The following is a 44,501-nucleotide window of genomic DNA, read 5'->3' on the forward strand; positions in this document are numbered from 1 at the left end:
TTATCACCTTTACCACGAGCTTATCAATGGGCCGATGGCAGTGCTTATGTCAATCACGTTGAATTGGTCCGCAAAGCGCGTGGCGCTGAAATGCCGGCATCTTTTTGGACCGACCCTCTGGTGTATCAAGGTGGCTCAGACAGTTTTATTGCGCCTAAAGCCGATATCGAAATGGCCAGTGAAGAATTTGGTATTGATTTTGAATCTGAAATTGCCATTATCACTGATGATGTCGCCATGGGTGTTAGCAGCGAAGATGCCGCTAAGCACATCAAATTATTGATGTTGGTTAACGATGTCTCACTGCGTAATTTAATCCCTGGCGAGTTAGGTAAAGGCTTTGGCTTTTTCCAATCTAAACCATCAAGTGCGTTTTCACCTATTGCGATTACCCCTGATGAATTAGGTGATAAGTGGCAAGACAGCAAGGTGCATTTACCCCTAGTAACACATTTAAATGGTGAGTTATTTGGGCGTCCTAATGCGGGCGTGGACATGACTTTTAACTTTAGTCAGTTAGTATCACATGTGGCTAAAACTCGCCCATTGGGCAGCGGTGCGATTATTGGTTCTGGCACTATTTCAAACTATGACCGCAGTGCTGGCTCAAGCTGTTTGGCTGAAAAGCGCATGCTTGAAATTATTGCCGACGGTAAAGCATCAACACCTTTTATGCACTTTGGCGATACGGTACGTATCGAAATGTTTGATGAAAACGGTGTGAGTATTTTTGGTTCTATCGATCAAAAAGTGGTTGAGTACAAAGCCTAAGATTATTAGGGTAATGTAAACTGACATAATTAAGGCAATAGCGTTCAGTCGTTATTGCCTTTTTGTTAGGCAAAATAAAATAAAAATAAGGAAATTGACATGAAGCTCTATGGTTATTGGCGCTCAAGTGCGGCTTATCGGGTTCGTATAGCATTAAACTTAAAGCAGTTATCCGCAGAACATATTTCGGTGCATTTAGTTAATAATGGCGGTGAGCAACACAGTGCCAGTTTTCATCAATTAAATCCACAGCATTTAGTGCCAGCCTTTGTTGATAGCGGCGAGCAGGGTGAGCTGACATTGTCGCAATCACTGGCCATTATTGAGTATCTTGAAGATAAGTATCCAGATCATCATCTACTGCCAAGCAATATTGAAGATCGTGCCATTGTACGTAGTATGGCTCAGGCCATTGCGTGTGAAATTCACCCTTTAGACAATTTGCGAGTATTACAATATTTAGTCAACGAAATGGGCGTGTCTGAAGCCGATAAAATGCGTTGGTATCATCATTGGATCCATGTTGGTTTTACTGCACTGGAAGTGCAACTAGGCCAATATTCTGGACGCTTCTGTTTTGGGGATACGCCTTCGCTGGCTGATATTTGCTTGATCCCCCAAGTGTATAATGCCAAACGCTTTAACTTAGAGCTGGCCGCATACCCCAATATTGTCAGGATTTGGCATGAGTGCCAGCAATTAAGTGCATTTGCTGACGCTGCACCAGAGCAGCAGCATGACGCCAGCTAATGAAACCTGTGTGAGTAATGAGTTGCAACGACTAGGGGCTGATGCGTTACAGGCGCAGTTATCGACATGGTTGCAACAAGATGCTCAGCGTCTAAATGCCTTGCAAGTATGCTGTGAAGTGTTAAATCATTTCAATATTGGTGATTGGTACATTGCTGCCGGCTTTGTACGTAATTTGGTATGGGATAAATTACATCATATTAGGTCACAAGCATTAAATGATATCGACGTGATTTACTGGTGTGATAGTGATGTATCTGTAGAGCGTGATCGCGAGATTGAAGCCAAACTAAGGCAGCAAGCCGATTTGCCATGGTCAGTGAAAAATCAAGCCAGAATGCATCTCAGAAATAACGATCCTGCTTATTTATCATGTCTTGACGCCATGTCTTATTGGCCTGAAAAACAAACGGCAGTCGGGGTTAAGTTAGTCAATCCCAGTCCTGCTGTCGCAGTTAATATTAATCAAAAAGTGCCTTTTACAGGCCCTAATTCTGCAACAACAGTATTGGCCCATGACTATGAGATTAAGGTGGACGCTGTTTTTGGATTAGCCTGTCTTTTTTCTCTGAGTTTACATGCTAATCCTAAACGCGACATCAGTGTGTTTAAATCTAGAGTCATTCAAAAGAAATGGCTACTCCAGTATCCTAAATTAATCATGATTACTGAGCCATTTCTAAGCTCTAAATAATGCTCTTTGTGACCTCTCATATTTTCTCAATATGCGCTTAACAGTCTGATTTACTCAGTTTGATATGTGATCTAAATCAAGCTAACTCAATTAAGTTGTTATCTCTAAAGGGGTATTATGCTTTTGTTGATCTATGTCAATGTTACTCATAGATTACTTATGTAGGTTGTTGGCAAATGTTGAGGATGCACTCAACTGCATCTAGTTGTCATTGCCAAGGAGTGTTAAAAATGAATAAGAAAATTACCCTAAGTTTAGTTGCCGTGTCTTTATTATCTGCCGGCCTGTCATTTAGTGCTGCGGCCCATCAAGCTGGAGATATTATTGTCCGTGCCGGTGTGGCGATGGTTGCTCCAAATGAGTCAAGCCCAGTAGTGGCAAATGTTGCTGAATTTAGTGTCGATAATGATGTTCAGCTAGGGCTAAACTTTGGTTATATGTTAACTGATAATGTCGGTATTGAATTACTTGCGGCATCGCCTTTTAGCCACGATGTTTCACTGGGCGCATTAGGTAAAATTGCAGACTCAAAGCAGTTACCGCCAACACTAGTAGCACAATACTACTTTGGTGATTCACAGTCAGCTTTACGTCCATATGTGGGTTTAGGCGTTAACTTTACTAATTTCTATGACAATGAATTTACTCAAGATGCGAAAGATCTTGGCTTAGAAAATTTAAGCTTATCGAATTCTTGGGGACTTGCGGCTCAAGTTGGTCTTGATTATCAAATTGACAAAAAATGGTTAGTTAACGCGTCAGTTTGGTATGCACAAATTTCTACTGATGTGAGCTTTGACATGGGTGCCGATCATGTTGTGGTTGATACCGATATTGACCCTTGGGTTTACATGGTTAGCGTGGGTTATACGTTTTAAGTCGTTCACGTTACTTAGAATACCTCTGCGATAATGGCAGTGATAACGAAACAGGAACCTAAGGGTTCCTGTTTTTGTTGGTGTTGTTTATTAAGATTTTTTACGCGGTTTCCAATGGCGGGTGTTGTAAATATATTCAGGTAATAAGCGATTAATCCACGCCACAACACGCCAGCGTTTAGTGACATACACTCGGCGTTTACCTTTTTTAAGGGCGGTTAATATTTGTTTGGCGACCTTGTCTATCGGCGACAATAAAAAGCGCGTATTGAGAAACATCGCTTTATCATATAAGCCAAGCTGGATATCACTAATCGTAATAGGTAATTTTAATCGTTGTGCATGCATGCACAAACCTTGCAGATAATTAGCGGCAAACGCTTTAGAGGCATGATAAGCCACATTTGGACCACCACGTTGGCCCGCTATTGAGTTAATCGCCGCCAGTTGTCCATAACCTTGTTGACACATCAACTTAAACACACAGTTACTGATGGCGGCAAATCCTCTGACATTGATATCAACAATATCTTGTTCAATCGGCCAAGGAAGTGCCGCGTCATAATGATTCACACCCGTATTGACGATCACTAGATGAGCACCATTGTGCTGCTCCCATGCAGAAGTGAGTTGCTTAATTAAGGTTTCAGGCTCAAAAATACTTAACGGGTAAACGCTCACTTCTCCTGGTAAGGTTCGACAAAAATCGGTTAATACATCAGGATCTGGCACAAAAAGCACTAGGGATACATTTTGTTCCGATAACTGTCGTGCAAGCGCTTGGCTTAATTGCGAAGTCGCCCCAATAATCATTGCCGTTGCGGTAGGCGTGGTTGTTAACATAGTCAGCATCATCGTAATGTGGTGTCTTATAATAGGAATATCGGCTATTGATAACAAGCGAGAAAATATTTCAACTAAAGACGTGTAGACTTCTAGACATCCTTGTGTATGATGAAAGCGACTAACAATGAGTGGTCAGTTAGATGACAATAATGGGCTGTCAAAGCCTATTCATCGCCTTAGCGCTAAGTAAGACATTATTTTCAATGGTAATGTGCTGACAGTCCTGAGAATATCTAGGCGTTATTTTAGGCGAATATTTATGGTGATTTTGTGATCTTAAGCGGTGACTCACCTAAGGCTAAATACGCTTATCACCTCGGCATGCTCTATCTGTGGCAGTGATAGTGCGATATGGTCGATATGACAAATTCATCATTATGGCTAAATACACAAGATAATTTATTTTATTCACACAAAAGGTAATCAGTATGCCGGTTAGAATTCCAGATAACCTGCCAGCAGCAGGTATTTTAGAGTCAGAAAATATCTTTGTGATGTCTGAAACCCGTGCTGCTAATCAGGACATTCGTCCAATGCGGGTATTAATCTTGAATTTAATGCCCAATAAAATTGAAACTGAAACCCAGCTATTGCGCTTATTGGGTAATACGCCATTGCAAGTCGGGGTTGATTTATTACGCATCCATGATAAAGAGTCAAAGCACACGTCTGTGGATCACATGAATACTTTTTATCGTGATTTTGAAGAGATCAAGCACAACAATTACGATGGCTTGATTATTACTGGCGCGCCTTTAGGCCAAATTGACTTTAAAGATGTGGTCTATTGGGACCATATTCGCGAGATCATTGATTGGTCTCAGCAACATGTGACATCAGTATTATTTCTGTGCTGGGCTGCTCATGCGGGTTTCTATCATCTTTACAATTTAGAACGTAAGTTATTGGCCACTAAACGTTCGGGGGTGTTTAATCATCGTCGCACCAGCGATCCACATCCATTATTGCGAGGTTTTGATGATGAATTTTTTGCGCCACATTCTCGCTTCGCCGAAATGGATATTGAACAAGTTCGCCAACATCCTGATTTAGACGTGTTGGCAGAGTCTGATGACGCTGGAGCCTATATTGTTCTTAGTCGCGATAATCGTAATGTGTTTGTTATGGGTCATCCTGAGTATCAAAAAGATACCTTGAATGACGAGTATGTGCGCGATAAAGGCCTAGATCTTAATCCTGATATTCCACAAAATTATTATCGTCAAGACGATCCAAACCAAGATCCTATCGTGCGTTGGCATAGTCACGGCAGTTTATTGATCAGCAATTGGCTTAATTATTATGTCTATCAGTTAACGCCTTATGATCTGTCCGACATGAACGCCAAAACGCCATGGGAAAGTAAAAAATAATCACTTATTATTCAATTTTATAGGCGTTTATTTTGTTGCGTTGAGGTGACTTTTATTAAGGCTATTACGCGATAACGTGAAATAACCTTTTTTGTTTATCTGCTCTCCAGAATGTCACCATTCTGATGTATTGCTATCAGCCGCTAAAACGCGATTAATCATTAAAATTTGCCGTCAATTATCAGCATTCATAGCACAATTGTTCATGCTGGGGCCACTTCATAGACTAAAGTGTAATCCAATTTTTCACAGTAAGACCTCCTGATAATTACTAATTTATAAACAGTTAGTTAGCTACCATTTTTAGTGTTTTTTTATCCAGTGTAAATCTTCGATGACAACCCTATGAGATTAACATCACCCTTTAGACCATTTTTTACTTGCTTTACGTTAGCGTCAACGTCAAAGTGGTGTGATATTATTTTCAATAATTTTTAAAGCGCAGTGAATTGGAGTGGTTATGAGTACAGAGCAAACAGGTCAAGATATCGTTATTGTTGCCGCGAAGCGTACACCAATGGGTGGGTTTCAAGGTGCATTGTCTGAGGTCGCGTCGCCAGTGTTAGCGGCCACGGCGATTAAAGGCCTTTTAGCCCAAACGGGGATCAGTGCCGATAGCGTAGATGAAGTGCTAATGGGCTGTGTGTTGCCTGCTGGACTTGGCCAAGCACCAGCTCGTCAAGCCACATTAGGTGCCGGTTTACCTCTAAGTGTTGGTGCCACAACAGTGAATAAAGTCTGTGGTTCAGGTATGAAAACCGTCATGTTAGCTCACGACTTAATTAAAGCCGGCAGCAGCCAAGTGGTTGTGGCTGGCGGCATGGAAAACATGAGCAGAGCGCCATATTTACTCGACAAAGCTCGAAGCGGAATGCGTATGGGGCACGGTAAAGTAATGGACCATATGTTTTTAGATGGCCTTGAAGATGCCTATACTGGCGGCGCTATGGGCACGTTTGCACAAAAAACGGCCGATGATTTTGGCTTAACCCGTGAACAAATGGATGCTTTCGCATTGTCATCACTGGAAAAAGCCAATGCAGCGATTCAGTCGGGAGCGTTTAAAGATGAAGTGGTATCTGTCACTGTAAGTGCTCGCGGTGGTGATATCAGTGTTGATATCGATGAACAGCCTGGAAACGCTCGTCCTGAAAAAATCCCCAGCTTACGTCCTGCTTTTACTAAAGACGGCACCATTACTGCGGCTAACTCAAGTTCAATATCAGATGGCGCTGCGGCACTGATGCTAATGACCCGTGAGAAAGCCACTCAGTTAGGTCTAACCGTTATGGCGACCATTAAAGGCCATACGACTCACTCGCAAGAACCATCAATGTTTACTACAGCTCCCGTTGGCGCGATGCAAAAACTGTTCGAAAAAGTGCAGTGGAGTAAAGATGACGTTGATTTATATGAAATTAACGAAGCATTTGCCATGGTAACCATGCTTGCCGTGTCTGAACTTGGTTTAGATAACAGCAAAGTCAATGTTAACGGCGGTGCTTGTGCATTAGGTCATCCAATTGGTTGTTCTGGCGCACGTTTATTAGTGACATTGATTTATGCCTTAAAAGCCCGTGGTCTTAAGCGCGGCGTGGCATCACTATGTATTGGTGGTGGTGAAGCCACCGCGATGGCGATAGAAGTGGAATAAAGCCACACTCGCTAAGTTCAATAAGACCACTGCGCAGGTATATGTACATCCAGCCACTCAATGAGTGAGACTGACAAACATAATAAACGGCATTACCTGTGCAATAACTCAATACGAGTGATGTTACTCACTCATAGATGTTCAAGGATCGAGGAAAACCACATGACTACACAAGTTAAGCATTATATTGATGGCGAATTCACCTTTGGTAGCGGCGATCGCAATATTGATGTGACTAACCCTGCTAACAACAGCGTTATCGCAAAAATAAACTGCGCGACTACCGCCGAAGTCGAGCTGGCTATTCACAGTGCTAAGGAAGCGTTTAAAACCTGGAAAGAAGTTCCCGTGTCTGAACGTGCTCGGGTTATGTTGCGTTACCAACATTTGCTCAAAGAACATCACGACGAATTAGCGACAATTTTAGCGCAAGAAACCGGTAAAACCTTTGAAGATGCTAAAGGTGATGTATGGCGCGGGATTGAAGTTGCTGAACATGCTTGTGGTGTTGCGTCGTTAATGATGGGTGAAACGGTAGAAAACGTTGCTCGTAATATCGATACGTATAGCTACACGCAACCATTAGGTGTGTGTGCCGGTATTACTCCGTTTAACTTCCCAGCAATGATCCCGTTATGGATGTTCCCATTATCAATTGCTTGCGGTAATACCTTTATTTTAAAACCGTCTGAACAAGATCCCATGACGCCACAACGTTTAGTGGAGTTATTTGTTGAAGCGGGCGCACCAAAAGGCGTGTTACAACTTATCCATGGTGACAAAATCGCGGTTGATATTTTACTACGAGACCCAGCAATTAAAGCGATTTCGTTTGTGGGGTCTGTGGGTGTGGGCCAATACATTTATAAAACCGGCACTGATAACCTCAAACGGGTACAAGCGTTTGCAGGGGCAAAAAACCATTGTGTGATCATGCCTGATGCGAACAAGCAACAAGTGATCAATAACATGGTCGGTGCCTCGGTTGGCGCTGCAGGTCAGCGTTGTATGGCCATTTCAGTCGCCATTTTTGTCGGTAAAGCCAAAGAGTGGATCCCTGAATTAAAAGAAGCGTTAGCTAAGGTTCGTCCTGGTTTATGGGATGATAAAGATGCTGCTTACGGCCCTGTTATCAGCCCTGCGGCAAAAGAGCGTGTCCTAAAACTGATTGCTCAAGGCAAAGCAGAAGGTGCTGATTGCTTACTCGATGGAACCGATTTCACTGTTGCCGGTTATGAGTCTGGTAACTGGGTTGGCCCAACCATGTTCACCAATGTCACCACCGACATGAGCATTTACAAAGAAGAGATTTTTGGTCCAGTACTGTGTTGTATGGAAGCGGATAACTTAGACGATGCTATCGAACTGGTTAACAACAGCCCTTATGGTAACGGTACCTCAATCTTTACCGCATCAGGCGGCGCAGCGCGTAAATATCAACATGAAATTGAAGTAGGCCAAGTGGGGATTAACGTTCCTATTCCTGTGCCACTACCTTTCTTCTCGTTTACAGGTTGGAAAGGCAGTTTCTATGGCGATCAACACGCATATGGTAAGCAAGCTGTACGTTTTTGTACTGAAACCAAAACCATTACCACACGCTGGTTTGATGCAGAAGCGGTTAGCGGTCCTAACATGAGTATTGACCTCAAATAAGCTCATTGGCCGCGTTATGATAAAACCTATCGCGGTTATTTTTATCTGCTAATACAACAAGACCATTTTGACTCGCACCATCGGATGGTGATGTCGTAAGCCCAAACATCACCATTTAATGACTAAGTAGCTCAAGCTGCAGGTGGGCAAAATATCAAATGACCCGAGAGTCATCCAAGATAATATAAGGACTCCAGTATGGATTTTAATTTAAATGAAGATCAGCGTCAGTTTGCTGATTTAGCCCGTCAATTCGCAGCAGAAGAGCTGGCGCCATTTGCCGCCAAATGGGACGAAGAACATCATTTTCCTAAAGACGTGATTCAAAAAGCCGGTGAGCTGGGTTTTTGTTCACTTTACTCGCCAGAATCAGAAGGAGGTATGGGCCTGTCTCGGTTAGATTCTTCAATTATTTTTGAAGAATTAGCCCATGGCTGTACAACAACCACAGCAATGCTAACCATCCATAATATGGCCACTTGGATGGTCACTACCTGGGGCACTGAAACCTTACGCCAACAGTGGTCAGAAGGCTTAACCACAGGGCAGTTATTGGCGTCATATTGCTTAACTGAGCCAGGAGCTGGCAGCGACGCTGCTTCATTGCAAACTAAAGCCGTGCGTGATGGTGACGATTACGTGATCACAGGTTCGAAAGTCTTTATTTCTGGAGCGGGTGAAACTGAGCTTTTAGTGGTGATGTGCCGTACCGGTGAAGCTGGCCCTAAAGGGGTTTCTGCCATTGCAGTACCAGCCGATGCTGCTGGCGTTACTTACGGAAAAGCGGAAGATAAAATGGGCTGGAACGCCCAACCGACGAGAATGATCAGCTTCGAAAATGTGCGCGTTCCAGCGGTTAACTTACTTGGCGAAGAAGGCCAAGGTTTTACCTTTGCCATGAAAGGTTTAGATGGCGGACGAATTAATATCGCCACCTGTTCAATTGGCACTGCACAAGCGGCCTTAACGCGCGCGACCGAATATATGAATGAGCGTAAACAGTTTGGTAAGCCATTAGCGGCTTTTCAAGCACTACAATTCAAACTAGCGGATATGGCAACAGAGTTAGTTGCTGCACGTCAAATGGTGCGTTTAGCGGCATTTAAACTCGACACTCAAGACCCTGAGGCCAGCGCATATTGTGCCATGGCAAAACGCTTTGCCACCGATGTGGGCTTTCAAGTGTGCGACAGTGCGCTGCAAATTCATGGTGGTTACGGATACATTCGTGAATATCCATTAGAGCGTCATTTCCGCGATGTACGTGTGCACCAAATTTTAGAGGGCACTAACGAGATCATGCGGTTAATTATTGCTCGTCGTTTGTTAGCCAGCGATGCACATCCTATCCTGTAACGGGTGGCTCACTGCTGACTGATCCACAACTGAATGATCCATAAATGATTACTAACATAAGGACATAAGGTTATGACTGCTCAAACCAATATACTGGAACACATAATTGGTCACACGGCTATTTTGACGTTGAACAACCCGCCAGCCAATACCTGGACAGCTGACAGTTTACAAACGTTGAAACAGATCGTGCTTTCATTAAATCAACGCAAGGATGTTTACGCGCTTGTTATCACTGGCCAAGGTGATAGGTTTTTTTCTGCCGGTGCCGATTTAAATTTATTTGCCGACGGTGATAAAGAAAATGCCGCTAACATGGCCAAACACTTTGGCGAAGCCTTTGAAACTCTAAGTGCGTTTCGCGGTGTATCAATCGCGGCCATTAATGGCTATGCCATGGGTGGCGGCTTAGAAGTCGCATTAGCGTGTGACTTACGTATTGCTGAAACCCAAGTGAAAATGGCGCTACCAGAAGCCACTGTGGGTTTATTACCTTGTGCCGGTGGCACCCAAAACTTAACCGCACTAGTGGGCGAGGGCTGGGCTAAACGGATGATTTTATGCGGTGAACGGATTGATGCAGCCACAGCTGAAAAAATTGGTTTGATTGAAGAAGTGGTTGAACAAGGCCAAGCCCTCGACGCTGCAGTCGCATTAGCCGCTAAAGTGGCTAAACAGTCTCCTGGCAGTGTCAGTGCATGTAAAACGCTGATAAATGCTGGGCGTACAATGCCAAGAGTTGAGGCATTACCGCTTGAACGTGAATTGTTTGTTGACCTGTTTGGCAGTGAAGATCAAGCTGAAGGTGTGAACGCCTTTTTACAAAAACGCGCCGCAAATTGGAAGAACAGCTAATGACTCAAGAGGTAATATTTCAAACGTTAGGCACACTATCAGGCCAATCTATTGGCGTTGTGACCCTGAATATCGAAAAAGCGCTTAATGCATTAACGCTCAACATGGTTGCAGCGATGCAAAACCAGCTTACGCGCTGGAAAAACGATGACAGTATTGCTTGCGTGGTTATCAAAGGCGCTGGCGACAAGGCTTTTTGCGCTGGCGGTGATGTTCGTGCGATTTACCATGCATCCATCGCTAATCCCAATAACATCACCGATGAAGCCTGTGAATTTTTTACCCAAGAATACCAATTGGATTACTTACTGCATCAATTTGGTAAGCCTGTACTAGTATGGGGCGACGGCATTGTCATGGGCGGCGGATTAGGACTCATGGCTGGTGGTAGTCATCGCATTGTGACTGAGCGCAGTCGTATTGCGATGCCAGAAGTCACCATTGGTTTATATCCCGATGTCGGTGGCAGTTACTTTTTAAATCGTATGCCAGGAAAAACAGGCTTATTTCTAGGCTTAACGGCTTACAACATGAACGCCTCAGACGCCTTGTACGTTAACTTGGGTAACTATTACTTAACCAGCGATGAAAAACAGCCGCTGTTTGATGCTATGGCCGAAGTAATGTGGAGCCAAGATAACGATACAAATCATCAGCTATTGAGCAACTTGCTTTCTGGTATGACACAGCCGCATCTAGCGTCGCTTACAACCAGTCATTTACAACAATTTCAAAGTCAAATCGATTTACTAATGGCAGGTGACATTCTGGATGTTCATCACCAATTATCGACGCTAAATACTGAGCTTGATTGGCTTAAACGCGCGCAGAAAACAGCATTAGCGGGGAGTCCGATCAGCTGGCATCTGATCTTTTCTCAAGCGGCATTAGGTTCAGCGCTGAGCTTAGCCGAATGCTTCAAGTGGGAACTGGGTGTTAGCGTTAATTGTTGCTCTATGGGGGATTTTTGTGAAGGTGTAAGGGCATTACTGATTGATAAGGATCGCAACCCTCAATGGCTGTTTACCGATGTTGAAGCGGTTGAACCGAGTAAAATAGCCCAACTTGTCACATCTCCTTGGGCCGCAGATAAGCACCCATTAGCAGACTTTTTATAAAAGGATAATCAACATGGCAACAGTAGCATTTATTGGTTTAGGCAATATGGGTGGCCCAATGGCGGCCAACTTAGTTAAGGCGGGTATGACAGTCACAGTGTTTGACTTAAACCCGGCCGCAGTCACAGCGTTAACTGATCAAGGTGCATTAAGCGCTAAAACTGCCTGTGGCGCAGCAGCCGCTGCCGATTTTGTGATAACCATGCTTCCCGCTGGCAAACATGTACGCAGCTTATATTTAGGTGACGATGACAATAAAGGCCTGCTTGATGTTGTGTCAAAGCATGCACTATTAATTGATTGTTCTACCATAGATGCAGATAGTGCCCGTCTAGTGGGAGCTAAAGCTTGCGAAAAAGGCATAGAGTTTATGGATGCACCCGTTTCTGGCGGCACAGCAGGCGCAGCCGCCGGCAGCTTAACCTTTATTTGTGGTGGTAGTGACTCAGCTTATCAACAAGCGCAAACCGTACTGACTGTTATGGGCGGCAATATTTTTCATGCTGGCGCTGTGGGTGCTGGGCAAATTGCCAAGATATGTAACAACATGCTGTTATCTGTGTTGATGGTCGGTACTAGCGAGTCATTGCAATTAGGTTTGGATAATGGTTTAGATCCTAAAGTGCTATCTGATATCATGAAAGTCAGCAGTGGCGGTAACTGGACTCTCGAAAAGTATAATCCATGCCCAGATGTGATGGAAAATGTACCGTCGTCGAAAGATTATCAAGGCGGCTTTATGGTCGATTTGATGGTAAAAGATTTAGGCTTGTCGCAAGAAGCGGCCGTCGCGTCTAACTCAAGCACACCGATGGGATCTTTGGCTCGCAGTTTATATGTTAATCATGCTCGTCAAGGCAATGGCCGTCGCGATTTTTCAAGTATTTTTGAACAGTTTTCAAAGAAAAAATAAAGGATTCAGTTGATGGAATTAAAAGATAAGGTTGTCGTCATTACTGGCGGAGCAGGTGGATTAGGTCTGGCAATGGCGCAAAATTTGGCTGCACAAGGGGCTAAATTGGCACTTATCGATGTCGACCAAAGCAAACTTGAACAGGCTTGTGCTGATTTAGGTTCAATCACTGAAGTGCAAGGTTACGCCTTAGACATTACTGATGAAGAAGACGTCGTTTCTGGTTTTAAATTTATTGTTGAAGATTTTGGCCAAGTGAATGTGTTAATCAACAATGCAGGTATTTTACGTGACGGCTTAATGGTTAAAGCGAAAGACGGCAAAGTCGTTGATCGCATGTCATATCAACAATTTCAGTCCGTCATTAACGTCAATTTAACCGGTACTTTTTTGTGTGGTCGTGAAGCCGCTGCAGCCATGATTGAGACTGGCCAAGCTGGGGTTATCATTAATATTTCTAGCTTAGCTAAATCCGGTAACATGGGGCAGTCTAATTACTCAGCCTCTAAAGCTGGCGTTGCAGCTATGTCTGTTGGCTGGGCCAAAGAGTTAGCGCGCTACAATATTCGCAGCGCCGCGGTAGCCCCTGGTGTTATCGCCACTGAAATGACTGCAGCAATGAAGCCTGAAGCATTAGAACGCCTTGAGCAAATGGTACCCGTCGGTCGTTTAGGCCAACCGGAAGAAATTGCTTCTACAGTGCGTTTTATCATTGAAAATGATTACGTCAACGGCCGAGTATTTGAAATTGATGGCGGTATTCGTTTATAAGCCGGTAGTATTTCGCTTAATCAGTTTGTTATGATGCCGTCACGCCGAGTGAATACCATGTGTATTATCTCGGCGTGACTTTTTTACTTTTTAAGGATTAATTACGTGGCCAAATTAGAATACCTGCTTAAAAAAATCATGTTAATAGTGGGGATCTTCGGCGTCATTATTATTTACGGCGGTTTTTTATATTTACAATTCTCAGGTCGCTCGACAGCTGCGTTACCTTGGTTTTTACTTATTTCTCCGTGGATCTGTGTTTATTTTGGCTTAACTCACGTTCAACAAGTCGGGGTAATACAGTGGTTTGTGCAAAAGTTTACCTTTAAGAAAAAAGCATAGTCGCCTGTCTATGTCTGTTCTATTAGCATATTTATCGACGCTTTCTGTGGCCTTGTATACCCTAGTGGCTCTGGTCGCATTTGCGGCTAATTCGGTATTGTGCCGCATGGCATTATCAGTTCAGCAAACCACACCATTAATTGATCCAAGCAGTTTTACCGCTATTCGTTTAACTGCAGGGGCGTTGGTGTTGTGGCTATTAATGTTATTGCGAACTCGTCGCCTCCACACCAATACAAGTGACGTTAATACAAGTGACGTTAATAAAAGTGCTGCCAATAAAACCAAGGCAGCAATATCAGCGAGTCACGGCAGCTTTCTCGCTGCGGGATTACTGTTCATTTATGCGGTCACATTTTCATACGCTTACGTGCTTCTTGATACCGCAACTGGCGCATTAATTTTATTTGCTGCAGTACAAATGAGTATGATGCTGATGAGTTATATTCAAGGCCAACGGTTAACCTTACTCGAGGTTATTGGTGCCTCATTGGCATTTGCAGGTTTTGGATATTTAGTTTTACCGGGCGTCAGCGCTCCTTCAATCATAGGCCTAATATTAATGGCCCTCAGTGGCTGTGCTTGGGGTGGCTACACGTTATTGGGTAAACAGTCGCGCAAACCACTGTTTGATACCGGATATAATTTTATTCGCACCTTGCCGTTAGTTGCGGCAATGATAGGTGTAGTCTGGTTACTGCCATTGTTTAGCGTTGTTGAACCCATTAATCACCTTATCTTGTCGCCCGCAGGCATTTTATTGGCCGTATTGTCAGGTGGGCTGGCATCTGGCGTCGGTTACGCATTATGGTATCAAGCTTTACGTGGGTTAACAGCAACACATGCGGCAGTATTACAACTGACCGTTCCTGTCATCGCCGCCTTTGGCGGGGTACTATTTTTAGATGAAGTGATCAGTATTCATCTTAGTATTTCGGCCAGTATCATTTTTTTAGGCATAGGCTTAGTTATTTTAGTTAAACCTAAATCCGTCACAATAAATAAACTAACGTAATAGATTAACTCAATAAAACAAACGATTAACGAGGTTATATGAGCAATTCAACAGCGTATCCAATTGGCATTCCTGGACAAAAATGGACCGATGATCACAAAGCCCAATGGTTAGCACAAGTGACTATCAAGCGGTCATATCAAGATGAAGTGGTCAGTAAGTTAACCCCGCTTGCGGCTCAATTTGAGCAAATACAGTATGGCGCGTTATCTTATGACGTCGACAAGTATCCTTTATTTGGTTTTAAGCCACTCAAGTGGGACAGTACTAAAAAAACCATTTTGATCACCGGCGGCGTACATGGATATGAAACCAGTGGTGTACAAGGTGCCATTCAATTTTTAGCCACTAAAGCGCAAGATTACGCTCAGTATTTTAATGTGGTGGTTGCGCCATGTATCAGCCCGTGGGGTTATGAAACCATTAATCGTTGGAACCCAAAAGCCATCGATCCTAATCGCTCTTTTTACCCTAACAGTCCTGCGGAAGAATCAGCGGCATTAATGGCATTTGTGGCCACACTGGGTGAGGTTTATGCACATATTGATTTACATGAAACGACCGACACTGACGAGATAGAGTTTAGACCAGTATTGTCTGCTCGCGATGGCGTTGATTATGCTAAAGGCATTATTCCTGACGGTTTTTATTTGGTGGGTGACAGTGATAATCCAACTCCCGCATTTCAAAAAGCGATAATTGATTCCGTTGCCAAAGTGACCCATATTGCACCAGACGATAATGGGCAACTAATTGAAGTGCCGATTGAGCAATTTGGGGTGATTAACTATCCGGTAAAAAAACTCAGTTTATGCGCCGGTATCACTGACAATCACTTTAACACTACGACTGAAGTTTATCCTGATAGCCCTCTGGTCACAGCGCAAGAATGTAACGATGCCCAAGTCGCCGCTATCACTGGTGGATTAGACTACATTATTGAGTATTTAAAACGATAAAAATGCTCCTAGGCTAGTCGCGCGATTATAAGCGCTATGGCGTTGTTGTCTGAGCATTTTTTAGTATAATAGCGATGAGTCCTTGTATGAAGGGAATCTAAAAGACTCATTGCGATTATAATTTGTGGTTCCGCTATTCACTGCTTAGTCTGATCACTAATCAGCTATTTTTTATTCATAAAGGATTAAAATGAAAAATATTTTCTTACTATTGCTATTCTGCTTGCTTATAACCGCTAATATTTCGCATGCCAAAGCAGGATTAATTTCTTTTGGTGGGGAAAACATTATTACCCTAGTGGAACTTCCCGATGACGAACGATTTCAAACACCAGAGGGCGATAACGTCGATATTGGCTATATCTATAAATCGGTTGAAGTATTATTTATTCCACTGTGGAATTACGATGGCCGTTTTGCTGGCATGCTGCCAGAAGATGATTTATACATTGATCTGATGCCGCTAGAGGTTGAAGCGCTAACCTTGGAAGCCGGGGTTACTTTACCGGATGCGCCATACCTAGATTTTTGGCATCGTATTGGTGGCAAAATCGTCTTTTTAGTGCTTTGTGGTGCCCTAGCGGGTTACATGAGACACAATATTCGCAAGAAAGAGGCGTATTTTAGTACATTGCCCACAGCCCGTGAGCGTTTAAAAGACATTTTAATCAATAGCAACGGCTTTGTAGAGTTAGCGCCATCAATACTCGAGACAGACGGTTCAGCTAAGGTTGAAGGGCTTGAGTTTATTGCGGCGCAAAAGTATATCAATAGTGTTATTTCAATATCCGTATTTGATATGAGTAAAGTCTCAATTGCGCAGGTTCAAGCACAGAATGAGCAATTAGTGACTCGCTTAGTAGAGTTAAAGAAAGTGCTCGGAATGAAGTCTCAAAATACGATTCATTATTTGTATTTTACTTTTGACCATTCGCCTTCGAATGCTGATATCAGCGCATTGAAAAAATTAAGACAGCGTAAAATCACCAAAGCGAGCCATTTTATTCCTATTGTTGTCGATTTTGATGCGCAAATAATTGATAGCACAGCAAGTATGTACCCATCGAAAAAAGTGCTACAAAACTGCTTTATCCAAGCAGAAATTCATCCAGACCATGTAACAGATCCAGCAAGCGCCTAAGCTGAGGCAATATTTTTACTAAATACTTCACACGGTTATCATTGATGCCGAAAACATATTGATGTTTTCGGTGTTAAGCCACCTTGGTGTATTTATCGTCCCTGATATATTCATAATGGTTGGTATATACTTGCTTGTATCTCAAAAGTGGCCAGTATTTGTCTGCGCTATTGTTGATTGCTAGGTTGATAAATAGGCCAAAAATCCTTACACTATCGCGCTTCGTATTTACCTCGGCTTTGCCGTATTCTAGTTTCAATATCATTTTTGCTTGCTTGAGTCATATAGATGTCAACTTGAGCGAATACACTATAATTTGATATCGGCTTCAACACACAACACGATTTGGAATTTCATTTTGATTACAACAGCTAACATCACAATGCAGTTTGGCGCTAAGCCACTGTTTGAAAACCTCTCAGTCAAATTTGGTGGCGGAAATCGCTACGGTTTAATTGGCGCGAATGGTTGTGGTAAATCCACCTTTATGAAAATCCTTGCCGGTGATTTAGAACCATCAAGTGGTAACGTCTCAATAGATGTTAACGAACGTATGGGTAAATTAAACCAAGACCAGTTTGCATACGAAGCCTTTTCTGTCGTAGACACTGTGATCATGGGCCACCGTGAGTTGTGGAAAGTAAAGCAAGAGCGCGACCGTATTTATTCTTTACCTGAAATGAGCGAAGAAGACGGTATTAAAGTATCTGAACTTGAGATGGAATTTGCCGAGATGGATGGTTATACCTCTGAATCTCGTGCCGGTGACTTACTTTTAGGTGTCGGTATTGGTACCGAACAACACTTTGGCTTAATGAGCGAAATCGCTCCAGGTTTTAAATTGCGTGTGCTTTTGGCGCAAGCATTATTCTCCGACCCAGATTTACTGTTACTTGACGAACCAACCAACAACTTGGACATCGATACTATTCGCTGGTTACAAGATATGTTGAACCAACGTAACAGCACCATGATCATTATTTCGCATGACCGTTATTTCTTAAACTCAGTCTGTACTCATATGGCTGACTTAGATTACGGCGAATTACGCGTGTTCCCAGGTAACTACGACGAATACATGATGGCTGCACAGCAATCTCGTGAACGTTTAATGAGTGACAACGCGAAGAAGAAAGCACAAATTGCAGAGTTACAAACCTTCGTTGCGCGTTTCTCGGCTAACGCATCTAAAGCTAAGCAAGCGACATCACGCGCCAAGCAAATTGATAAAATTAAGCTAGATGATATTAAAGCATCAAGCCGTGTGAACCCGTTTATTCGTTTTGAACAAGAAAAGAAATTGTTCCGTAATGCCTTGGTTGTTGAAAACTTAGCTAAAGGTTACGATACCCCGTTATTTAGTAAATTCGACCTTATGGTTGAAGTGGGCGAGCGGATTGCTATTTTGGGCCAAAACGGTGTCGGTAAAACGACTTTGTTGCGTACTTTAGTACACGACATCCCACAAGATGAAGGCACCATTAATTGGTCTGAAAATGCCAATATTGGTTACTACGCCCAGGATCATGAAGCTGATTTTTCCAATGACATGACCTTGTTCGAATGGATGAGTCAATGGCGCAAAGAAAATGACGATGACCAATCGGTACGCGGTATTCTAGGCCGTATGTTGTTTGGTGCCGATGACATTAAAAAGTCAGTCAAAGTGCTATCTGGTGGTGAGAAAGGCCGTATGTATTTCGGTAAACTTATCATGCAAAAGCCGAACATCTTATTACTCGATGAGCCAACCAACCACATGGATATGGAATCGATTGAGTCATTAAACAACGCGCTTGAAAAGTACGAAGGTACATTAATGTTCGTATCTCATGACCGTGCATTCGTATCATCGTTAGCCACTCGTATTCTTGAAGTGACTCCGACAGGGATTAACGATTTCAAAGGCACATACGACGAGTTTTTGGCGAGTAAAGGTATTGACGCATAATTCTACTTTATCGTTACTAATATCGCACTAACACCATTAGCCCTGAACATTTGTTCGGGGCTTTTTGTTTTTATTTATTCAGCTAAGCCATATACTCTAGTGATATAAATCAATGACATTACCCAGCACAGGCATCCACTTTATGAGCATCACCCTTGAACAAGTCGCATCAACCTTGAATGAACTCAAATGTCGTACTAATTTTAATATTAAGAATGTCACCGAATACATGCTTCCAGAGTTAAAAGAGCCGGTTTATTTACATGTTGAAGGTAAAACCCCATTACTGATCATTCGTCCGGCATTTGAGGTTTTTTCTACTGAACTGGCCACTATTGATGGCGTCCATGCCAAATATGATTATTACCACAATGCTCAAATGACTCGTTTTCCAACACGCCGTAACAAAGGCTTAAGTGAAATTCATTACGGTTTAGCATTTAGGTTTGATACGACAGATGCAATCATATTATTTATTAATAGATTGATTGAAATTGTAAAAGGATAGACAGATAGGAGAACCACAGGCCATGACAGAGCAATTTAATATCAATCAGTTTAATTGTTCCATTAGCGGTAAGGGGCAAGCCTTGGTTTGGGCCCACGGTCTGTGTGGCTGCATGCAAAGCGAAGATGCTATTGGCGTGTATGCTTGGCATCGGTTTCCTAAAAAGTTACAACTTATTCGTTATGATGCGATCGGTCATGGCTTATCTACTGCGGGTGAGTCTGTTGACGATTACCTTTGGCCGTCTCTTGCTAAAGACATGTTGAGGGTCGCGGCGCATTATCAAGCACCGACACCAATGATTTTAGGTGGTCAATCCATGGGCAGTGCAACCAGTTTGTATGCAGCATTGGCCAATCCAGAAAGCATTCAAGGACTCATTTTAATGACCCCGCCTATCGCGTGGCAGGCTAGAGCCAATCAAGTTAATTATTATTATAAAATAGCCAAAGCCGCACGCATACTTGGCGGTAAAGGCTTAGCCCAAATGAATGCCAAGCATTTAGACAAGATGTTACCTCGCTGGTTAATCGATGCCCACAAGCACAGTGTTTTGGGGATGTTAGATGGACTAAAGTCAATGAAACGCCAGACATTAAGTCAGTTATTTACCGCGGCCGCTCAAAATGACCTCCCAAGTAAGCAGCAACTTGCCAGCATTAGGGTGCCAACACTAATTCTTGCTTGGCAAGATGATGATGCTCATCCCATTGAAACAGCTATTGAACTTGAAAAGGCGTTACCGAATGCCAAACTGCATATCGCTAACTCTATGGATGATGTTGATGATTGGCCCGAACTGATTAGTGATTTTTGCTTAGCATTGCAGCAATAGTGTACAACTACTCCATAGTGAGTAGATTATTAATAATTAGAACGGCATAAACTAATTTAGCTGTGAGCTAAGTCTGAGTTTTACTTACAGAGTAATACAATATGCCTAATGTCGTCTAAAGTATCACTGAATCGTATGTTTTATTAATCGCAAAGGAATGTTTATGAATTGGCAGTGGATAAGTAACCTTAAAATATCACGTAAGCTTGCGTTACTCGTATTGCCACCGCTGCTCACCAGTATCTTATTTGGTGGAATGTATGTGAGTAATCATTACCGCACACAGCAACAACTAAAGCTAGTGATAGAACTGTCGAATGTTGCCATTATTAATAGTGCGCTGGTGCATGAACTGCAAAAAGAGCGCGGCATGAGCGCAGGCTACATTGGGTCTCAAGGGCAATCATTTAAAGACGATTTACCCGGGCAGCGTGGTCAAACCGACAGCCAAATTAGCCGCTTTAAACAATTTGCTCAGCAAGATGACTTCCCCATTCAATTGCAAGCGACTTATGATCAAGTCGCCTCATCATTAATTCAACTAACAACGATGCGTGATAAGGTTAGCAGCCTCACTGTTTCTGTGCCTGAGCAAGTCGGTTATTACACCAAAATGAACACGCTATTGCTGTCGATGGTCGATGAAGCGGCGAGCCAAAGCCTAGACAGTGAATTATCAATGCGCCTCAAAGCGTTTGCGGCTTATTTACAGTTAAAAGAGCGTGCAGGGATAGAACGGGCCGTATTAAGTACCACTTTTGGTAACAGCGAGTTTGCGCCAGGCTTATTTCGCAAGTTTGTCACCTTAGTGGCTGAGCAGCAAACCTATGCTGAACGGTTTATTGCGGCTGCGAATGTCAGTAATATCAACGCATATAAGCAAGCCCAGCAAAGCAGCGCCATGGCAGATGTACAAGTCTTACGTGAACTCGCTTTTGCTCAAGATGCTTCAGCCATGTTGGCTCAAGACCCTGAAGAATGGTTTAAAATATCAACAGCGCGTATTGCGATATTGACTCAACTAGAAAAACAATTTGGTGATGATTTAACGCAGCTTAGCCAAGATAAACTGGCCCATGCAACGCAGCAGATGTACTACGTCGCATTACTATTACTGCTCGCATTAGTGTTTGTCATTGTAATGAGCCTGAGTGTGTCGGGTTATTTGCATCGCAGCTTAAGCATATTGCACAAGCAAATGCTCCATGCCGGAACCCAATTTGATTTAACCACTCGTTTACCTCAACAATCGCAAGACGAATTTGGCCAAATATCGCTAGCATTTAATCAAATGATGACCGAGTTTGAAGACATCATTACCCAGGTGCGCGTCAATGCTGTGAATCTGGTGAATGCTGTTGAACAAATGAACGGTTATACACGCTCATTGCAAACCGATGTGCTTCAAGGTTCATCAGAAGCAGAGCAAGTGGCTTCAGCCATGACACAAATGAGTGCAACAGTGCATGAAATTGCCGCTAATGCTGTCCAAGCTTCAGATGCGTCAGCCAAAGCCAACATAGAGGCCAAAAGCGGTGAAAATGATGTCAGTAAAACCGGTGATGCAATTCAAATATTAGCCAATGAAATAGCCGATGCAGCAGAGGCTATTGGACGTTTAGATACCGATGTACAAAGTATTGTGATCATTCTTGATGTGATTAGCTCTATTGCAGAGCAAACCAACTTATTGGCACTCAATGCTGCAATTGAAGCCGCTAGGGCGGGCGACCAAGGTCGAGGCTTTGCTGTTGTGGCTGATGAGGTACGCACGCTAGCGCAGCGTTCACAAAGCTCAACCGAAGACATTAAAAACATGACCGAACGCTTAAAGTACGGCGCAACACTAGCGGTAAATGCCATGAAACGTGGCCAAGCACAGGCGCAGTTAAGCGTTGAAGAATCAAAGCATGCTGGTCGAGAGCTTAAGCTCATTGCTGAGCACGTTGAGGTGATAGACAGCATGAACCAACAAATTGCCGCCTCGACGCATGAGCAGTCTGCGGTGGCCGAAGAAGTGAATCGCAATGCGATGAAAATCACTGAAATCTATCACCATACTCAAGACATATCGCAACAACTCGCTGAGCTTAACGACAGTTTACTTAATGATGCGAGCAATATGTCACAGCAAGTGAGTAAGTTTACCTTATCAAAAGAGTAGAGCGTGAAGCCAAAAGCTAGCAATGCAAAGCTACTCATAATGCTTATAATGTCGAGTAAACATATTCAATAAGCATTCAAATAACGTTCACTACACCGTCACTTGCTAATGCGTACCCTGCTAAAGCCCACTACCAGGTCGTTCCAGTAATGCTTTTGAGCCGGAATCCTGGTGTTTGTTTTTGCGTTTTTAAACAAGGTCAACAGAAACACCTGGATCCCTGATACAAGCACTCAGGGATGACGGGCGGGTAGGGCGAAACCTAAAACTTAAAACTTAAAATCAACAGAAACACCGGCATCTGCCATGATTACGATTTAGTACAGTGCTGCAGTAGCTTAATAAAAAAATCGCTGCCTTTACGCTCGGCAAAAGCAATATTTCGCTCAGGAATCGATTCCGGATCACTATAGTTGGCTAACGCAATTTCCATACTGGCTTCACGGATAATATGCAGGCAAGGATAAGGTGCACGATTAGTAAAATTCGCGGCACTGTCTTGAGGTTCGCCTTCAAAGCAATAGTCTGGATGAAATGTCGCTAATTGATAAACCCCTTCATACCCTTGCGCCATTAATTCATCAGTAGCAAAATCGACTAAATCTAAGTAAGGGTAAAAACCTTCAAAGCCCCGCGGTAAAATAAATAGTGTCGTTTCAGTATCAGGATGAGTATCTAAGTGTTGGCACTCGTCAATTACTGCTTTTAGTACGGCCTTTATCTTTGTTGCTTCAATGGCTACATAACGAATGCTAGCGCGTTCAACTTCTCGACGCGCAAATGGGCAAATGTTGTATTTCATAATGACATCTTTTACCCAGTTTTCGGTATGAGCAAGACATTCATGTTGTTCCATTATGTAACCTTTAAGCTTATTTAATAAATTAATGTGTTGCGGGTGGTAACATCATTGGGATGATCGATGCCACTAATAATAGAGCCATAGAGATATTAAAAATACGCTGTTGGCGTTCATTTTTTAGCAGACGTTTTAGTGCCACGCCAAATCCCAGCCACACAATCGCGCACGGGAATGCCACACATAAAAATACACTCGCAATCGTGATCACTTGGCTATTCAGCTCTTGCTGCACTGAAGTAAACGTCGCAATAGCTCCCACTGCCATGATCCAGCCTTTTGGATTGACCCATTGAAATGCTGCGGCTTGTAAAAAGCTAAATGGCTTGCTTACCTGCTTACCTTCCATTTTACTGCTGCTATTAGCGATAAGCCATGAAAGATAAAGTAGGTAGCTGATACCAATCACTTTAATAACAATATGGATGAAAGGATACGCTTGAAATATCGCGCTTAAGCCAAGTCCAACCGCCAGTATCATGGTCGGAAAACCCAAGCTAATGCCCATTAAGTGAGGAATGCTGCGTTTAATGCCAAAATTAACCCCAGAGGTCATCAACATAATGTTGTTAGGGCCTGGAGTAATACCGGCAGAAAAAGCAAATAAAGCAATGGCGAATACTAACTCCATGAACAGGTTTCTCGGCTTAAGTGTTATAGAAGCAGAATTCTAGGTGAATTTAGTCATTCACCATAATGATTTTTTTAGCAGTGAGTTAAATTTATCGTTTTAATCTTAATAAATTATCATTATAGCGATTAACGCTTTGATATAATTTAAATAAATTAATGGTTAGCAAGTGTAATTACCATAGGCTATTTTTAAGTCACGAAACCTGAGTGAATCTCTGATCTCATGACTTAAAAATACAGGCATTGCTAGTAAGTTTTTAAAAGAAATCGTTTGGTAAATTAATAACTGACGTCTACTTCGTAAGATGAAAACTTACGAATATTGATCACCCCGGTATCAAAAATAAGATATTGGCCTTTAATGCCTTGCAAAATACCGCTGACTTCAGCAATTTTATCAAAATTGTGTGATTTAACTTTCACCGGAAATTGCGTTATAGGATAGCTAATGGCTTGAATGTTGGCATCAAGGCGTTCAATCACAATGTCTTGATATTCGGCCGCTAAAGCGTGCAGTCTATCTTCAATCAGAGGAATCAGTTGCGCGGCTTGTTCGACAAGATCAATATCATCATTATGACCTTTCAACATCGCTTGCCAATGGGTTTTGTCGTTAATGAATTTGGCTAATTCTATTTCGATTAAGCCCGACATTTTACGCGTCGACACTTTAAAAATTGGTAAGCCCTGAGTCGCTCCTTGGTCTATCCAACGGGTTGGGATTTGAGTATGGCGAGTAATGCCGACCTTAATACCTGAAGTATTCGATAAATACACGTAGTGGGGCACAAAGCAATTTGATATGCCCCATTCTGGTTCGCGACAAGTGCCTTGATCAAAATGACATGTTTCAGGTTTCATAATACACAGGTCACAACTGGCTAGCTTTGACATGCAAACATAACAATGACCCTGAGAATAACTTTTCTTGGTCTTTTTACCGCAGTTGCTGCAAAAAATATTACCTGTGTGAGTCATGGTCAATGACTTACCAATAAGCGGGTTAAGCGCTAAACGCTCGTCACCTACCGGTAAATGATACTCCACCTCATGGTTATCATTAAGGTGGGTTTTCAATTTTGATAGCGTTCCAAACATGGTTAATCCATTTTTATCATCATTATTTCGTGGCAGTTTAACAGATGATGAAAACGGATTTTAGGCTTAATTGAGCTTGTATGCCGATCTGCTGTTCATTTAAGCTGATTTACTCAGCTTATCAAGCACCACGTCATCACCCATTTCATAAAGCGATGCAGTAATTTGTTCTTCTTGGTTTGGATCGGTTAAGCCTAATGTCATGGTCGCCTTAAATAACGCGATACCAGTGTGACTCGCCGTTTCATACTGGCTGCTAAATTGTTCAATATTAATGCCTAGCGCATTCATTTTATTTGAGATATGCAGCACAATTCCGGGGCGATCGTAGGCAACTAAGTTGTAATATAAATGCTTAATCGGTTTAGCGGCTAAGGTGGTTTTAGCAAACGTTAGCGTTAAGCCGTCAATACATTCTAAGGCATCAATTAACTCATCCCATTTTAGTGCTGGGACTTCTAATTGTAATATGGCCGCAAAAATACCGTCGATATGACGCATTTCTGAGTCTAACCAGTTGCCATTATGTCGACTAACGACATTGGCGATTTGTTCTACCAAGCCTTTTCGGTCTGGTGCTTGAAGAGTAATAAGATAACGCATCATTGGATATTTCTCCTATAAACAAAGTCTGTAACACAACTGTCATCTTTACGTCATATAATCGCAGCCACTTAAGATTGTGTTATGGTTTTTTTGCTGTCTTACATCAGTTTTACTATTGTCTTACTAACACTTAATTAGAAACTAATATGAGTTATGTAGAGACTAAGGTAAGTGATTTAGATACTTAAATAAGTGGCGAAAGTTAATGTATTTGGTCATAAATATTTATTGTTAGCATAGTAAACTACACATTCAAAGCGCTAATTATGGCATCGATTAATTATTAGAGGTTCTTAATGGAAAGTCAGGTCAATAAACCTGGTTCTGCTGAAAAAAGTCTACTTGTTGATAGACATGCAACCCGCAGAGCATTTAAGGATAAGGCAGCAGAGATTGGGGTAACCGTTGGTGGCACGTTGGTATTTGTCACCCTGTTATTAATATTTTTCTATTTGCTGTATGTCATCAAGCCCATTTTTGATGGGGCACATATAGAACCTGTTACGAGTGTGAGTTACCAAAATACTGACGCTAAAACCTTAATGGTTGGTAGCGATGAACAAAACGAAGTCCTTTATCGGGTAACCGAAATGGGTAATGTCGATTTTTATTCAGCCATTAGCGGTGAATTAATCTCGTCTTTTAAGGCTAAAATTCCTGAAGGTACCACGGTCACTAGTAGTGCTAAATCGAGCCCAAGCGAGCAACGTTTCGCGTTAGGTTTGAGTAACGGCCAAGTGATCGTTATCGGGATCGAGTTTGGCTTAACCTACCCAGACAACAAACGTGTTATTACGCCATCATTACGTTATCCGATTGGTGAAGAGCCATTAACGATTAATAATGAGGGCGCTGTTTATAATCTGGTGTTTGATTTCAGCGACAGCCGCATGAGTTTTGCTTACCAAGATGCCAATGGTGCTTGGAAGTTAAATCGCCAAGAAGGCGAAGAAAACATGATGACTGAAGAGGTTGAATGGTCATCTGTTGAAGTGTTTATTGAAGATGCACCGAATCATGTTATTTCGGCAATAATGACACCCGATCATCGTCAGCTTATTTTAGGCGCGACCAATAAACTGTTTGTCTACAACACTCGTGACGCAGACTCGATTGAATTACTTCAAGTTATCGATGTTCAAAAAGTCGGAGCTCAAGTGAGACAAGTCAATTTGCTTGCCGGTGCTAGCTCGATTTTGGTCAGTTATGACAGTGGTATTGTGAGTCAGTATTTCCAAGTTAATAGTGATAAAGGTCGTTTGTACCAACAAATTCGTGAGTTTGACGATATAGCACCTGTAAGTGTTATGGCGACTGAGTTTTACCGTAAAAGCTTTGCTGTATTAAGTAAAGAAGGTGAATTAACTCTGCTTTATACCACGAGTCAACGTGAACTATTTGATGAGAAATTTCAGTTAACCAACCCAGGTCAAATGGCGTTTAGTCCGCGTTCAAATGGATTAGTGATTGAAGCTGATAACAAACTTAACCTTTTCTCTGTAGAGAATAGCCATCCAGAAATATCCTGGAGCGCGTTGTGGGATAAAGTATGGTACGAAGGCTACCCAGAACCTAAATACGTATGGCAATCAACGTCTGGTACTGACGACTTTGAAGCTAAATTGAGTTTAATGCCCTTGGCATTTGGCACCATGAAAGCGGCATTTTACGCCATGTTATTTGCATCGCCACTGGCGATTGCTGGGGCAATTTATACCGCTTACTTTATGACGCCTAAAGTGCGCAACGTGGTTAAGCCAACGATTGAAATTATGGAAGCATTACCGACGGTTATTTTGGGGTTCTTAGCCGGTTTGTGGTTAGCGCCACTGATTGAGGAACACTTGCCCGGTATTGTGGTGTTGTTGATATTATTACCCACATCCATTCTTACTACCGCATTTGCGTGGAGTAAATTACCAGAAAAATGGAAGCAACGTTTACCTGAAACCTACCAAGAACTGATGCTATTACCAGTGATTATATTTGTTGGTTGGTTTGCATTTGAGATAAGCCCAATAATTGAAGTGGCATTTTTCGATGGCAACACGCGTCAGTTTATTACCAACGATTTAGGCATCACCTTTGACCAACGAAATGCGCTGGTTGTGGGTATCGCCATGGGATTTGCGGTTATTCCAACCATATTCTCAATTGCTGAAGATGCGATTTTCTCTGTGCCACGTCATCTATCAAACGGCAGCTTGGCATTAGGTGCGACAAACTGGCAAACCTTAACTCGAGTGGTGTTACTCACTGCCAGTCCGGGGATTTTCTCGGCCATCATGATGGGCTTAGGCCGCGCGGTAGGGGAGACTATGATTGTGTTAATGGCAACCGGTAACACTGCCATCATGGAGTGGAGCGTTTTCGAAGGTATGCGTACCTTAGCGGCAAACATTGCGGTGGAAATGCCAGAATCGGCCATTGGTAGCTCGCATTATCGTGTGTTGTTCTTAGCCGCCTTTGTATTGTTTGTGTTCACCTTCTTCTTTAACACTATTGCTGAAGTGGTTCGCCAACGTTTACGCGAACGTTATAGCTCACTGTAAGGAAAGATGATGACTCAATTAATGATTATTTCGCCAATCGCCTTGAGAGGTTTGTGCAATGGGTAAGTGGTTTAAATCAGGTTCACCGTGGATTTGGATGACCGGTGGTGCCGTTAGTATCAGTTTAATTGCCGTATTAGGCTTATTACTGTTAATCGCTTGGCGTGGTCTAAGTTACTTTTGGCCCGCTGATGTTTATCAATGGCAGCTTGAAGACAATAATGGGGTTAAAAGTACCCTTATTGGTGAAATTTATGACCGTGAAGAAGTGCCAACAGAGCGCTTAATTTCAGCAGGGCATAAGTTTACTAAGCATCCTGGTGAGTTTGTGATGCGTTATCTGGTTAAAACCGGTAACCGTGAGTTTGTTGGCTTAGATTTTCGTTGGATCCTTGCAACAGATATCGTCAGCCGTTCAATTCCCGCTGATGTCGCTAAGCTTGAGCGTACGCAAAATGGTAACTTTTACGGTTATCCTGTTGCGGTTATCGAAGACGGTAAACGCTTAGCGTTAAACAGTGAATCAGATATAGAAGCTTCTTTGTTTGACCACATAGATCGCGCTGTAGCGATATCTGATCAAGCCCTGGAGTTGCAAAAAAGCGATATTGGTTCGATTAATTACCAAATGGAGCGTTTACGTTTAAAAGAACGTGGATATGAGCTGGATGGTGAATTAACTGAGGCACGTAAGGCTGATATTAAGGCGCAACTTGATCAACTGCAGCAAGACTACTTAGTGCTTGAAAAAGACTTATTTGCTCTGCGTGACAAAGCTGCCCGTGACTCTGTAATTATTAAAGACATGCGCGGCGTTGAGGTTACCTTGCCTCTAGACTCTATTTTAGACGTAAGCTATGTCAATCATATGAGTTTGCTACAAAAGATAACTCACTGGTTTGTTGGCATAGGTCGCTTTGTCAGTGATGACCCACGTGAAGCAAATACTGAAGGTGGGGTGTTCCCAGCGATATTCGGTACGGTATTTATGGTGATGTTGATGGCGGTGATTGTGACCCCATTTGGTGTTATTGCAGCCATTTACTTACATGAATACGCTAAGAAAGGTCCGATTACTAAGCTGATCCGTATTGCGGTGATTAACTTAGCCGGTGTGCCTTCAATTGTGTATGGTGTGTTTGGTTTAGGCTTCTTTGTTTACATGATGGGCGGCTCAATTGACCAATTGTTCTTCCCCGAAGCCTTGCCATCTCCTACATTTGGCTCACCTGGGGTGCTGTGGTCTGCACTAACCTTAGCTATCTTAACGTTACCAGTGGTGATTGTATCGACGGAAGAAGGTTTAAGCCGTATTCCGAGCGCAGTACGTCAAGGTAGTTTGGCCTTAGGTGCAACCAAAGCCGAGACTTTATGGCGCATTGTAATACCAATGGCAAGCCCGGCAATTATGACCGGTTTGATTTTGGCAGTAGCCCGTGCAGCAGGTGAAGTGGCACCGTTAATGTTGGTTGGTGTGGTCAAGCTAGCGCCAACATTACCGATTGATATGAATTTCCCGTTTGTGCATTTAGAACGTAAGTTTATGCACTTAGGTTTCCATATTTACGATGTCGGCTTCCAAAGCCCTAACGTAGAAGCTGCTCGTCCATTGGTGTATGCAACTTCGTTCTTATTAGTATCTGTAATTGTTGCCCTTAATTTAACCGCTATCAGCGTGCGCAACCATTTACGTGAAAAATTCCGTTCGCTAGAACACTAATTAGCGATATCCTGAAGGAAAGATAAAATGATTTCTATTGATAGTTCAACAATGAAAAAAGAAGCCGTTGATTTAGTTAACTTACCGGCACAGGATACCGCGCTTGAGATACGTAACTTAGATTTACGTTACGGGAATAAACAAGCGTTATTTGATGTGTCGATGAAGATCCCTAAAAAACAAGTTACTGCTTTTATCGGCCCAAGTGGTTGCGGTAAATCAACGCTGTTACGTTGTATTAACCGTATGAATGACCTAGTCGATATTTGTAAAATTGACGGTGAAATCTTGCTTCACGGACAAAATATTTATGACAAGAAAGTTGATGTAGCAGCATTACGTCGTAACGTAGGTATGGTGTTTCAGCGTCCTAACCCGTTTCCTAAGTCAATTTATGAAAACGTGGTTTATGGTTTACGTTTGCAAGGGCTAAGCAACCGTCGTGATTTAGATGAAGCGGCTGAACGTTCACTGCGTGGCGCAGCCATTTGGGATGAAGTGAAAGACCGCCTACACGACAATGCATTTGGATTATCAGGTGGTCAGCAACAACGTTTGGTGATTGCTCGTGCCATTGCCATTGAGCCAGAAGTATTATTACTCGATGAGCCAACGTCGGCACTGGATCCCATCTCAACCTTAACCATTGAAGAATTGATCACTGAATTAAAGCAAAAATATACCGTGGTGATTGTGACGCATAATATGCAACAAGCGGCACGAGTGTCAGATCAAACGGCATTTATGTATATGGGTGAACTGGTTGAATACGCTAATACCAACACCCTTTTCACTACCCCTAAAAAGCGTAAAACAGAAGATTATATTACCGGTCGATACGGTTAATCTGGCTAAAACGCTTTTAATTAATATACAGAATTTAGGTGGGTATCATGGATAAAATGAATTTAAGTAAACATATATCAGGCCAGTTTAATGCTGAGCTTGATGATATTCGCAATCGCGTATTGGCGATGGGCGGTTTAGTTGAACGTCAGCTTGAGCAAGCATTAGATGCTCTTGCAAGCCTTGACTCAGAGCTGGCTCAACAAGTGATTGAAGGCGATCATAAAGTGAATGGCATGGAAGTGGCTATTGACGAAGAATGCACTCGTATTATTGCCAAGCGTCAGCCTGCAGCAAGTGACTTACGCTTAATTTTGGCTATTTCAAAAACCATTACCGATCTTGAGCGTATTGGTGATGCGTGTGTTCGTATTGCTAAAGCTGCGGTTGAAAAACGTGCTAACAGCCAACAACCTTTATTGGTGAGTATTGAAAACATGGGGCGTCATGCCACACGTATGCTGCACTCAACTTTAGATGCATTAGCTCGTATGGATGCTGACCAAGCTTTTGAATTACATAAAGAAGATGCCAAAATAGACAAAGAGTATGAAGGTATCATCCGTCAATTAATGACTCATATGATGGAAGATCCGCGCTCAATTCCTGGTGTGTTAGACGTATTATGGGCTGCACGCGCTGTTGAGCGTGTTGGCGATCGTTGTAAAAACATCTGTGAATACGTGATCTATTATGTAAAAGGTAAAGACGTTCGTCATATTTCTTACGAAGAAATGGAAAAAGAGCTTTAAGTCTCTAAATTGTAATATTCAAATCTAGAGTGCTTAAGTAAGCCATTTTTCGACCTTGTAATAAAGCCCCCATCGATAGGGGCTTTTTTTATGCAATTGAGAGAAATGTATTATTAATATATTTCTCTCAATCTACTTTTTCATTGATTCGGCTGATCTTTTTTAGGTGATCTGTTCTAAATACTAATGATTTAACAAACGATTATGTGGACATAATGACCATTGTTGGCGACATGCTATGGTCCATATTGTCGCAATGAATTTGTTAAATTTATATTTAGGCATATTAATTTAGAGGTGTGTCGCATTTTTAATATGGCACTGTAATTGCTTTATCTCAGTATCCATTCCTTACGGCAAGATATATGAGATGTGAGATCAATCGTTTCGATAACGTAAATAAGATTTCAGGTGAGTTCAGTGGCGCATTTGCTGATTTAGGTACCTTTCTTCCTCTCGTTTTAGGCTTAATTGCCCTTAATCAATTCTCCCCTCAAGGGATATTTTTAGGCTTTGGTTTTTTTGCCTTATTTACGGCATTTTATTATCGACGCCCCATTCCGATACAACCTATGAAGGTGATCAGTGCGTTAGTCATTGCAGAAGGAATGTCTCCTGGAATGTTACAAGCATCCGCCATGTTAATGGGCCTAATTCTACTTTTTTTAGCCTATAGCGGCATTATTCAATGGATGGCTAAGTTGTTATCGCCGGCGATCAGTATTGGGATCCAGCTAGCAATAGGACTCCAATTGATATGGTTAGGTGGCGTCATGATGAGCGAAACATGGTGGGTCGGCATACTTGCTTTTAGTTTTTTGTTTGCCAGTCGTTTTATGCCAATGCAATATTTGGTGATGCCGGTAGTGATTATTCTTGGCATTGTTTGGCAGTTAACAAGTGGGACTCTGCCCAGTGTTAACTTGACCCATACCAGTGTTTGGCCGTTGAGTTGGCCGAGTATCGATGAGTGGGGCTCTGCTGCTGTTTTATTGGTGCTACCTCAGTTAGCGCTCACATTGACCAATGCAGTGATTGCGATTTCTGCGATGGCAAAAGATAAATTTCCTCAAGAAAGTGAAAGATTTGAACCACAACAATTTGCTAAAAGCTCTGGTTGGGCTAACTTGCTGTTATCGCCTTTTGGTGCAACGGCAATGTGTCACGGCGCTGGTGGGTTGGCGGTGCAATATCACTTTGGCGCACGAACCTGGCTAGCACCGACTATTTTTGGTAGTGCGTGCATTGTTATTGCCATCTTTTGGGGTAAAGGTATTGCCAGTGCATTGTCATTGATCCCTTTAGCCGTTTTAGGCAGTTTACTTGCCATAGCAGGGACACAATTAGCATGGTCTAAACGTTTATTTGATGGCAAGCCGTTTTGTATGTTGGTTATTTTATCAACCGCGGTGACGTGTTTATTGATTAACACCGCAGCCGGTTTGGCTGTTGGTGTCGTACTAGAGTTAGGTCGTCACCAATGGTTGAATCTTGTTAACTCGAAACAGTAATCGTGCACTTGTAGGGTAATATTTGTGAGCTTATGGTGTCTTTTTTTATCAGGGCAGTCTGACAGCGCAGCAATAGTCCAATGAGTCAGTTGCTATTTTTGAAGTGACTAATCAACAAACTGTGGTAACATTTTTGTCCTGTTCTATCTTCTTTTGTGTGATCAATGAAAAATACCCTTACTCGTGGTTTAACGAATTTATTACCTATGGTGCTATCGATCTGGCTTTTCTGGTCATTGTTCATCTCCCTTGATGGTTTAGGTAAGCTATTACTTGATATTGTTGGAATAGAACCTGTTTTTGTCGGCGCAGGTTTTTGTTTGGTCGCAGCCTTAGTCTTTATTGCGGGATTATTATTTTCAGTTAGCCCAATTGTATGGGTCTATGGCTGGATTGAAAATCAACTGATGAAGTTTCCATTGTTTAAATCGGTCTATGGCAGCATTCGGGATATTGCCAGTTTAATGAACCGTGACGGCCAACCTAAAACCCAAAAAACCGTGTTAGTAAAGCAAGCCAATGGTAGCTTTGTAGTCGGTTTTATCATGAGTGAGTTTGCGCCACAGCCCTTAGTTGATGCTTTGCCTGAAGGCGATTGGGTGCCAGTATTATTTCAATTGAGTTATCAAATTGCTGGGGTAACAAGCTTAGTAAAGCGTGAAGACTTAATCAGTGTTGATTGGTCTTTTGAAGATGCAATGCGCTTTAATTTAACCGCTGGAATATCGAATAGCAAAGACGCTTCATAGCCGCTAAAATCTGTTTGGAGTGATAACTGTTGATAAAATCGATAGCTGCCAACGCTGTACTAAAAATAAAGCGTTTTAGGGCTAAAGACTAGGGCGGGTTTGCCGTTCTGCTCGTTCGTTTGTCATCTCTGGTTATCGCTTTGACTTTGCATATATGACCATTGCAGCGTAATGGTCTACAAGATGTTATAAACAATTACCCCAAGTGATAACAGTGATTTATCCTTGAGGCCATTTTATTTATGAGTGATAAATTAATGTCAGCCAACGAAAGTAAATTAGATAAAGTATTAGCTGAAGCCAGAGACTATAAAGCCTCTCGTGAGAAAGGCTATCGTGAGCAAGCGCTTAAGCTTTACCCTTGGGTATGTGGTCGCTGTACTCGCGAATTCACCCATAAAAACTTATCTGAACTCACGGTACATCATCGCGATCATAACCACGATAACAACCCATCAGATGGCACCAATTGGGAATTATTGTGCTTGTACTGCCACGACAACGAACACTCACGTTTTGAAGAATTAATTCGTTATGGCAGTACCAAAGAAGCCAAACAACAAGCTGCCACCTTCAACCCATTTGCTGACTTAAAAGCTATGATGAAGAAGTAGTTCATCGATGGTTAAAGTGCTAAGAGTGATGACAAATTAATAACCGGCGATGATAAGCGCGAAACAGCCTAGGATCTATGACGCTTCGTGGCGAGATGCTATAACATCAAATTCAAAAGGGTGAAGCTTAGGGGCTAGGTTCCATCATGGCAATACTTCTGAGCTATGCCTTTTGCTTTACCCTTATTATAGAAGGCGAAGCGCACTAGCAGACGCAGTCCGCCCTAATATCTAGGCTCGTAATCGCTTGTTATCGCTCGTTATAACCTATCAGCGTTTAATCCGTTTTTCAGCTTCCAACCATTTGGCTCGTGACAAGGTCTGATTATTACTCTCACCTAAAAACTGTTGTTTTCTGGCCGTTAAACTGTCCCAAATGAGCTGGTGTTGCTCATCATTCATTTGTGACCAAGTGACAATCTCATCGATGTGACGAAAACAACCCATACAATAATCATCAGCATTTAAGCCACAACGGGCGACACAAGGTGAGTGCATAGTTTACAATTCCGGTTTAGGTATTCAATGGACTGCATCCTATCATTTCAATCAGCTAAGGTTAACTATAAGCAGCCATATGTCAGTAATCGATTATCATTCTACCTTTAACGCGGTCGATACACTTCTTGATGCTTTAAAACCCTTATGGCAGCTGGTTGCTTTTGAGTGTGACCACTTACCTTGGCAACAGACCTTTCCGCAGTTAGCTCAAAAAGTGTGGCAGCTTGACGATGGTGAAATAGATAGCCTCGATATGGATCAGCAGTTGCTGGTTGAGACGTTATTACCCAGTTTGATGAGCGATATTAAACAAAGTCTATTACCACAGGCTGACGAACTCATTAGTCAACTAAGCTTGTTAGTCATCACTTCGTCTACACAATCTGTTCACTCAGAGAATACGGTCGATTTTTCCAGTCAAGAGCAACAAAATAATCAGCCTGAAAATGACGATTTAGTGCATTTTAGCGCTCATATTAAAGGGCGGAAATGGCAGCAAATTACGGCGTTTTCACATCAAGTTGATCCAAAGTATCAACCTTTGTTACCTCGATTACCCATTTTAGAATGGTGTGCTGGTAAAGGCCATTTAGGCCGTTTAGTCGCCAAGCAGCAACAGGTTGAGGTGACCAGTCTTGAGTGGCAAGCGAGTTTGTGCGCCCAAGGGCAAATGTTTGCCAAACAATGGCAGATCCCGCAGCGTTTTATTTGTGCAGATGCGTTTGCGCCAATAGACTCAAATAAACCGCTATTGTTAATCGATCAACATGCCATCGCATTGCACGCCTGCGGTGACTTACACATACGTTTACTCAAGTTAGCAACCTTAGCGGGTACTCGGGCGATTTCTATTTCACCTTGTTGTTATCATTTGATTGAGCATGAAGATTATCAGCCGTTATCGGATTTAGCCAAAGGCAGCGCTCTGAAGCTGTCAAAGCATGATTTACAACTACCATTGCAACAAAGCGTTATTGCCAACAGTAAAAAACAACAATTACGCAATCAAGAGGTATCATGGCGCTTAGGGTTTGATAGCTTGCAGCGAGATATTCGAGGTGTAGAGGCTTATTTGCCGGTGCCGACGATTAAAAAAAGCCAGCTTAGCGGTAGTTTTAGCGATTTTTGCCAATGGGCAGCAAATCAAAAGCATTTATCACTATCCAGTGAGATTAATTTAAGCCATTATTTGCACCGCGGTATTGCGCGTCAACGCCTGACAAAGCGAATCGATTTAGTGGCTCATTTATTTCGTCGTACATTGGAGCGCTGGCTGTTGCTCGACCGAGTCTGTTTTTTACAGGAGCAGGGATACCAAGTTACCTTGGCTGAATTTTGTGCAAACAGTGTGACACCACGAAATGCCTTGATCCAAGCAATTAAAACAGACGAATAACAGCATTTGTCACAAATCAGTAAATTAAACCATTGTTTATACTAGTCTATTTACCTTAAAACTGTGAAAATCAACATACTAGTTAATCAAGCAATGAAATCTAACCATAAATAATTATCCAAATGACGGTATTGGCTTACTGTTTTTGATTGAATAATTAGGCCATTCTTGTTCAAATGGCGGGTTAATAACGAATAACAACTATTCTAGTGGCTTTTGGGCTTGCTAGAGCGAAGCGAATTATACGGTTTAATGAAATATTCACGCGTCTTTATCAATAGTCTGGCCTATGAGCTAGCACCACAAGTAGTGTCGAGTAGCGATTTAGAATCTCGCTTGGCGCCACTGTATCAAAAGTTTCGTATTCCAATGGGGCAACTTGCCGCATTAACCGGAATTACCGAGCGTCGCTGGTGGCCTAAAGGTCATCGTTTATCAGATGGTGCCATTGCTGCAGCACGAAAGGCCTTGAATGAAACCGGAATCAATGTCAGTGATTTAGGCGCGGTGGTTTACACCGGTGTCTGTCGTGACCAACATGAACCCGCTACCGCTTGTCGTATTGCTGCTGAACTCGGGGTGTCTAAAGACACTGCAATCTACGATATCAGTAATGCGTGTTTAGGTGTGTTGTCGGGCATTTTAGATATTGCTAACCGCATAGAGTTAGGCCAAATCAAAGCCGGTATGGTGGTGTCGTGTGAATCTGCACGAGACATAGTTGATGCGACCATCGACCACATGTTAGCTGAACCGACCATGCAAAATTTTGCTCAATCACTGGCGACATTAACTGGTGGCTCAGGAGCTGTTGCGGTAATTTTAACCGACGGTACTTTGGACCTTAAAACCACTCGCCAACACCAGTTGTTAGGGGCGAGTCATTTGTCTGCACCAGAACATCACCAATTGTGTCAATGGGGCCTGCAAGAAGCTGGGCACTTGTTGTATCGCGAGTTTATGCGAACAGATGCTGTCACCTTATTGAAGGAAGGTGTCGAGCTTGCCAAGCACACTTGGGAGCATTTTTTAGAGCAGCGTGACTGGGTTGTCGAACAAGTTGATAAAGTGATTTGTCATCAAGTGGGGGCTTCCAACCGCCGACAAGTGCTCAATGCATTAAATATACCCCACGAAAAAGAATATCCCACCTATCAAACATTGGGCAATATGGGCACGGTCTCACTTCCTGTGACGGCGGCAATTGCTCATGATGAAGGCTTTTTACGTGTTGGCGATCAAGTCAGCTTTTTAGGAATAGGCAGTGGCTTAAACTGCATGATGTTAGGAATTAAGTGGTAAGCCTATGGCTGCACTGACGTTTTTGCATTTCATTATAAAAATAGTTAACAGGATGCATCATGCTAGACAACTTGCTGCCATTTAAACGTCATTTTTTAGATCGTAATGGCAATAAACTGCACTATATCAACGAAGGCCAAGGCGAGCCTGTTGTGATGGTGCACGGTAATCCTAGTTGGAGTTACTACTACAGAAATTTAGTCAGTGCCTTGAGTGATTCCCATCAATGTATTGTGCCAGATCATATTGGCTGTGGTTTATCAGACAAGCCTGATGATCCTCAATATGATTACACCTTAAAAAGCCGCATTGACGATTTAGAAGCTTTACTGGACAGTCTTGATGTTACACAAAATATTACTCTCGTGGTGCATGACTGGGGCGGTATGATTGGTATGGGCTTTGCGGCGCGCCATCCTGATCGCATTAAGCGTATTGTGTGTTTAAACACTGCAGCCTTTCATTTGCCTAAAACCAAACCGTTTCCATGGGCGCTATGGATTTGCCGAGAAACTTTGCTAGGCACCTTGCTGGTTCGTGGCTTGAATGCGTTTTCGTCAGCGGCTTCTTATGTCGGCGTTAAGCGAAAGCCAATGGCAAAAGAGGTTCGAGAAGCCTACGTTGCGCCTTTTAATTCGTGGAAAAATCGTATTTCGACCTTACGCTTTGTGCAAGACATTCCCCTAAAGCCAGGCGATCGTAATTATGATTTAGTCACCAGTATTGGCGAAAGCTTAAGTCAGTTTGCTGATGTTCCGACACTGATTTGCTTTGGTTTACAAGATTTTGTATTTGATAAGCATTTTTTACAAGAATGGCGACAGCGAATGCCTCATGCGACTGTGCACGAGTTTGCTGACTGCGGTCATTACATTCTTGAAGATGCCAGCGACGAAGTCATTGGCTTAATCAAAGATTTTATCGCAAAAAACTAATCCGACTAAAAGGCTCATTTGAGCCTTTTAGTGATTTTAAGCGTCTAAAAAGTTTGGCTTGGTTATCTGTGTTATCACAGCAAGCCTACTCAGACGAATCATCCACATTAGTCAGAATGAATAAACATGACTCAAACCACCGTTGTCGCTAATGCCAATATCTGCCAGCATCTAAACACCGCTGCGCAAACCATGCCAACAGAGCTTGCCGTTGCTGTGCAACATGCCAAGCAAGGGCGATTTGATTATCAAGAAATTGATTTTATCAGCCTGCATCAGCAATCAGATATGATTGCCAAAGGCTTATTGCAATTTGGTATTACGCGCGGCATGAAAGCCGTGTTAATGGTGACACCCAGCCTTGAGTTTTTTTCGCTTACCTTCGCCTTATTCAAGGCGGGGATTATTCCTATTCTGGTCGATCCTGGCATGGGCATTAACAACCTTAAACAGTGTTTTGAAGAGTCACGCCCGGATGTGTTTATTGGTATACCTAAAGCCCATATTGTAAGGCGTATTCTCGGTTGGGGTAAGGGCAGTGTTAAACACCTTATTAATGTCGGAGGCTCGGGTTTACAGCGTTGGTTAGCCAATGCAATTAGCCTAGAAACCATAATTGAAATTGGCCGGAATCAAGCGCAACCGCTTAAGATAGCATTGTTTGAACGCGATGAAATGGCGGCGATTTTATTTACCAGTGGTAGCACAGGAACCCCCAAAGGCGTGGTTTATAGTCATGGGATGTTTGAAGCACAAATTAGCGCCCTTAAACACGATTACGGTATTACTCCTGGTGAGCGAGACTTAGCCACATTCCCGCTATTTTCATTATTTGGCCCAGCACTGGGCATGGCGTCTATTGTGCCCGACATGGATGCCAGTAAACCCATTAGCGCCAATCCTGCCAATTTGTTTGCTGCAATCGATCAATATCAATGCAGCAACATGTTCGTTAATCCCGCTTTACTAGAACGCTTAGGCCAAGCGGGCGAGCAAACTCAGCATAAGTTAACCAGTGTTAAACGGGTTATTTCAGCTGGTGCACCAGCCACAATTAGCTCGATTAAACGTTTTAGCCAGATGCTTAACCCACAGGTTGAAGTGCTGAATTCTTACGGCGCGACAGAATCTTTGCCTATCAGCATGATTGGCAGTCATGCATTGTTTGCTACTAGCGAATTAACCGATCAAGGTAAAGGCATTTGTGTCGGTAAGCCAATACAGTCTGTCAGTGTGGATATTATTGCGGTTACTGATGTAGCGCAGCCTGAATGGGCAAAGGTTAATAAGCTTAGCGCCAACCAAATAGGTGAAATCGTGGTGAGTGGTCCCATGGTCAGTCAAGCCTATTACCAACGTCAACATGCGACAGACTTAGCTAAAATTAACGATGGCGATCGCGTCATTCATCGTATGGGTGACGTAGGGTATATCGACGATCATGGCTTATTGTGGATGTGTGGACGTAAAGGTCACATAGTTGATGCTACGCGAGGTAAGCAGCGACTTAAACGCTTTTATACACTGCCCTGTGAGCGAGTGTTTAATACTCATCCTCAAGTTAAACGTTCCGCCATTGTTGGCGTTGATGTTAATGGTGATATGGTTCCGGTTTTGTGCGTCGAATTACACAAAGGCATTGTTTGCTCAACCTCTAAGATCCTTTATCAGGAGCTAATGGCATTGGCTCAGCAGTATCCGCATACTGAAGGCATTGGGCGTTTTTTAATTCATCCAGATTTCCCTGTCGACGTGCGTCATAATGCGAAAATATTCAGAGAAAAACTCGCCATATGGGCCCAAAAGCAATGGAAAGAATAACGATGGATTTGGCAGACTTACATCCTCTGGAGCAAGCTGCATTGAAGCAGTTAGCGCAATCGGTCAGCAAAGTTTTTGTGACCGGTGCGGGTGGCTTTCTTGGGTTCGCCATTTGTCAGCGTTTATTAGCCGCTGGAATTGAGGTTGTCGGTTTTGCCAGAGGTCATTATCCTAAGCTTATAAAACTTGGGGTTGATATGCGTCAAGGTGATATTAGCGACTTTGCTAGTGTAAAACAGGCGATGCAAGGTTGCGATTTAGTTTTTCATGTGGCATCAAAAGCTGGCGTGTGGGGCAGTAAACAAAGTTATTTCTCGCCCAATGTCGATGGCGCAGCCAATGTCATCAACGCATGTAAAGCGGTTAATATTCACAGGTTAATTTATACCAGCACCCCGAGTGTAACGTTTGCTGGTGTGGATGAAAACGGCATTAATGAATCTGCACCTTATGCCAGTGAATACCTTAATTACTATGGTGAATCGAAAGCCATCGCTGAGGCCATGGTATTAAAAGCCAATCATCCCATGTTAAAAACGACCGCCTTAAGGCCGCATTTAATTTGGGGGCCAAATGATCCTCATCTGGTACCACGAGTGATCGAACGGGCCAAAGCAGAGCGCTTAAAGTTGGTAGGACAGCAAGATAAACTGGTCGATACGATTTATGTCGACAATGCCGCTTATGCACATATTCTGGCGGCAGTTGACCTTGTTGGCGCCGCCAATAGTGCCGGTAAAGCCTATTTTTTAAGTAACGACCAACCGATTACAATGGCTGCAATGCTTAACCAGATCCTAGCTTGCGTCGATTTACCGCCAGTGACCAAGCGAGTCCCTGCATCTGTTGCTTATGCTGCTGGTGTGCTGCTTGAAACTGTCTATGGCTTACTTAACAAACAGCAAGAGCCCATCATGACTCGCTTTGTCGCAAGACAATTATCAACCAGTCATTACTTTGATATCAGCGCGGCAAAACAAGATTTAGGCTATCAGCCGCTGGTGAGTATTGAGAAGGGCATGCAAAAGCTTAAGTTATCACTGTCGCACTAATTGCCTGTTAATCATCTGTGTTAGCGGTTTAAGCTGTTAGCGCAAAATACCTTTGATTATTGCCCATGGTAATCTGCACTATAGAAAATCCCCTTACTAAAAACACCACACCAAATGGTTTGTAAAATTGTTTTTACATTAATGGTTTTGGTTATTTTTTAGCAATCGCTTGGTTATATTTTATTCCACTGTATCTTGAATCTTGACCACCATAAAAAAGTTACCCTAAAGAGGGTAACAACTCATAACAAGGTGGCGCAGGGAGAAGCAATGCAAGACAACAAGAACAACACATGGAATTTAGCAACCTTAGCTATTCATGGCGGCCATCAACGCGAAGCTTTTGGCTCACTTACTACACCACTTTACCAAACCGCCACATTTGTATTTGATAACGTAGAGCAGGGCGGCGCTCGCTTTGCTGGCGAAGAACCTGGCTATATTTATACTCGTTTAGGTAATCCAACCACTGCAGAACTCGAGCGCAAAATGGCGTTGCTTGAAGGCGCAGAAGATGCGGCCGCAACCGCATCAGGTATGGCTGCTGTATCAAGTGCACTACTAACCCATTTACATGCAGGCGATCACTTGATTGCTTCCAAAGCCGTTTATGGTTGTACTTTTGCGTTAATGGCCACTCAGCTGACTCGTTTAGGCATTACCAGCACCTTGGTCGATTTTACTGATATTGCAGCAATTGAAGCGGCTATTATGCCCAATACCAAAGTGATATTTTGTGAAACCCCAGTGAACCCACATTTGCAAGTATTTGATCTTGCTGCAATCGCCAAGGTTGCTAAAGCCCATAAATTGGTATCAATAGTCGATAACACCTTTATGACGCCCTTATTGCAACAACCTTTAGCCATGGGTATCGACATGGTGATCCACAGTGCTACCAAGTACTTAAATGGCCATGGTGATGTTATTGCCGGTATTGTGTGTGGTAACGCCGAGCACATGCACCGACTCAAATATGAAATACTTAAAGACTTTGGTGGCGTGATCTCCCCACACGATGCTTGGCTCATTTTACGCGGCTTAAAAACCTTAGATGTGCGATTAACTCGTCACTGTGACAACGCTGAAGCATTAGCTGAATATTTAGATAAACATCCTAAATTTAGCCAAGTTTTTTATCCAGGGCTAAGTCATCATCAAGGTCATGGTTTTATCGGTAAGCAAATGAAACGCGCCGGAGGGGTGATTGCATTCGAACTCAAAGGCAATAAGCAAGACGCGATCAACTTTGTTAATCGTCTCGAGCTCTTTACCATAGCAGTCAGTTTAGGTGATGCAGAATCCCTAATTCAACACCCAGCATCTATGACCCACTCACCATATACTCCAGAGGCCAGACTCAGTGCAGGTATCACCGACAACCTACTGCGTATATCCGTCGGATTAGAAAATGTACAAGACTTGATAGCAGACATAGAACAAGCATTGCTGTAATAAGTAAGTGAATGAGACACCTGGATCCCTGATACAATCACTCAGGGATGACGAGCGGGTGGTGCTTACAGTTACATGGCCAATACAACGCTAGTAGGTAATGCTTATCACTACTTCATACAAACAACGCCCACTACTCCGTCGTTCCGGTAACGATTTTGAGCCGGAATCCAGGTGTTAGCTTTTTGCTTTTACACAAGGTCAACAGAAACACCTGGATCCCTGATACAAGCACTCAGGGATGACGTGAGGGTGTGGCTTACAGTTACATGCCAATACAACGCTAGTATGTGATGCTTACCACTACTTCATACAAACAACGCCCACTACTACGTCATTCCGGTAATGCTTTTGAGCCGGAATCCAGGTGTTAGCTTTACGCTTTTAAGCAACGTCAAAAGAAACAGCTGGATCCCTGATACAAGCACTCAGGGATGACGTGCGGGTGTGGCTTACAGTTACATGGCCAATACAACGCTAGTAGGTAATGCTTACCACTACTTCATACAAATAACGCCCACTACTTCGTCATTCCGGTAATGCTTTTAAGCCGGAATCCAGTTTGTAGCTTTTACAGGCACCCATCTAACTAGATGCTATATTTTATTTATCATTTAGTCAGGTACACGCTTATGGATAAGCAATCATACATTTACATCATGGCAAACAGGCCTAATGGCACACTCTATATTGGAGTGACGTCTGATTTAATCAGACGAAATTGGGAGCATAAAAATGGCTTGTCTGATGGCTTTACTAAAAAATATTCAATTAATTTATTAGTCTACTACGAAGTTTTTGATGACATCTATAATGCCATTACAAGAGAGAAACAGCTTAAAAACTGGAAGCGTGAATGGAAAATTCATTTAATTGAGAAGTTTAATCCACGTTGGGATGATCTCGAAATATAAATCAATCAGCTTTTACCATCAACAAGGCAAAGAATGGATCCCCGATAACAGATCTCGGGGATGACGGCGATGAGGCTAAATTCCCTCTATTCCGTCATTCCGGCAATGCTTTTAAGCCGGAATCCAGGTGTAGATTTGAAGATTGAAAGCTGACGCCAAAGGTTAAAGTCAACAGAAACACCTGGATCCCTGATAACAGATCTCAGGGATGACTAGCAGGGTCAAACTGCATCATTTACTCATTCGTATACAAACAATGCCCACTATTCCGTCATTCCGGCAATGCTTTTGAGCCGGAATCCAGGTGTTGGTTTTTTGCTTTTATACAAGGTCAACAGCAACACCTGGATCCCTGATACAAGCACTCAGGGATGACGTGCGGGTAGGGCTTACAGTTACATGCCCAATACAACGCTAGTAGGTAATGCTTACCACTACTTCATACAAACAACGCCCTCTATTCCGTCATTCCGGCAATGCTTTTGAGCCGGAATCCAGGTGTTAGCTTTTACGCTTTTACAAAAGGTCAACAGAAACACCTGGATCCCTGATAACAGATCTCAGGGATGACGTGCGGGTGGGGCTTACAGTTACATGCCCAATACAACGCTAGTAGGTAATGCTTACCACTACTT

40 protein-coding genes (1 of these 40 only partly in view) are annotated in these 44,501 nt (G+C 42.8%); 34 read left to right on the plus strand and 6 right to left on the minus strand.

Annotated features, from left to right (window positions below; all coding sequences use genetic code 11):
- From ACED29_RS10665 to ompW, 4 genes are all read left to right on the plus strand, one after another.
- Positions 1–771, plus strand: partial view of a fumarylacetoacetate hydrolase family protein gene (locus ACED29_RS10665; protein ID WP_124016222.1) — the 3' portion only. Its footprint begins 216 nt before the window's first position; only the last 771 of its 987 coding nucleotides appear in the window; its start codon lies beyond the left edge, outside the window; it ends in the stop codon at positions 769–771.
- 99 nt (positions 772–870) lie between these two features.
- Positions 871–1,521: a maleylacetoacetate isomerase gene (maiA, locus tag ACED29_RS10670; RefSeq protein WP_124016221.1), complete on the plus strand. Its 651-nt coding sequence runs from the start codon at positions 871–873 to the stop codon at positions 1,519–1,521.
- Positions 1,508–2,215 carry a nucleotidyltransferase family protein gene (locus ACED29_RS10675; protein WP_371697641.1) on the plus strand — a complete coding sequence of 236 codons (708 nt, stop codon included), beginning with the start codon at positions 1,508–1,510 and terminating at the stop codon, positions 2,213–2,215. The genes maiA and ACED29_RS10675 overlap by 14 nt, the downstream gene beginning before the upstream one ends.
- Positions 2,216–2,445: 230 nt before the next feature.
- Positions 2,446–3,093: an outer membrane protein OmpW gene (gene ompW, locus ACED29_RS10680; RefSeq protein ID WP_124016219.1), complete on the plus strand. Its 648-nt coding sequence runs from the start codon at positions 2,446–2,448 to the stop codon at positions 3,091–3,093.
- A 90-nt stretch (positions 3,094–3,183) separates the two neighbouring features.
- On the opposite strand, the gene ACED29_RS10685 is transcribed toward ompW, so the two are convergent.
- Entirely contained in the window at positions 3,184–3,936 is a 753-nt protein-coding gene (locus tag ACED29_RS10685; protein WP_371697642.1) for an SDR family NAD(P)-dependent oxidoreductase, read from the minus strand.
- Between the two features lie 431 nt (positions 3,937–4,367).
- Between ACED29_RS10685 and metA the strand changes: the two genes are divergently transcribed.
- The 16 genes from metA to ACED29_RS10765 all read left to right on the plus strand — a co-directional run bounded on the left by metA (position 4,368) and on the right by ACED29_RS10765 (position 22,550).
- Positions 4,368–5,312, plus strand: coding sequence for a homoserine O-succinyltransferase (metA, locus tag ACED29_RS10690; RefSeq protein ID WP_182698857.1), 945 nt, complete (start codon positions 4,368–4,370; stop codon positions 5,310–5,312).
- 460 nt (positions 5,313–5,772) lie between these two features.
- Positions 5,773–6,966: an acetyl-CoA C-acyltransferase gene (locus ACED29_RS10695; protein ID WP_124016216.1), complete on the plus strand. Its 1,194-nt coding sequence runs from the start codon at positions 5,773–5,775 to the stop codon at positions 6,964–6,966.
- Between the two features lie 162 nt (positions 6,967–7,128).
- The gene (locus ACED29_RS10700) at positions 7,129–8,622 is read left to right on the plus strand and encodes a CoA-acylating methylmalonate-semialdehyde dehydrogenase (RefSeq protein WP_371697643.1); all 1,494 of its coding nucleotides are present in this window, start codon (positions 7,129–7,131) and stop codon (positions 8,620–8,622) included.
- A 198-nt stretch (positions 8,623–8,820) separates the two neighbouring features.
- Entirely contained in the window at positions 8,821–9,978 is a 1,158-nt protein-coding gene (locus ACED29_RS10705; RefSeq protein ID WP_182698854.1) for an acyl-CoA dehydrogenase family protein, read from the plus strand.
- Positions 9,979–10,050: 72 nt separating this feature from the next.
- Positions 10,051–10,833 carry an enoyl-CoA hydratase gene (locus ACED29_RS10710; protein ID WP_182721890.1) on the plus strand — a complete coding sequence of 261 codons (783 nt, stop codon included), beginning with the start codon at positions 10,051–10,053 and terminating at the stop codon, positions 10,831–10,833.
- On the plus strand, positions 10,833–11,951 hold the full coding sequence (locus tag ACED29_RS10715) for an enoyl-CoA hydratase/isomerase family protein (RefSeq protein ID WP_371697644.1): 1,119 nt from the start codon (positions 10,833–10,835) through the stop codon (positions 11,949–11,951). Before ACED29_RS10710 ends, ACED29_RS10715 begins: the two co-directional genes overlap by 1 nt.
- A 13-nt stretch (positions 11,952–11,964) precedes the next feature.
- Positions 11,965–12,864, plus strand: a complete 900-nt coding sequence (mmsB, locus tag ACED29_RS10720; RefSeq protein WP_124016211.1) for a 3-hydroxyisobutyrate dehydrogenase — start codon at positions 11,965–11,967, stop codon at positions 12,862–12,864.
- A 12-nt stretch (positions 12,865–12,876) separates the two neighbouring features.
- The gene (locus ACED29_RS10725; RefSeq protein WP_124016210.1) at positions 12,877–13,635 is read left to right on the plus strand and encodes an SDR family oxidoreductase; all 759 of its coding nucleotides are present in this window, start codon (positions 12,877–12,879) and stop codon (positions 13,633–13,635) included.
- A 138-nt stretch (positions 13,636–13,773) separates the two neighbouring features.
- Positions 13,774–13,977 (plus strand): hypothetical protein, encoded by a 204-nt coding sequence (locus ACED29_RS10730; RefSeq protein WP_124016276.1) that lies wholly within the window; start codon positions 13,774–13,776, stop codon positions 13,975–13,977.
- A 10-nt stretch (positions 13,978–13,987) separates the two neighbouring features.
- Positions 13,988–14,992, plus strand: coding sequence for a DMT family transporter (locus ACED29_RS10735; RefSeq protein ID WP_371697645.1), 1,005 nt, complete (start codon positions 13,988–13,990; stop codon positions 14,990–14,992).
- A gap of 38 nt (positions 14,993–15,030) precedes the next feature.
- Positions 15,031–15,951, plus strand: a complete 921-nt coding sequence (locus ACED29_RS10740) for a M14 family metallocarboxypeptidase (RefSeq protein ID WP_124016209.1) — start codon at positions 15,031–15,033, stop codon at positions 15,949–15,951.
- Between the two features lie 190 nt (positions 15,952–16,141).
- Positions 16,142–17,092, plus strand: coding sequence for a hypothetical protein (locus ACED29_RS10745; RefSeq protein ID WP_371697646.1), 951 nt, complete (start codon positions 16,142–16,144; stop codon positions 17,090–17,092).
- A gap of 358 nt (positions 17,093–17,450) precedes the next feature.
- On the plus strand, positions 17,451–19,043 hold the full coding sequence (locus tag ACED29_RS10750; RefSeq protein ID WP_371697647.1) for an ABC-F family ATPase: 1,593 nt from the start codon (positions 17,451–17,453) through the stop codon (positions 19,041–19,043).
- Between the two features lie 142 nt (positions 19,044–19,185).
- On the plus strand, positions 19,186–19,551 hold the full coding sequence (locus ACED29_RS10755) for a hypothetical protein (RefSeq protein ID WP_165870084.1): 366 nt from the start codon (positions 19,186–19,188) through the stop codon (positions 19,549–19,551).
- A gap of 22 nt (positions 19,552–19,573) precedes the next feature.
- Positions 19,574–20,386: an alpha/beta fold hydrolase gene (locus ACED29_RS10760; RefSeq protein WP_124016205.1), complete on the plus strand. Its 813-nt coding sequence runs from the start codon at positions 19,574–19,576 to the stop codon at positions 20,384–20,386.
- A 163-nt stretch (positions 20,387–20,549) separates the two neighbouring features.
- Entirely contained in the window at positions 20,550–22,550 is a 2,001-nt protein-coding gene (locus ACED29_RS10765) for a methyl-accepting chemotaxis protein (RefSeq protein WP_371697648.1), read from the plus strand.
- A gap of 310 nt (positions 22,551–22,860) precedes the next feature.
- On the opposite strand, the gene ACED29_RS10770 is transcribed toward ACED29_RS10765, so the two are convergent.
- From ACED29_RS10770 to ACED29_RS10785, 4 genes are all read right to left on the minus strand, one after another.
- Complete coding sequence (locus ACED29_RS10770; RefSeq protein WP_371697649.1) at positions 22,861–23,406, minus strand: DUF1415 domain-containing protein; 546 nt, start codon at positions 23,404–23,406, stop codon at positions 22,861–22,863.
- Positions 23,407–23,434: 28 nt separating this feature from the next.
- Positions 23,435–24,040 carry a LysE family translocator gene (locus ACED29_RS10775; RefSeq protein WP_182698514.1) on the minus strand — a complete coding sequence of 202 codons (606 nt, stop codon included), beginning with the start codon at positions 24,038–24,040 and terminating at the stop codon, positions 23,435–23,437.
- A gap of 281 nt (positions 24,041–24,321) precedes the next feature.
- Positions 24,322–25,140 carry a DUF2797 domain-containing protein gene (locus ACED29_RS10780; protein WP_182698513.1) on the minus strand — a complete coding sequence of 273 codons (819 nt, stop codon included), beginning with the start codon at positions 25,138–25,140 and terminating at the stop codon, positions 24,322–24,324.
- Between the two features lie 99 nt (positions 25,141–25,239).
- Positions 25,240–25,746 carry a glycine cleavage system protein R gene (locus ACED29_RS10785; RefSeq protein ID WP_124016200.1) on the minus strand — a complete coding sequence of 169 codons (507 nt, stop codon included), beginning with the start codon at positions 25,744–25,746 and terminating at the stop codon, positions 25,240–25,242.
- Positions 25,747–26,042: 296 nt separating this feature from the next.
- Between ACED29_RS10785 and ACED29_RS10790 the strand changes: the two genes are divergently transcribed.
- The 7 genes from ACED29_RS10790 (at position 26,043) to ACED29_RS10820 (ending at position 34,490) form a co-directional block, all read left to right on the plus strand.
- Positions 26,043–28,298, plus strand: a complete 2,256-nt coding sequence (locus tag ACED29_RS10790) for an ABC transporter permease subunit (protein ID WP_182698512.1) — start codon at positions 26,043–26,045, stop codon at positions 28,296–28,298.
- A gap of 58 nt (positions 28,299–28,356) precedes the next feature.
- Positions 28,357–30,018: a phosphate ABC transporter permease PstA gene (pstA, locus tag ACED29_RS10795; RefSeq protein WP_182698511.1), complete on the plus strand. Its 1,662-nt coding sequence runs from the start codon at positions 28,357–28,359 to the stop codon at positions 30,016–30,018.
- Between the two features lie 27 nt (positions 30,019–30,045).
- Entirely contained in the window at positions 30,046–30,864 is an 819-nt protein-coding gene (pstB, locus tag ACED29_RS10800) for a phosphate ABC transporter ATP-binding protein PstB (protein ID WP_124016197.1), read from the plus strand.
- Positions 30,865–30,911: 47 nt separating this feature from the next.
- Positions 30,912–31,616, plus strand: a complete 705-nt coding sequence (gene phoU, locus ACED29_RS10805; RefSeq protein ID WP_124016196.1) for a phosphate signaling complex protein PhoU — start codon at positions 30,912–30,914, stop codon at positions 31,614–31,616.
- A 365-nt stretch (positions 31,617–31,981) separates the two neighbouring features.
- Entirely contained in the window at positions 31,982–33,127 is a 1,146-nt protein-coding gene (locus ACED29_RS10810) for a putative sulfate/molybdate transporter (protein WP_371697650.1), read from the plus strand.
- Positions 33,128–33,291: 164 nt separating this feature from the next.
- A complete protein-coding gene (locus ACED29_RS10815) occupies positions 33,292–33,876 on the plus strand; it encodes a DUF502 domain-containing protein (RefSeq protein ID WP_124016194.1) in 585 nt (194 codons plus the stop codon).
- Positions 33,877–34,133: 257 nt separating this feature from the next.
- The gene (locus ACED29_RS10820; RefSeq protein ID WP_182723507.1) at positions 34,134–34,490 is read left to right on the plus strand and encodes a YajD family HNH nuclease; all 357 of its coding nucleotides are present in this window, start codon (positions 34,134–34,136) and stop codon (positions 34,488–34,490) included.
- Between the two features lie 270 nt (positions 34,491–34,760).
- On the opposite strand, the gene ACED29_RS10825 is transcribed toward ACED29_RS10820, so the two are convergent.
- A complete protein-coding gene (locus ACED29_RS10825) occupies positions 34,761–34,988 on the minus strand; it encodes a DUF1289 domain-containing protein (protein WP_371697651.1) in 228 nt (75 codons plus the stop codon).
- Positions 34,989–35,067: 79 nt separating this feature from the next.
- Between ACED29_RS10825 and ACED29_RS10830 the strand changes: the two genes are divergently transcribed.
- The 7 genes from ACED29_RS10830 to ACED29_RS10860 all read left to right on the plus strand — a co-directional run bounded on the left by ACED29_RS10830 (position 35,068) and on the right by ACED29_RS10860 (position 43,866).
- Positions 35,068–36,387: a methyltransferase gene (locus tag ACED29_RS10830; RefSeq protein ID WP_371697652.1), complete on the plus strand. Its 1,320-nt coding sequence runs from the start codon at positions 35,068–35,070 to the stop codon at positions 36,385–36,387.
- Positions 36,388–36,639: 252 nt separating this feature from the next.
- Positions 36,640–37,689, plus strand: coding sequence for a 3-oxoacyl-ACP synthase III (locus ACED29_RS10835; protein WP_124016191.1), 1,050 nt, complete (start codon positions 36,640–36,642; stop codon positions 37,687–37,689).
- Positions 37,690–37,748: 59 nt separating this feature from the next.
- Positions 37,749–38,624 carry an alpha/beta fold hydrolase gene (locus tag ACED29_RS10840; RefSeq protein WP_182757042.1) on the plus strand — a complete coding sequence of 292 codons (876 nt, stop codon included), beginning with the start codon at positions 37,749–37,751 and terminating at the stop codon, positions 38,622–38,624.
- Between the two features lie 126 nt (positions 38,625–38,750).
- Positions 38,751–40,445, plus strand: coding sequence for an olefin beta-lactone synthetase (gene oleC / locus ACED29_RS10845; protein ID WP_371697653.1), 1,695 nt, complete (start codon positions 38,751–38,753; stop codon positions 40,443–40,445).
- Positions 40,433–41,497 (plus strand): 2-alkyl-3-oxoalkanoate reductase, encoded by a 1,065-nt coding sequence (oleD, locus tag ACED29_RS10850; protein ID WP_371697654.1) that lies wholly within the window; start codon positions 40,433–40,435, stop codon positions 41,495–41,497. The genes oleC and oleD overlap by 13 nt, the downstream gene beginning before the upstream one ends.
- A gap of 270 nt (positions 41,498–41,767) precedes the next feature.
- Positions 41,768–42,952, plus strand: coding sequence for a methionine gamma-lyase (gene megL, locus ACED29_RS10855; RefSeq protein ID WP_371697655.1), 1,185 nt, complete (start codon positions 41,768–41,770; stop codon positions 42,950–42,952).
- 632 nt (positions 42,953–43,584) lie between these two features.
- Positions 43,585–43,866 carry a GIY-YIG nuclease family protein gene (locus ACED29_RS10860; protein ID WP_371697656.1) on the plus strand — a complete coding sequence of 94 codons (282 nt, stop codon included), beginning with the start codon at positions 43,585–43,587 and terminating at the stop codon, positions 43,864–43,866.
- Positions 43,867–44,501: the final 635 nt, after the last annotated feature.

The sequence above is a fragment of the Shewanella sp. 5S214 genome, assembly GCF_041439795.1.
In the GTDB taxonomy this organism is placed as follows: Bacteria; Pseudomonadota; Gammaproteobacteria; order Enterobacterales; family Shewanellaceae; genus Shewanella; species Shewanella vesiculosa.

What these genes read in the sequence shown, in the direction of transcription:
- maiA (WP_124016221.1), top strand. Translation starts at nt 871, where the DNA reads ATGAAGCTCTATGGTTATTGGCGCTCAAGTGCGGCTTATCGGGTTCGT.
- ACED29_RS10675 (WP_371697641.1), top strand. Translation starts at nt 1,508, where the DNA reads ATGACGCCAGCTAATGAAACCTGTGTGAGTAATGAGTTGCAACGACTA.
- ompW (WP_124016219.1), top strand. Translation starts at nt 2,446, where the DNA reads ATGAATAAGAAAATTACCCTAAGTTTAGTTGCCGTGTCTTTATTATCT.
- ACED29_RS10685 (WP_371697642.1), bottom strand. Translation starts at nt 3,936, where the DNA reads ATGTTAACAACCACGCCTACCGCAACGGCAATGATTATTGGGGCGACT.
- metA (WP_182698857.1), top strand. Translation starts at nt 4,368, where the DNA reads ATGCCGGTTAGAATTCCAGATAACCTGCCAGCAGCAGGTATTTTAGAG.
- ACED29_RS10695 (WP_124016216.1), top strand. Translation starts at nt 5,773, where the DNA reads ATGAGTACAGAGCAAACAGGTCAAGATATCGTTATTGTTGCCGCGAAG.
- ACED29_RS10700 (WP_371697643.1), top strand. Translation starts at nt 7,129, where the DNA reads ATGACTACACAAGTTAAGCATTATATTGATGGCGAATTCACCTTTGGT.
- ACED29_RS10705 (WP_182698854.1), top strand. Translation starts at nt 8,821, where the DNA reads ATGGATTTTAATTTAAATGAAGATCAGCGTCAGTTTGCTGATTTAGCC.
- ACED29_RS10710 (WP_182721890.1), top strand. Translation starts at nt 10,051, where the DNA reads ATGACTGCTCAAACCAATATACTGGAACACATAATTGGTCACACGGCT.
- ACED29_RS10715 (WP_371697644.1), top strand. Translation starts at nt 10,833, where the DNA reads ATGACTCAAGAGGTAATATTTCAAACGTTAGGCACACTATCAGGCCAA.
- mmsB (WP_124016211.1), top strand. Translation starts at nt 11,965, where the DNA reads ATGGCAACAGTAGCATTTATTGGTTTAGGCAATATGGGTGGCCCAATG.
- ACED29_RS10725 (WP_124016210.1), top strand. Translation starts at nt 12,877, where the DNA reads ATGGAATTAAAAGATAAGGTTGTCGTCATTACTGGCGGAGCAGGTGGA.
- ACED29_RS10730 (WP_124016276.1), top strand. Translation starts at nt 13,774, where the DNA reads ATGTTAATAGTGGGGATCTTCGGCGTCATTATTATTTACGGCGGTTTT.
- ACED29_RS10735 (WP_371697645.1), top strand. Translation starts at nt 13,988, where the DNA reads ATGTCTGTTCTATTAGCATATTTATCGACGCTTTCTGTGGCCTTGTAT.
- ACED29_RS10740 (WP_124016209.1), top strand. Translation starts at nt 15,031, where the DNA reads ATGAGCAATTCAACAGCGTATCCAATTGGCATTCCTGGACAAAAATGG.
- ACED29_RS10745 (WP_371697646.1), top strand. Translation starts at nt 16,142, where the DNA reads ATGAAAAATATTTTCTTACTATTGCTATTCTGCTTGCTTATAACCGCT.
- ACED29_RS10755 (WP_165870084.1), top strand. Translation starts at nt 19,186, where the DNA reads ATGAGCATCACCCTTGAACAAGTCGCATCAACCTTGAATGAACTCAAA.
- ACED29_RS10760 (WP_124016205.1), top strand. Translation starts at nt 19,574, where the DNA reads ATGACAGAGCAATTTAATATCAATCAGTTTAATTGTTCCATTAGCGGT.
- ACED29_RS10765 (WP_371697648.1), top strand. Translation starts at nt 20,550, where the DNA reads ATGAATTGGCAGTGGATAAGTAACCTTAAAATATCACGTAAGCTTGCG.
- ACED29_RS10770 (WP_371697649.1), bottom strand. Translation starts at nt 23,406, where the DNA reads ATGGAACAACATGAATGTCTTGCTCATACCGAAAACTGGGTAAAAGAT.
- ACED29_RS10775 (WP_182698514.1), bottom strand. Translation starts at nt 24,040, where the DNA reads ATGGAGTTAGTATTCGCCATTGCTTTATTTGCTTTTTCTGCCGGTATT.
- ACED29_RS10780 (WP_182698513.1), bottom strand. Translation starts at nt 25,140, where the DNA reads ATGTTTGGAACGCTATCAAAATTGAAAACCCACCTTAATGATAACCAT.
- ACED29_RS10785 (WP_124016200.1), bottom strand. Translation starts at nt 25,746, where the DNA reads ATGATGCGTTATCTTATTACTCTTCAAGCACCAGACCGAAAAGGCTTG.
- ACED29_RS10790 (WP_182698512.1), top strand. Translation starts at nt 26,043, where the DNA reads ATGGAAAGTCAGGTCAATAAACCTGGTTCTGCTGAAAAAAGTCTACTT.
- pstA (WP_182698511.1), top strand. Translation starts at nt 28,357, where the DNA reads ATGGGTAAGTGGTTTAAATCAGGTTCACCGTGGATTTGGATGACCGGT.
- pstB (WP_124016197.1), top strand. Translation starts at nt 30,046, where the DNA reads ATGATTTCTATTGATAGTTCAACAATGAAAAAAGAAGCCGTTGATTTA.
- phoU (WP_124016196.1), top strand. Translation starts at nt 30,912, where the DNA reads ATGGATAAAATGAATTTAAGTAAACATATATCAGGCCAGTTTAATGCT.
- ACED29_RS10810 (WP_371697650.1), top strand. Translation starts at nt 31,982, where the DNA reads ATGAGATGTGAGATCAATCGTTTCGATAACGTAAATAAGATTTCAGGT.
- ACED29_RS10815 (WP_124016194.1), top strand. Translation starts at nt 33,292, where the DNA reads ATGAAAAATACCCTTACTCGTGGTTTAACGAATTTATTACCTATGGTG.
- ACED29_RS10820 (WP_182723507.1), top strand. Translation starts at nt 34,134, where the DNA reads ATGTCAGCCAACGAAAGTAAATTAGATAAAGTATTAGCTGAAGCCAGA.
- ACED29_RS10825 (WP_371697651.1), bottom strand. Translation starts at nt 34,988, where the DNA reads ATGCACTCACCTTGTGTCGCCCGTTGTGGCTTAAATGCTGATGATTAT.
- ACED29_RS10830 (WP_371697652.1), top strand. Translation starts at nt 35,068, where the DNA reads ATGTCAGTAATCGATTATCATTCTACCTTTAACGCGGTCGATACACTT.
- ACED29_RS10835 (WP_124016191.1), top strand. Translation starts at nt 36,640, where the DNA reads ATGAAATATTCACGCGTCTTTATCAATAGTCTGGCCTATGAGCTAGCA.
- ACED29_RS10840 (WP_182757042.1), top strand. Translation starts at nt 37,749, where the DNA reads ATGCTAGACAACTTGCTGCCATTTAAACGTCATTTTTTAGATCGTAAT.
- oleC (WP_371697653.1), top strand. Translation starts at nt 38,751, where the DNA reads ATGACTCAAACCACCGTTGTCGCTAATGCCAATATCTGCCAGCATCTA.
- oleD (WP_371697654.1), top strand. Translation starts at nt 40,433, where the DNA reads ATGGAAAGAATAACGATGGATTTGGCAGACTTACATCCTCTGGAGCAA.
- megL (WP_371697655.1), top strand. Translation starts at nt 41,768, where the DNA reads ATGCAAGACAACAAGAACAACACATGGAATTTAGCAACCTTAGCTATT.
- ACED29_RS10860 (WP_371697656.1), top strand. Translation starts at nt 43,585, where the DNA reads ATGGATAAGCAATCATACATTTACATCATGGCAAACAGGCCTAATGGC.